This window comes from Geodermatophilus obscurus, assembly GCF_900115395.1.
Classification (GTDB): Bacteria; Actinomycetota; Actinomycetes; order Mycobacteriales; family Geodermatophilaceae; genus Geodermatophilus; species Geodermatophilus obscurus_B.
This window is the reverse complement of record NZ_FOWE01000004.1, coordinates 223,288-276,977: the sequence shown is the minus strand read 5'-3', so window position 1 is coordinate 276,977 and position 53,690 is coordinate 223,288. Positions and strand designations below refer to the sequence as shown.

72 protein-coding genes (2 of these 72 only partly in view) are annotated in these 53,690 nt (G+C 73.7%); 13 read left to right on the top strand and 59 right to left on the bottom strand.

The window, feature by feature from the left end; genetic code table 11:
* A protein-coding gene (locus BM165_RS09950; protein WP_075013509.1) for a dienelactone hydrolase family protein crosses the window boundary here: on the bottom strand, positions 1-569 show its 5' portion. The gene continues 16 nt to the left of window position 1, outside the view; the window shows 569 of its 585 coding nt (coding positions 1-569); the start codon lies at positions 567-569; its stop codon lies off the left edge, out of view.
* Positions 570-634: 65 nt separating this feature from the next.
* On the opposite strand from BM165_RS09950, the gene BM165_RS09945 reads away from it, so the two are divergent.
* Positions 635-1,330 (top strand): helix-turn-helix transcriptional regulator, encoded by a 696-nt coding sequence (locus tag BM165_RS09945; protein WP_075013357.1) that lies wholly within the window; start codon positions 635-637, stop codon positions 1,328-1,330.
* Between the two features lie 111 nt (positions 1,331-1,441).
* Here BM165_RS09945 and guaA read toward each other — a convergent pair whose 3' ends face one another.
* From guaA to guaB, 3 genes are all read right to left on the bottom strand, one after another.
* Positions 1,442-3,004, bottom strand: coding sequence for a glutamine-hydrolyzing GMP synthase (gene guaA, locus BM165_RS09940; RefSeq protein ID WP_075013356.1), 1,563 nt, complete (start codon positions 3,002-3,004; stop codon positions 1,442-1,444).
* Complete coding sequence (locus tag BM165_RS09935) at positions 3,004-4,155, bottom strand: GuaB3 family IMP dehydrogenase-related protein (RefSeq protein ID WP_075013355.1); 1,152 nt, start codon at positions 4,153-4,155, stop codon at positions 3,004-3,006. Before BM165_RS09935 ends, guaA begins: the two co-directional genes overlap by 1 nt.
* 67 nt (positions 4,156-4,222) lie before the next feature.
* Entirely contained in the window at positions 4,223-5,740 is a 1,518-nt protein-coding gene (gene guaB, locus BM165_RS09930; RefSeq protein ID WP_075013354.1) for an IMP dehydrogenase, read from the bottom strand.
* A 210-nt stretch (positions 5,741-5,950) separates the two neighbouring features.
* Between guaB and BM165_RS09925 the strand changes: the two genes are divergently transcribed.
* Complete coding sequence (locus tag BM165_RS09925) at positions 5,951-6,340, top strand: DUF5319 family protein (protein WP_075013353.1); 390 nt, start codon at positions 5,951-5,953, stop codon at positions 6,338-6,340.
* A gap of 80 nt (positions 6,341-6,420) precedes the next feature.
* Here BM165_RS09925 and BM165_RS09920 read toward each other — a convergent pair whose 3' ends face one another.
* The gene (locus BM165_RS09920; RefSeq protein WP_143108101.1) at positions 6,421-7,158 is read right to left on the bottom strand and encodes a helix-turn-helix transcriptional regulator; all 738 of its coding nucleotides are present in this window, start codon (positions 7,156-7,158) and stop codon (positions 6,421-6,423) included.
* Between the two features lie 243 nt (positions 7,159-7,401).
* Here BM165_RS09920 and BM165_RS09915 point away from each other — a divergent pair, with 243 nt between their 5' ends.
* Positions 7,402-7,701, top strand: coding sequence for a WhiB family transcriptional regulator (locus BM165_RS09915; protein ID WP_075013352.1), 300 nt, complete (start codon positions 7,402-7,404; stop codon positions 7,699-7,701).
* A 204-nt stretch (positions 7,702-7,905) separates the two neighbouring features.
* Here the strand turns inward: BM165_RS09915 and groL are convergent, their stop codons facing one another.
* Positions 7,906-9,549, bottom strand: a complete 1,644-nt coding sequence (gene groL, locus BM165_RS09910) for a chaperonin GroEL (RefSeq protein WP_075013351.1) — start codon at positions 9,547-9,549, stop codon at positions 7,906-7,908.
* Positions 9,550-9,706: 157 nt separating this feature from the next.
* Positions 9,707-10,015: a co-chaperone GroES gene (gene groES, locus BM165_RS09905; RefSeq protein ID WP_075013350.1), complete on the bottom strand. Its 309-nt coding sequence runs from the start codon at positions 10,013-10,015 to the stop codon at positions 9,707-9,709.
* 181 nt (positions 10,016-10,196) lie between these two features.
* Here groES and BM165_RS09900 point away from each other — a divergent pair, with 181 nt between their 5' ends.
* From BM165_RS09900 to BM165_RS09890, 3 genes are read left to right on the top strand one after another with little or no spacing between them, the layout of a single operon-like run.
* Positions 10,197-11,408 carry a class I SAM-dependent methyltransferase gene (locus BM165_RS09900; RefSeq protein WP_075013349.1) on the top strand — a complete coding sequence of 404 codons (1,212 nt, stop codon included), beginning with the start codon at positions 10,197-10,199 and terminating at the stop codon, positions 11,406-11,408.
* 32 nt (positions 11,409-11,440) lie between these two features.
* On the top strand, positions 11,441-11,656 hold the full coding sequence (locus BM165_RS09895; protein WP_075013348.1) for a hypothetical protein: 216 nt from the start codon (positions 11,441-11,443) through the stop codon (positions 11,654-11,656).
* 16 nt (positions 11,657-11,672) lie between these two features.
* Positions 11,673-12,155, top strand: coding sequence for a Clp protease N-terminal domain-containing protein (locus BM165_RS09890; RefSeq protein WP_075013347.1), 483 nt, complete (start codon positions 11,673-11,675; stop codon positions 12,153-12,155).
* Here the strand turns inward: BM165_RS09890 and tsaD are convergent.
* The 4 genes from tsaD to BM165_RS26060 form a co-directional block, all read right to left on the bottom strand.
* A complete protein-coding gene (gene tsaD, locus BM165_RS09885; RefSeq protein WP_075013346.1) occupies positions 12,145-13,179 on the bottom strand; it encodes a tRNA (adenosine(37)-N6)-threonylcarbamoyltransferase complex transferase subunit TsaD in 1,035 nt (344 codons plus the stop codon). The genes BM165_RS09890 and tsaD overlap by 11 nt on opposite strands.
* Positions 13,176-13,622, bottom strand: coding sequence for a ribosomal protein S18-alanine N-acetyltransferase (gene rimI / locus BM165_RS09880; RefSeq protein WP_075013345.1), 447 nt, complete (start codon positions 13,620-13,622; stop codon positions 13,176-13,178). The genes tsaD and rimI overlap by 4 nt, the downstream gene beginning before the upstream one ends.
* A complete protein-coding gene (gene tsaB / locus BM165_RS09875; protein WP_075013344.1) occupies positions 13,619-14,254 on the bottom strand; it encodes a tRNA (adenosine(37)-N6)-threonylcarbamoyltransferase complex dimerization subunit type 1 TsaB in 636 nt (211 codons plus the stop codon). Before tsaB ends, rimI begins: the two co-directional genes overlap by 4 nt.
* An 84-nt stretch (positions 14,255-14,338) precedes the next feature.
* Positions 14,339-14,815 (bottom strand): GNAT family N-acetyltransferase, encoded by a 477-nt coding sequence (locus BM165_RS26060; protein WP_075013343.1) that lies wholly within the window; start codon positions 14,813-14,815, stop codon positions 14,339-14,341.
* Between the two features lie 58 nt (positions 14,816-14,873).
* Here BM165_RS26060 and BM165_RS09865 point away from each other — a divergent pair, with 58 nt between their 5' ends.
* Positions 14,874-15,383 carry a GNAT family N-acetyltransferase gene (locus BM165_RS09865; RefSeq protein ID WP_143108100.1) on the top strand — a complete coding sequence of 170 codons (510 nt, stop codon included), beginning with the start codon at positions 14,874-14,876 and terminating at the stop codon, positions 15,381-15,383.
* Here the strand turns inward: BM165_RS09865 and tsaE are convergent, their stop codons facing one another.
* Both tsaE and BM165_RS09855 read right to left on the bottom strand, forming a co-directional pair.
* On the bottom strand, positions 15,384-15,830 hold the full coding sequence (gene tsaE / locus BM165_RS09860) for a tRNA (adenosine(37)-N6)-threonylcarbamoyltransferase complex ATPase subunit type 1 TsaE (protein WP_075013342.1): 447 nt from the start codon (positions 15,828-15,830) through the stop codon (positions 15,384-15,386). It lies immediately after the preceding gene.
* Positions 15,827-16,453: a uracil-DNA glycosylase gene (locus tag BM165_RS09855; protein ID WP_075013341.1), complete on the bottom strand. Its 627-nt coding sequence runs from the start codon at positions 16,451-16,453 to the stop codon at positions 15,827-15,829. The genes tsaE and BM165_RS09855 overlap by 4 nt, the downstream gene beginning before the upstream one ends.
* Before the next feature lie 18 nt (positions 16,454-16,471).
* Between BM165_RS09855 and BM165_RS09850 the strand changes: the two genes are divergently transcribed.
* Positions 16,472-17,107, top strand: a complete 636-nt coding sequence (locus tag BM165_RS09850; RefSeq protein ID WP_348271792.1) for a TIGR04222 domain-containing membrane protein — start codon at positions 16,472-16,474, stop codon at positions 17,105-17,107.
* A 4-nt stretch (positions 17,108-17,111) separates the two neighbouring features.
* On the opposite strand, the gene BM165_RS09845 is transcribed toward BM165_RS09850, so the two are convergent.
* From BM165_RS09845 to BM165_RS09800, 10 genes are all read right to left on the bottom strand, one after another.
* A complete protein-coding gene (locus BM165_RS09845; RefSeq protein ID WP_083427213.1) occupies positions 17,112-18,311 on the bottom strand; it encodes an alpha/beta fold hydrolase in 1,200 nt (399 codons plus the stop codon).
* Positions 18,311-19,441 carry an alanine racemase gene (alr, locus tag BM165_RS09840; RefSeq protein ID WP_075013339.1) on the bottom strand — a complete coding sequence of 377 codons (1,131 nt, stop codon included), beginning with the start codon at positions 19,439-19,441 and terminating at the stop codon, positions 18,311-18,313. The genes BM165_RS09845 and alr overlap by 1 nt, the downstream gene beginning before the upstream one ends.
* Positions 19,438-20,892: a bifunctional ADP-dependent NAD(P)H-hydrate dehydratase/NAD(P)H-hydrate epimerase gene (locus BM165_RS09835; protein WP_075013338.1), complete on the bottom strand. Its 1,455-nt coding sequence runs from the start codon at positions 20,890-20,892 to the stop codon at positions 19,438-19,440. Before BM165_RS09835 ends, alr begins: the two co-directional genes overlap by 4 nt.
* Positions 20,889-21,266 (bottom strand): holo-ACP synthase, encoded by a 378-nt coding sequence (locus tag BM165_RS09830; protein WP_075013505.1) that lies wholly within the window; start codon positions 21,264-21,266, stop codon positions 20,889-20,891. The genes BM165_RS09835 and BM165_RS09830 overlap by 4 nt, the downstream gene beginning before the upstream one ends.
* Positions 21,267-21,463: 197 nt before the next feature.
* Positions 21,464-23,338: a glutamine--fructose-6-phosphate transaminase (isomerizing) gene (gene glmS, locus BM165_RS09825; RefSeq protein ID WP_075013504.1), complete on the bottom strand. Its 1,875-nt coding sequence runs from the start codon at positions 23,336-23,338 to the stop codon at positions 21,464-21,466.
* A gap of 119 nt (positions 23,339-23,457) precedes the next feature.
* Complete coding sequence (gene glmM / locus BM165_RS09820; protein ID WP_075013337.1) at positions 23,458-24,801, bottom strand: phosphoglucosamine mutase; 1,344 nt, start codon at positions 24,799-24,801, stop codon at positions 23,458-23,460.
* Between the two features lie 11 nt (positions 24,802-24,812).
* Positions 24,813-25,232, bottom strand: coding sequence for a 30S ribosomal protein S9 (gene rpsI / locus BM165_RS09815; protein ID WP_075013336.1), 420 nt, complete (start codon positions 25,230-25,232; stop codon positions 24,813-24,815).
* Positions 25,229-25,672, bottom strand: coding sequence for a 50S ribosomal protein L13 (gene rplM / locus BM165_RS09810; protein ID WP_075013335.1), 444 nt, complete (start codon positions 25,670-25,672; stop codon positions 25,229-25,231). The genes rpsI and rplM overlap by 4 nt, the downstream gene beginning before the upstream one ends.
* A 206-nt stretch (positions 25,673-25,878) precedes the next feature.
* On the bottom strand, positions 25,879-27,087 hold the full coding sequence (locus tag BM165_RS09805; RefSeq protein ID WP_143108099.1) for a DUF7373 family lipoprotein: 1,209 nt from the start codon (positions 27,085-27,087) through the stop codon (positions 25,879-25,881).
* A gap of 33 nt (positions 27,088-27,120) precedes the next feature.
* Positions 27,121-27,621: a beta-class carbonic anhydrase gene (locus BM165_RS09800; RefSeq protein WP_075013333.1), complete on the bottom strand. Its 501-nt coding sequence runs from the start codon at positions 27,619-27,621 to the stop codon at positions 27,121-27,123.
* A gap of 123 nt (positions 27,622-27,744) precedes the next feature.
* On the opposite strand from BM165_RS09800, the gene moeA reads away from it, so the two are divergent.
* Genes moeA through BM165_RS09785 form a run of 3 tightly spaced genes read left to right on the top strand, consistent with a single transcriptional unit; the run spans position 27,745 to position 29,902 of the window.
* Complete coding sequence (gene moeA / locus BM165_RS09795) at positions 27,745-28,938, top strand: molybdopterin molybdotransferase MoeA (protein WP_075013332.1); 1,194 nt, start codon at positions 27,745-27,747, stop codon at positions 28,936-28,938.
* Positions 28,935-29,405 carry a cyclic pyranopterin monophosphate synthase MoaC gene (gene moaC, locus BM165_RS09790; protein WP_075013331.1) on the top strand — a complete coding sequence of 157 codons (471 nt, stop codon included), beginning with the start codon at positions 28,935-28,937 and terminating at the stop codon, positions 29,403-29,405. Before moeA ends, moaC begins: the two co-directional genes overlap by 4 nt.
* A complete protein-coding gene (locus BM165_RS09785; RefSeq protein WP_075013330.1) occupies positions 29,402-29,902 on the top strand; it encodes a MogA/MoaB family molybdenum cofactor biosynthesis protein in 501 nt (166 codons plus the stop codon). The genes moaC and BM165_RS09785 overlap by 4 nt, the downstream gene beginning before the upstream one ends.
* Before the next feature lie 45 nt (positions 29,903-29,947).
* Here BM165_RS09785 and fdhD read toward each other — a convergent pair whose 3' ends face one another.
* Positions 29,948-30,784, bottom strand: coding sequence for a formate dehydrogenase accessory sulfurtransferase FdhD (gene fdhD, locus BM165_RS09780; protein WP_075013329.1), 837 nt, complete (start codon positions 30,782-30,784; stop codon positions 29,948-29,950).
* Positions 30,785-30,825: 41 nt separating this feature from the next.
* On the opposite strand from fdhD, the gene mobA reads away from it, so the two are divergent.
* Together mobA and BM165_RS09770 are read left to right on the top strand one after the other, a co-directional pair.
* Complete coding sequence (mobA, locus tag BM165_RS09775; RefSeq protein ID WP_280140699.1) at positions 30,826-31,431, top strand: molybdenum cofactor guanylyltransferase; 606 nt, start codon at positions 30,826-30,828, stop codon at positions 31,429-31,431.
* Between the two features lie 32 nt (positions 31,432-31,463).
* Positions 31,464-32,126: an SDR family oxidoreductase gene (locus tag BM165_RS09770; RefSeq protein WP_075013327.1), complete on the top strand. Its 663-nt coding sequence runs from the start codon at positions 31,464-31,466 to the stop codon at positions 32,124-32,126.
* A 76-nt stretch (positions 32,127-32,202) separates the two neighbouring features.
* On the opposite strand, the gene truA is transcribed toward BM165_RS09770, so the two are convergent.
* From truA to fusA, 35 genes are all read right to left on the bottom strand, one after another.
* Entirely contained in the window at positions 32,203-33,051 is an 849-nt protein-coding gene (truA, locus tag BM165_RS09765; protein ID WP_075013326.1) for a tRNA pseudouridine(38-40) synthase TruA, read from the bottom strand.
* Between the two features lie 7 nt (positions 33,052-33,058).
* Entirely contained in the window at positions 33,059-33,439 is a 381-nt protein-coding gene (locus tag BM165_RS09760; protein WP_075013325.1) for a hypothetical protein, read from the bottom strand.
* A complete protein-coding gene (gene rplQ, locus BM165_RS26205; protein WP_075013324.1) occupies positions 33,436-34,104 on the bottom strand; it encodes a 50S ribosomal protein L17 in 669 nt (222 codons plus the stop codon). The genes BM165_RS09760 and rplQ overlap by 4 nt, the downstream gene beginning before the upstream one ends.
* 184 nt (positions 34,105-34,288) lie before the next feature.
* Positions 34,289-35,365 (bottom strand): DNA-directed RNA polymerase subunit alpha, encoded by a 1,077-nt coding sequence (locus tag BM165_RS09750; RefSeq protein WP_075013323.1) that lies wholly within the window; start codon positions 35,363-35,365, stop codon positions 34,289-34,291.
* A gap of 121 nt (positions 35,366-35,486) precedes the next feature.
* Positions 35,487-36,113: a 30S ribosomal protein S4 gene (gene rpsD, locus BM165_RS09745; protein WP_075013322.1), complete on the bottom strand. Its 627-nt coding sequence runs from the start codon at positions 36,111-36,113 to the stop codon at positions 35,487-35,489.
* A 35-nt stretch (positions 36,114-36,148) separates the two neighbouring features.
* The gene (gene rpsK / locus BM165_RS09740; protein WP_012950456.1) at positions 36,149-36,556 is read right to left on the bottom strand and encodes a 30S ribosomal protein S11; all 408 of its coding nucleotides are present in this window, start codon (positions 36,554-36,556) and stop codon (positions 36,149-36,151) included.
* 100 nt (positions 36,557-36,656) lie between these two features.
* Positions 36,657-37,037 carry a 30S ribosomal protein S13 gene (gene rpsM / locus BM165_RS09735; protein WP_075013321.1) on the bottom strand — a complete coding sequence of 127 codons (381 nt, stop codon included), beginning with the start codon at positions 37,035-37,037 and terminating at the stop codon, positions 36,657-36,659.
* Positions 37,038-37,053: 16 nt separating this feature from the next.
* The gene (rpmJ, locus tag BM165_RS09730) at positions 37,054-37,167 is read right to left on the bottom strand and encodes a 50S ribosomal protein L36 (protein ID WP_012950458.1); all 114 of its coding nucleotides are present in this window, start codon (positions 37,165-37,167) and stop codon (positions 37,054-37,056) included.
* A gap of 73 nt (positions 37,168-37,240) precedes the next feature.
* Complete coding sequence (gene infA / locus BM165_RS09725; RefSeq protein WP_012950459.1) at positions 37,241-37,462, bottom strand: translation initiation factor IF-1; 222 nt, start codon at positions 37,460-37,462, stop codon at positions 37,241-37,243.
* 258 nt (positions 37,463-37,720) lie between these two features.
* The gene (map, locus tag BM165_RS09720; protein ID WP_075013503.1) at positions 37,721-38,524 is read right to left on the bottom strand and encodes a type I methionyl aminopeptidase; all 804 of its coding nucleotides are present in this window, start codon (positions 38,522-38,524) and stop codon (positions 37,721-37,723) included.
* A 70-nt stretch (positions 38,525-38,594) separates the two neighbouring features.
* Positions 38,595-39,194, bottom strand: a complete 600-nt coding sequence (locus BM165_RS09715) for an adenylate kinase (protein ID WP_075013320.1) — start codon at positions 39,192-39,194, stop codon at positions 38,595-38,597.
* Positions 39,194-40,504, bottom strand: coding sequence for a preprotein translocase subunit SecY (gene secY, locus BM165_RS09710; RefSeq protein WP_075013319.1), 1,311 nt, complete (start codon positions 40,502-40,504; stop codon positions 39,194-39,196). Before secY ends, BM165_RS09715 begins: the two co-directional genes overlap by 1 nt.
* 182 nt (positions 40,505-40,686) lie before the next feature.
* Complete coding sequence (gene rplO, locus BM165_RS09705; protein WP_075013318.1) at positions 40,687-41,130, bottom strand: 50S ribosomal protein L15; 444 nt, start codon at positions 41,128-41,130, stop codon at positions 40,687-40,689.
* 13 nt (positions 41,131-41,143) lie between these two features.
* Positions 41,144-41,323 carry a 50S ribosomal protein L30 gene (gene rpmD, locus BM165_RS09700; protein ID WP_075013317.1) on the bottom strand — a complete coding sequence of 60 codons (180 nt, stop codon included), beginning with the start codon at positions 41,321-41,323 and terminating at the stop codon, positions 41,144-41,146.
* A gap of 1 nt (position 41,324) precedes the next feature.
* A complete protein-coding gene (gene rpsE / locus BM165_RS09695) occupies positions 41,325-41,939 on the bottom strand; it encodes a 30S ribosomal protein S5 (RefSeq protein WP_072919083.1) in 615 nt (204 codons plus the stop codon).
* 64 nt (positions 41,940-42,003) lie between these two features.
* Positions 42,004-42,411 (bottom strand): 50S ribosomal protein L18, encoded by a 408-nt coding sequence (gene rplR / locus BM165_RS09690; protein WP_075013502.1) that lies wholly within the window; start codon positions 42,409-42,411, stop codon positions 42,004-42,006.
* Positions 42,411-42,950 (bottom strand): 50S ribosomal protein L6, encoded by a 540-nt coding sequence (gene rplF, locus BM165_RS09685; RefSeq protein WP_075013316.1) that lies wholly within the window; start codon positions 42,948-42,950, stop codon positions 42,411-42,413. The genes rplR and rplF overlap by 1 nt, the downstream gene beginning before the upstream one ends.
* Positions 42,951-42,964: 14 nt before the next feature.
* Complete coding sequence (rpsH, locus tag BM165_RS09680; protein WP_432276814.1) at positions 42,965-43,369, bottom strand: 30S ribosomal protein S8; 405 nt, start codon at positions 43,367-43,369, stop codon at positions 42,965-42,967.
* Positions 43,370-43,495: 126 nt separating this feature from the next.
* Positions 43,496-43,681: a type Z 30S ribosomal protein S14 gene (locus BM165_RS09675; RefSeq protein WP_075013314.1), complete on the bottom strand. Its 186-nt coding sequence runs from the start codon at positions 43,679-43,681 to the stop codon at positions 43,496-43,498.
* A gap of 19 nt (positions 43,682-43,700) precedes the next feature.
* The gene (rplE, locus tag BM165_RS09670; RefSeq protein ID WP_143108098.1) at positions 43,701-44,285 is read right to left on the bottom strand and encodes a 50S ribosomal protein L5; all 585 of its coding nucleotides are present in this window, start codon (positions 44,283-44,285) and stop codon (positions 43,701-43,703) included.
* 2 nt (positions 44,286-44,287) lie between these two features.
* Positions 44,288-44,647, bottom strand: a complete 360-nt coding sequence (gene rplX / locus BM165_RS09665) for a 50S ribosomal protein L24 (protein ID WP_432276813.1) — start codon at positions 44,645-44,647, stop codon at positions 44,288-44,290.
* A gap of 2 nt (positions 44,648-44,649) precedes the next feature.
* Positions 44,650-45,018: a 50S ribosomal protein L14 gene (gene rplN / locus BM165_RS09660; protein ID WP_072919076.1), complete on the bottom strand. Its 369-nt coding sequence runs from the start codon at positions 45,016-45,018 to the stop codon at positions 44,650-44,652.
* Between the two features lie 219 nt (positions 45,019-45,237).
* Positions 45,238-45,537, bottom strand: coding sequence for a 30S ribosomal protein S17 (gene rpsQ, locus BM165_RS09655; protein ID WP_075013312.1), 300 nt, complete (start codon positions 45,535-45,537; stop codon positions 45,238-45,240).
* A complete protein-coding gene (rpmC, locus tag BM165_RS09650; protein ID WP_075013500.1) occupies positions 45,534-45,767 on the bottom strand; it encodes a 50S ribosomal protein L29 in 234 nt (77 codons plus the stop codon). The genes rpsQ and rpmC overlap by 4 nt, the downstream gene beginning before the upstream one ends.
* On the bottom strand, positions 45,767-46,183 hold the full coding sequence (gene rplP / locus BM165_RS09645; RefSeq protein WP_073421352.1) for a 50S ribosomal protein L16: 417 nt from the start codon (positions 46,181-46,183) through the stop codon (positions 45,767-45,769). Before rplP ends, rpmC begins: the two co-directional genes overlap by 1 nt.
* A 3-nt stretch (positions 46,184-46,186) precedes the next feature.
* A complete protein-coding gene (gene rpsC / locus BM165_RS09640) occupies positions 46,187-47,125 on the bottom strand; it encodes a 30S ribosomal protein S3 (protein WP_075013311.1) in 939 nt (312 codons plus the stop codon).
* Entirely contained in the window at positions 47,125-47,604 is a 480-nt protein-coding gene (rplV, locus tag BM165_RS09635) for a 50S ribosomal protein L22 (RefSeq protein ID WP_075013310.1), read from the bottom strand. The genes rpsC and rplV overlap by 1 nt, the downstream gene beginning before the upstream one ends.
* 28 nt (positions 47,605-47,632) lie before the next feature.
* On the bottom strand, positions 47,633-47,914 hold the full coding sequence (gene rpsS / locus BM165_RS09630; RefSeq protein WP_073421347.1) for a 30S ribosomal protein S19: 282 nt from the start codon (positions 47,912-47,914) through the stop codon (positions 47,633-47,635).
* 22 nt (positions 47,915-47,936) lie between these two features.
* Positions 47,937-48,770, bottom strand: a complete 834-nt coding sequence (rplB, locus tag BM165_RS09625; RefSeq protein ID WP_075013309.1) for a 50S ribosomal protein L2 — start codon at positions 48,768-48,770, stop codon at positions 47,937-47,939.
* 43 nt (positions 48,771-48,813) lie between these two features.
* Positions 48,814-49,116 (bottom strand): 50S ribosomal protein L23, encoded by a 303-nt coding sequence (gene rplW / locus BM165_RS09620; protein ID WP_075013308.1) that lies wholly within the window; start codon positions 49,114-49,116, stop codon positions 48,814-48,816.
* On the bottom strand, positions 49,113-49,937 hold the full coding sequence (gene rplD, locus BM165_RS09615; RefSeq protein WP_075013307.1) for a 50S ribosomal protein L4: 825 nt from the start codon (positions 49,935-49,937) through the stop codon (positions 49,113-49,115). The genes rplW and rplD overlap by 4 nt, the downstream gene beginning before the upstream one ends.
* A complete protein-coding gene (gene rplC / locus BM165_RS09610) occupies positions 49,934-50,599 on the bottom strand; it encodes a 50S ribosomal protein L3 (protein ID WP_075013306.1) in 666 nt (221 codons plus the stop codon). The genes rplD and rplC overlap by 4 nt, the downstream gene beginning before the upstream one ends.
* Positions 50,600-50,615: 16 nt before the next feature.
* Positions 50,616-50,921, bottom strand: coding sequence for a 30S ribosomal protein S10 (gene rpsJ / locus BM165_RS09605; RefSeq protein WP_014742859.1), 306 nt, complete (start codon positions 50,919-50,921; stop codon positions 50,616-50,618).
* 178 nt (positions 50,922-51,099) lie between these two features.
* Positions 51,100-52,293 (bottom strand): elongation factor Tu, encoded by a 1,194-nt coding sequence (gene tuf, locus BM165_RS09600; protein WP_075013305.1) that lies wholly within the window; start codon positions 52,291-52,293, stop codon positions 51,100-51,102.
* Positions 52,294-52,381: 88 nt separating this feature from the next.
* Positions 52,382-53,690, bottom strand: partial view of an elongation factor G gene (gene fusA / locus BM165_RS09595; protein WP_075013304.1) — the 3' portion only. It continues 791 nt past the right edge of the window; only the last 1,309 of its 2,100 coding nucleotides appear in the window; the start codon falls outside the window, past its right edge — the gene reads right to left on this strand; its stop codon occupies positions 52,382-52,384.

Genomic DNA, 53,690 nt, shown 5'->3' with positions numbered 1-53,690 from the left:
CCGACGAACGACAGCGCCTCCCGCCAGAACCTCTCGGTGGCCGCCGCGTCGTACTCGGCGGGCAGGCTCGGGTCGGTGAACAGGTGGCCCGCCACCTCGTACCGGACCACCTCCAGGACACCGCCGGCGGCCGCGACGTCGGCGGCCAGGGCCTCGTCCCACTCGGCGGACGCGTGCGGATCCCCGGTGGCGCGGTGCAGCTGCGCCGCCACGCCGGCCGGCCAGGACGGCGCCCCGAGGACGGCCATCGGCAGCGCTCCGGAGGCCAGCAGCACGCCGCTGACCCGGCGCCGGGTGGCCACGTGCTCGGCCATCCCGGCGCCGTTGGAGAAGCCGGCGGCCACGAAGCCGTCGGGCAGGTCGCGGACGGCGTCCGCGGCGCGGGCCATGAGCGCCGGGAAGCCGACCTCCTCGACGTACCTGCCGGCCTCGCCGTAGTCGTCGAAGACCCGCCCGTCGTACTGGTCGACGACGAGGACGTCATGGCCGGCCGCGCGCAGGCGCCCCGCGGCGTCGGAGATGCCCGGCCGGACGCCGAGGACGGAGTGGAACAGCGCGATGGATGCCATGCCGGTCACTCTGCTCGGGCGTCGGTGACACCGTCCTGTCACCGACTCCTGCGATCCTCGCGATCGTGAACCGCACCGACCGGCTGCACGCGCTCACCGAGGAACTGCGGCGGGCCGGGTCGCGCGGCCGGACGGCGCAGCGCCTCGCGGAGTGGCTGGAGGTGTCCACCCGCACCGTCAAGCGCGACGTCAGCGCCCTGCAGCAGGCCGGCGTCCCGATCTGGGCGGGCTCGGGTCCCGGCGGGGGCTACGTGCTCGACGCCTCGGCCACCCTCCCGCCGGTCAACCTGACGCCGGCGCAGGCCGTCGCGGTCACCCTCGCGCTGGCCGGGGCGACGGACGCGCCGTTCGCCGCCGACGGCCGGGCGGCGCTGGCGAAGGTGCTCGACGGCCTCGGTGCCGCGGCGCGGGCGGAGACCGAGCGGCTCGGCGGCCGGGTGTGGGTGCGCGGGCGGCCCGGCGGGCGTCCCGACCCCGCGCCCGTGGTGGAGGAGGCGCTGGCCCGGCGGCGCGTCGTGGCGATCACCTACCGCGACCGTCGCGGGGCGGCGTCCCGCCGCCGGGTGGAGCCGCATCTGCTCGCCCGCACCGGGGACCGGTGGTACCTGGTCGGCTGGTGCCGGGAACGGGACGCGCCGCGCTGGTTCCGCTGGGACCGCATCGAGGCCGCCGACCTCACCACCGAGGTCGCACCCGAGCGGGACCCCGCGGTCTACGGCACCCCGCCCCCGGACGCGCACGCCGTCAGGTCCCCCGGGTGACGTGCTGGAACGGCCTCGTCGCAGGGCCCCGGCCCGAGCAGGCGACGTGCTGGAACGGCCCCGTCGCGGGGGCCCGCGCCGAGCCTGCGAGGCGTGGGGGCGACGGGGTCCTCATTCCCACTCGATGGTGCCGGGCGGCTTGCTCGTGACGTCGAGGACGACGCGGTTGACCTCGCGGACCTCGTTGGTGATGCGGGTGGAGATCCGGGCGAGCACGTCGTAGGGCAGCCGGGTCCAGTCGGCGGTCATGGCGTCCTCGCTGGACACCGGGCGCAGCACCACCGGGTGGCCGTAGGTGCGGCCGTCGCCCTGCACACCCACCGAGCGGACGTCGGCCAGCAGCACCACCGGGCACTGCCAGATCTCGCGGTCCAGGCCGGCGGCGGTGAGCTCGGCGCGCACGATCGCGTCGGCCTGCCGCAGCACGTCGAGGCGCTCCTGGGTCACCTCGCCGACGATCCGGATCCCCAGGCCCGGGCCGGGGAACGGCTGGCGCCACACCATCGCCTCGGGCAGCCGCAGCTCGACGCCGACCGCGCGGACCTCGTCCTTGAACAGCGTCCGCAGCGGCTCGACGAGGGTGAACTGCAGGTCCTCGGGCAGCCCGCCGACGTTGTGGTGGCTCTTGATGTTCGCCGTCCCCGTGCCGCCGCCGGACTCGACGACGTCGGGGTAGAGCGTCCCCTGCACGAGGAAGTCGACGCGCTCCCCGTGGTCGGCCGCGTCGCCGACGACGTCGAGCGCGGCCTGCTCGAAGACCCGGATGAACTCCCGGCCGATCGTCTTGCGCTTCTCCTCCGGGTCGCTGATCCCGGCCAGCGCGCCGAGGAACCGCTCCCGGGCGTCGACCACCCGCAGGTCCACCCGGGTGACGGCGACGAAGTCCCGCTCGATCTGCTCGGTCTCGCCCTCGCGCATGAGCCCGTGGTCGACGTACACGCAGGTCAGCCGGTCACCGATGGCCCGCTGCACGAGCGCCGCGGCGACGGCGGAGTCGACACCGCCCGACAGCGCGCACAGCGCCCGGCCCTCCCCCACCTGCGCGCGGATCCGCTCGACCTGCTCCTCGACGACGTTGGCCGCCGTCCAGGTCGGCTCCAGGCCGGCGATGTCGAACAGGAAGTGCTCGAGCACCGTCTGGCCGTGCGCGGTGTGCCGCACCTCGGGGTGGAACTGCACGCCGGCCAGCCGCCGGTCGACGTCCTCGAACGCCGCGACCGGCGCGCCGCTGGAGGTGGCGGTGACGGTGAACCCGGGCGGCGGGGCGCTGACGGCGTCGCCGTGGCTCATCCACACCGGCTGCTCGACCGGCAGGTCGCCGAAGAGCCGGCCGCCGGTGGTGACCGTCAGCGGGGTGCGGCCGTACTCGCGGCCGCCGGTGTGCGCGACGGTGCCGCCGAGGGACTGCGCCATCGCCTGGAACCCGTAGCAGATGCCGAACGCCGGCACCCCGCCCTCGAACAGCGTGGGGTCGACCTGCGGCGCGCCCTCGGCGTAGACGCTGGACGGGCCGCCCGACAGCACGACCGCCGCCGGCTCCCGCTCCAGGATCTCCTCCGCGGACACCGACGACGGGACGATCTCGGAGTAGACGCCGGCCTCGCGGATGCGCCGGGCGATGAGCTGGGCGTACTGCGCGCCGAAGTCGACGACGAGGACGGTCGGGAAGTCCATCAGTCGGCGCTGTCGCCGGCCGGGGCGCCGCCGATCACGAGGTCCACGCGCTGGAACTCCTTGAGGTCGCGGTAGCCGGTCTTGGCCATCGTGCGGCGCAGCGCGCCGAAGAGGTTGGTGCGGCCGTCGGAGGTCTCGGCCGGGCCGAGCAGCAGCTGCTCCAGCGACCCCCGGGCGGGCACCGGCGCCGACGTCCCGCCGCGCGGCAGCCGCGGGTGCGCGGCCACCGAGTCCCACCACACGCCGGAGGCCGGGGCCTCCCTCGCCGCGCGCAGCGGCTCGCCGAGCTGCACGGCGTCGGCGCCGCAGGCCAGGGCCCGGGCGATGGCGCCGCTGGTCTCGATCCGGCCGTTGGCGATGACGTGCACGTACCGGCCACCGGTCTCGTCGAGGTAGTCGCGGCGAGCGGCCGCGGCGTCGGCGATCGCGCTGGCCAGCGGCACCCGGATGCCCATGACGGCGTCGCCGGTGGAGAAGCTGTCGGCGCCGACGCCGACGATCACGCCGGCCGCGCCGGTGCGCATGAGGTGCAGCGCGGTCGTGTAGTTGGCCGCACCGCCCACGATCACCGGGACGTCGAGGTCGGCGATGAAGGACTTGAGGTTGAGCGCGGCGCCCTGGGTGGTCACGTGCTCGGCGGAGACGATCGTGCCCTGGATGACCAGCAGGTCGACCCCGGCGGCGAGCACCGTCGGCGCGAGCAGCTCGGTGTGCTGCGGCGACACGCGCACGGCCGTGGTCACCCCGGCGTCGCGCATCTCCTTGATCCGGGCGCCGATCAGGTCGGCCTTCACCGGCTCGGCGTAGACCTGCTGCAGCAGCGACACCGGCGGCGGCGCCTCCGCGCCGGCCTCGCGCAGCTGCCGGTAGACCGGCAGCGGGTCGTCGTAGCGGGTCCACAGCCCCTCGGCGTTCAGCACGCCGAGGCCGCCCGCCTGGCCGACGGCGATCGCCGTCGCGGGGCTGACGACGGCGTCGCTGGGGCTGGTCACCAGCGGGATCTCGAACCGGAAGGCGTCGATCTGCCAGGCGGTGGAGACGTCGTCGACGTCGCGGGTGCGGCGGGACGGGACGATCGACACCTCGTCGAGGTCGTAGCCCCGGCGGGCGAAGCGGTTGAGGCCGATCTCGACGGTGTCGCGAGCGGGCATGGTCAGCGCCCCCGGTAGTTCGGTGCCTCGACGGTCTGACGGGTGGACCCGACGTTGGACAAGTGGCTCACCGACCGCGGTAGTTGGGGGCTTCGACGGTCATCTGGATGTCGTGCGGGTGGCTCTCGGTCAGCCCGGCGGAGGTGATCCGGGTGAGCTGCCCGCGCTCCTGCAGGTCGGCGACGGTGGCCGCGCCGGCGTAGCCCATCGACGCCCGGAGGCCGCCGACCAGCTGGTGGGCCACGGTCGCCAGCATCCCGCGGTAGGGCACCTGGCCCTCGATGCCCTCGGGGACGAGCTTGTCGTCGGAGAGGACGTCGTCGGCGAAGTAGCGGTCGCGGCTGAAGGACTGGCTGCCGCGCTTCTGCATCGCACCCAGCGAGCCCATGCCGCGGTAGGTCTTGAACTGCTTGCCGTTCATGAACACCAGCTCGCCCGGGGCCTCCTCGACCCCGGCGAACAGCCCGCCGATCATCACGGTGTCGGCGCCGGCGACGAGGGCCTTGGCGATGTCGCCGGAGTACTGCAGGCCGCCGTCGGCGATGACCGGGACGCCGGCCGGCCTCGCCGCGAGGCTGGCCTCGTAGATGGCGGTGATCTGCGGGACGCCGACGCCGGCCACCACGCGGGTGGTGCAGATCGAGCCCGGGCCGACGCCGACCTTCACCGCGTCGGCGCCGGCGTCGACCAGCGCCTGCGCGCCCGCGCGGGTGGCGATGTTGCCCCCGACCACCTGCACGCCGCCGTCGCCGCCGAACTCCTTGCGCACCCGCGCCACCATGTCGAGCACCGCGCGCTGGTGGCCGTGCGCGGTGTCGACCACCAGCACGTCGACGCCGGCGTCGACGAGCAGGCCGGCCCGCTTGAAGGCGTCCTCGCCCACGCCGAGCGCGGCGCCGACGACGAGCCGGCCGTCGGCGTCCTTGGTGGCGTTCGGGTACTGGTCGCGCTTGACGAAGTCCTTGACCGTGATCAGGCCGCGCAGCCGCCCGGACGGGTCGACGATCGGCAGCTTCTCGATCTTGTGCTGGGACAGCAGCCGCAGCGCGGTGTCGGCGTCGACGCCGACCGGGGCGGTGACCAGCGGCATCGGGGTCATGACGTCGCGGACCAGCCGGTGCGGGTCGGTCTCGAAGCGCATGTCGCGGTTGGTGACGATGCCGATGAGCACGCCCTCGTCGTCGACCACCGGGGCACCGGAGATGCGGTAGCGGCCGGACAGCGCGTCCACCTCGGCGAGGGTGTTGTCCGGCGAGCAGGTGACCGGGTTGGTGACCATGCCGGCCTCGGAGCGCTTGACCAGGTCGACCTGGCCGGCCTGCTCCTCGGCGGCGAGGTTGCGGTGCAGGACGCCGACGCCGCCGACCCGCGCCATGGCGATGGCCATCCGCGCCTCGGTGACGGTGTCCATCGCGCTGGACAGCAGCGGGACGGCGATCCGGATCCCGCGGGTCAGCCGGCTGCTGGTGTCGACCTCGGCGGGGACGACGTCGGACTCACCGGGGATGAGCAGGACGTCGTCGTAGGTCAGGCCGAGCGGGGCGAACTTCGCCGGCAGCTCGGGGGTCCGGTCGTCGGGCTGCATGGGAGCGGCCACCCTCTCCGTCGGGGTCAGCCCCGGCCGGGGCGCGCGGGAACCACCGTCGATCGTAGGCCGGGGCGCTGCGGCACCGGGACGCCACCGTGACCGGCGGGCCGTGGGAACGCCCGGCGGGGGCGGCTACCGTGGTCCCCCGGACGTGCGAGCCCGCGCGCCCGTGCGCGCGAACCGCCGCAGCACGAGGGAGGAGGCACCGTGAGTCCCTTCGACGACGTCCCGGACTCCGGCAGCACGCCGTCGGACCCGCCGCCGCTGACCATGGAGGAGCGGGCCGGGGTCCTCGACGACCTCGCCGAGCTCGAGGTCTTCCGGACGCTGCTCGAACCGACCGGCATCAAGGGCATCGTCGTCGACTGCCCCGACTGCGACGAGGAACACCACGTCGACTGGGCGCTGATGCAGGCCAACCTGCGCCAGCTGCTCGAGGAGGGGCAGACCGGCCGGCACGAACCGCCCTTCGACCCCGACCCCGACGACTACGTCAGCTGGGACTACGCCAGCGGCTACGCCGACGGGGTGACCGCCATGGCCGAGCGCGAGGAGCCCGGCGGCTCCCCCGGCGGCCGGCACGCCCGCGACGAGTAGCCGAGGACCCCACCGGGCCGGGAACGCGGCGAGGGGCCCCTCCGGGAATCGGAGGGGCCCCTCGGCGCGAACTCAGCAGGTCAGGACATCATCCCGCGGCGGAAGCCCGTCGCGACGGCCTCGGCCCGGTCCTTGGCGCCGAGCTTGCGGAACAGCCGGCGAGCGTGGGTCTTGATCGTGTCCTCGGACAGGTAGAGCTCGCGGCCGATCTGGGCGTTGCTCTTGCCCTGGCTCATGCCGGTGAGGACCTGCATCTCCCGCATGGACAGCGTCACCGCCGGCGTGGTCTCGCGGACCGTCGAGCTGACCGCACGGGGGCCGGCACCGTTGAGCGGCGTGGCCCACGCGGGAGCCGGGGCCCCGACCGAGGCCAGCGGCACCGGGGCGCTCACCGGCTGCGGCGGGCGGGGGCCGTCGGGGCGAAGGCCCACGCGGGACAGGCCCAGGCCCATCTCCAGGGCGCTGGCGTCCCAGCGCAGGTAGCCCCGGGCGCCGACGGCGACCGACGCGCGCACCGTCTCGGCGTCGTCGGGCGCGCCCAGCACGAGCACCGGGACGCCCGGGTGGGTCCGCAGCACCTGCGTCGCCACGGTCAGGCCGGTGTCGACGGCGCGCTGCGTGCCGACCAGCAGCACGTCGGGCTGCCGGGTGGCCAGCCGCTGCATCAGCGCGACGGCGTCACCGACGACCTCGACCCGGCCCACGAAGGGCAGGGCCACCAGGCGGGAGGCGACGTCGTCGCGGACGCGGCGGCGCTCGTCGTACACCCACACGGTCGTGGCCCCGTGGCCGGGTCCACGCATCCTGTCGTCGATCACGTGTTGCTCCTCGTCTCCCCCGGCCGAACGGGGCGCCCGGGTCACTCGACCCGGGGAACGGCACGGCCTGCAGTCACCTTGACCGCCGGTCCGGGGAGGGAACAGCCGTGCTCACCCTGCGGGGGGAGACGCGGGCCGGGAAAATGCTCGATCGCGACGTGTTTGGCCCTCGCGGCCCTCGGGCACCGGCCCCATGCAGCCGGACCGCCCCCTCCGGCTCGCACTGAGCCGAGGAGGACCGACATGGCCGACATCCGCCGACTGCCGACACCCGTGGCCGAGGTCTGGGACTGGCAGTTGCACGGCGCCTGCCGTGGTGAGAGCACGGCCCTGTTCTTCCACCCGGACGGCGAGCGGGGCCCCGCCCGGGCCCGCCGCCAGGCCGCCGCGAAGGCCGTCTGCGGCAAGTGCCCGGTCGTCGAGGCCTGCCTCAAGCACGCGCTCAGCGTCCGCGAGCCCTACGGGGTCTGGGGCGGCATGAGCGAGGAGGAGCGGGCCCGGCTCATCGCCGCGGAGCCCGCCGCCGTCGCCGCGGGGGTCTAGCGCCCCACCGATACACGACGAGAGGGCCGGTCCAGTAGCTGCTGGACCGGCCCTCTGGTGTTTCGGCCGGCGTCCCGGTTCGCGTGTCCGCCGGCGCCCCGGGTCGCGTGTCTGCCGCGCGTCCTGGCTCACCGCCGCGCGTCCTGGCTCACCATGGACGGTGAGCCAGGACGCAGCACGATCAGCTCACCTGATCATGCGCGGTCAGTGGCTGTGGCCGTGACCGTGCGAGTGGCCGTGCGTGTGGTGCCCACCGCCCGCGTGGTCGTGGTCCTCCTCCGGCGCCTCGACGACGGCGGAGTCGGTGGTGAGCACCATCGCGGCGATCGACGCGGCGTTGCCCAGCGCGGCCTTGGTGACCTTGACCGGGTCGATGACGCCCTGTGCGGCCAGGTCGCCGTACTCGCCGGTGGCGGCGTTGAAGCCGTGGCCCACGCCGAGGTCGCGGACCCTGCTGACGACGACGCGGCCCTCGAAGCCGGCGTTGTCGGCGATGCGGGCCAGCGGGGCGTCCAGCGCGCTGCGCACGGCGCGGGCGCCGGTCAGCTCGTCGCCGGAGAGGTCGAGCGCGTCGATCGCGGCGGCCGCGTGCACGAGCGCGGAGCCACCGCCGGGGACGACGCCCTCCTCCACCGCGGCGCGGGTGGCGGCGATGGCGTCCTCGATGCGGTGCTTGCGCTCCTTGAGCTCGACCTCGGTGGCCGCGCCGACCCGGATGACGCCGATGCCGCCGGCCAGCTTGGCCAGCCGCTCCTGCAGCTTCTCGCGGTCCCAGTCGGAGTCGGTGGACTCGATCTCGCGGCGGATCTGGGCGACCCGGTCGCTGATCGCGCCGGCGGTGCCGCCGCCGTCGACGATCGTCGTCGTGTCCTTGGTGACGGTCACGCGGCGGGCGGTGCCGAGCACCTCGAGGCCGACCTGGTCGAGCTTGAGGCCGACGTCCTCGCTGACGACCTGGCCGCCGGTGACGATCGCGAGGTCGGTCATGAAGGCCTTGCGGCGGTCGCCGAAGTAGGGCGACTTGACCGCGACCACGCGGATCGTCTTGCGGATGGAGTTGACGACGAGGGTCGACAGCGCCTCGCCCTCGACGTCCTCGGCCACGATGAGCAGCGGGCGCGCGCCGGTGCCGAGCACCTTCTCCAGCAGCGGCAGCAGGTCGGCCAGCGCGCCGACCTTGCCCTGCACCAGCAGGACGAGGGCGTCGTCGAGGACGGCCTCCATCGCCTCCTGGTCGGTGACGAAGTAAGGCGAGAGGTAGCCCTTGTCGAACTGCACGCCCTCGGTGACGTCCAGCTCGGTGGACATCGTGTTGCTCTCCTCGACGGTGATGACGCCGTCCTTGCCGACCTTCTCCATCGCCTGCCCGATCAGGTCGCCGACCTCGGCGTCCTGCGCGGAGATGGTCGCGACGCCGGCGATGGCGGCCTGGTCGTCGACCGGGATGGCGGCCTCGTCGAGGGCCTTCGACACGGCGTCGACGGCGGCGCGCATGCCGCGACCGAGCTCCATCGGGTTGGCGCCGGCGGCGACGTTGCGCATGCCCTCCTTGACCAGCGCCTGGGCCAGCACCGTCGCGGTGGTGGTGCCGTCACCGGCGACGTCGTTGGTCTTCGTCGCGACGTTCTTGGCGAGCTGCGCACCGAGGTTCTCGTACGGGTCCTCGAGCTCGACCTCGCGGGCGATGGTGACGCCGTCGTTGGTGATGGTCGGGGCGCCGAACTTCTTGTCGAGGACGACGTTGCGCCCGCGCGGGCCGAGGGTCACCTTGACCGCGTCGGCGAGCTTGTCCACGCCGCGCTCGAGCGCGCGGCGGGCGTCCTCGTTGAACTTGATGATCTTGGCCATGGGGCCCTTCCGATCAGGCGTGCTACGGGGGAGGACGACGACCGCCCCGGGACCCGGTCAGTTCGGGTCGCCGGGGCGGACGCGAGGTGCTGGAACGGCCCCGTCGCAAGGCCCCGCCGCGAGCTCGCGAGCGGTGGGGGGCGACGGGGTCCTTCGACTACTTCTCGACGACGGCGAGCAGGTCGCGGGCGGAGAGCACGAGGTACTCCTCGCCGGCGTACTTGACCTCGGTGCCGCCGTACTTCGAGTAGATGACGACGTCGCCGACGTTGACGTCGAGCGGGACGCGGTTGCCGTTGTCGTCGACGCGGCCGGGGCCCACGGCGACGACCGTGCCCTCCTGCGGCTTCTCCTTGGCGGTGTCCGGGATGACCAGGCCGGAGGCGGTGGTGGTCTCGGCCTCGTTGGCCTGGACGACGACGCGGTCCTCGAGCGGCTTGATGGTGACCTTGGTAGCGGTCGTCACGGGGTGACGCCCCCTTCGGGATCGGACGGCTGGTGGTCTTGCATGCTGTGGCACGGGGGCCGGGCCTGCCGTCGCGGGGGTCAGGCTCCTGCCCGTGTCGATTGGCACTCTACCCATGAGAGTGCCAGCCACTCAACAGGGCCCCCCGGCCGGACGGGCAGGTCTGGGGGAGGCTCCTCCCGTGCCCGACACCGCCGCGCTCGCCCTGCTGCGCACTCCGGAGGGGGCGGCGGCCACGGCCCGCGCGGCGGCCCTGCTCGACGGCGGCGCCGACGTGCTCGCCGGGGTGGCCCGGCTGCGCGGTGAGGTCGGCCCGGAGCTGGCCGGCCCGGCGTGGGAGCTGGCCCGGCTGCGGGCGCGTGCCCGGCCGGTGTTCGGCGCCGACGCCGACCGGCTGTTCCTCACCGCCGACACCCTCGAGCAGGCCGGCCGCCCGGAGCTCGCCACCCGCCGCGCCGCCCGGCTGCTCGCCGACGGCACCGACTCCGCGGCCGACCTCGGCTGCGCGGCGGGCACCGACACCGTGGCGCTGGCCCGGGCCGGGGCGCGGGTGCTCGCCGTCGACCGCGACCCGCTCGCCCGGGAGCTGACCGCCGCCAACGCCGCGGCCCTCGGCGTGCACGACGACGTGTGGGTCGTCGCCGGCGACGTCGTCGAGCTGGTCGCTGCCGCCCGCGGCGGGGAGGTGGCCGGCTGCCGCGCCGCCGTCCTCGACCCCGCCCGGCGGGCCGGCGGGCGCCGCCTGCTCGACCCCGACCGCTGGTCGCCGCCCTGGTCGACGGTGACCACGCTGCTCGACCGGGTGCCGCGCGCGGTGGTCAAGGTGGCGCCGGGACTGGACCACGAGCGGGTGCCGGAGGGCGTCGAGGCGGAGTGGGTGTCGGTGCGCGGGTCGATCGTCGAGGCGCTGCTGTGGGGCCGCGGGGTGGCGGAGACGTGGCGCCGGGCGACCGTCGTCCGCGACGGCGTCGTGCACGAGCTCACCGCGGAGGCCGACCCCGGACCCGCCGACACCGGCCCCGTGCGCGGCTGGCTGCACGAGCCCGACCCGGCCGTCATCCGGTCGGGGCTGGTGTCCCCGGTCGCGGCCGGGCTGGGCGCCACCCTGGTCGACCCGACCATCGCCTACCTGACCTCCGGCGACCGCGCCGCGACCCCCTGGGTCACCTCGTACCGGGTCGACGAGGTGCTGCCGTTCAACCTCAAGCGGCTGCGCGCGCTGCTGCGGACCCGCGGCGTCGGCCGGGTGGTGGTGAAGAAGCGCGGGTCGGCGATCGAGCCCGAGACCCTCGCCCGGCAGCTGCGCGGGGCGGGCACGGGGACGGCGACCGTCGTGGTCACCCGGGTGGCCGGCGCCCCCACGGCGCTCGTCTGTGCCATCAACCCGGGTTGACGGACACGCGGCCATCAACCTAGGTTGATGGCGTGGCGGTCGAGATCCCGGGTCCCGATGACCCGGAGCAGGCGCTGGCCGCCGTCGTCGCCCTGCGCCGGCTCGCGAGCCGGCTGGAGGTCGAGGCGGTGGTCGAGGCGGTCGGCCGGGGCTGGACGTGGGCCCAGGTCGGCGAGGCGCTCGGCATCAGCGCGCAGGCCGCCCACAAGAGGTTCGCCACCGAGGTCCGCGCGCGGCGCGGCCACTGACCCGAGGAGTCGTCACATGGGGATCGTCACTGCGGTACGGGACCTGCGGACGGTGCGGGCGCTGCTCACCGGCGCCGAGGCCGAGGCGCGCCGGAGCGGGGAGCCGGCGCCGGGGCCCGAGCACCTGCTGCTGGCCGCCGCGGCGCTGCCGGACGGCACGGCGGCCGCCGCCCTGGCGCGGGCCGGCGTCGACGCCGGCCGGCTGCGGGGCGCCGTCGAGGCCGCGCACGCCGAGGCGCTGGCGTCGGTGGGGGTCGTCGCCGGCCCCGCCGAGGGGGCGCTGCGCGGACCGGTCACCGGCCCGATGCGGTCGACGCCGCAGGCCCAGCAGGTCTTCCGCGCGGCGGTCGCGGCGGCGAAGGCGGCGCGCTCGCCGCTGCACGGCGCGCACGTCGTCGCGGCCGTCTGCGACCTCGAGCGCGGCACCGCCGCCCGCGCGCTCGCCGCCCTCGGCGTCGACCGCGCCCGGCTCCGTGACGCCGCTGCGCTCAGCGGGTGACCACGTCGATGGGCAGCGAGCTGTCGGCGCCGAGGTCGGGCGCCGACGGGGCGACGCCGGCCGCGACCAGCCGCGAGCCGAGCGCGGCGACCATCGCCCCGTTGTCGGTGCACAGCCGCGGGCTGGGCACGCGCAGCACGATCCCGGCCGCGGCACAGCGCTCCTCCGCCAGCGCCCGCAGCCGCGAGTTGGCCGCCACTCCCCCGCCGAGCACCAGGTGGTCGACGCCGTGGTCGCGGCAGGCGCGCACGGCCTTGGCGGTGAGCACGTCGGCCACCGCCTCCTGGAACGAGGCCGCGACGTCGGCCACCGGCACCGGCTCCCCCGCCCGCTGCCGCGCCTCGACCCAGCGGGCGACGGCGGTCTTCAGGCCGGAGAAGCTGAAGTCGTAGGCGGCGTCGCGGGGGCCGGTGAGCCCGCGCGGGAAGTCGATGGCCGAGGCGTCGCCGTCTCGGGCGGCGCGGTCGATGGGCGGGCCGCCGGGGAAGGGCATGCCCAGCACCCGGGCGACCTTGTCGAAGGCCTCGCCGGCGGCGTCGTCGATCGTGCGGCCCAGCGAGGTGACCTCCCGGGCGAGGTCGGGCACCAGCAGCAGCGAACTGTGCCCGCCGGAGACCAGCAGCGCCAGCGACGGCTCGGCCAGCGGCCCGTGCTGCAGCTCGTCGACGGCGACGTGGGCGGCGAGGTGGTTGACCCCGTACAGCGGCACGTCCAGCGCGAGCGCGTAGGCCTTCGCGGCGGCGAGCCCGACCAGCAGCGCCCCGGTCAGGCCCGGGCCGGCGGTGACGGCGACCGCGTCGACGTCGGTGGCGGACACGCCGGCGTCGGCCAGCGCGCGGTGGACGGTGGGGACCATCGCCTCCAGGTGCGCCCGGGAGGCGATCTCCGGGACGACGCCGCCGAAGCGCTCGTGCTCCCCCACCGACGTGGCCAGCGCGTCGGCGAGCAGCGTGTGCCCGCGGACGACCCCCACGCCGGTCTCGTCGCACGAGGTCTCGAACCCGATGACCAGCGGCTCGCTCACCGCTTCTCCCTCTTCATCACGACCGCGTCGGTGTTGCTCGGCTGGTAGTAGCCGCGGCGCCGGCCGATCTCGGTGAACCCCCGCCGTCGGTAGAGGCCCTGCGCCACCTCGTTGTCGGCGCGCACCTCGAGCAGCACGACGGGGCTGCGGCGGTCGGCCTCGGTGAGCAGCGCGTCGAGCAGCAGCGCGCCGGTGCCCTCGCCCTGCCGGTCCCGGGCCACGCCGATCGTCGCCACGTGCGCCTCGTCGTCGTAGGCGATGAGCCCGGCGTACCCGACCACGGTGTCCCCGTCCTCGGCGACCAGGTAGTGCCGGGTGTCGGTGCGCGCCAACTCGTCGCGGTACATGGCGCGGGTCCAGGTGTCGGGCGCGAAGAGCTCCTCCTCCAGCGCGAGGACGGCGTCGAGGTCGGCCAGCCGCATGGGCCGCAGGCGAACCGTCATGACGTGGTCACCGGCTTGAACGACGTCGGCGGGACCGCGTCGGGGCGGCGCAGGTACAGCGGGACGAGCGGGCCGGCGGCCGACGGGTCGTCGAGCAGGGCCGCCGCGGCGCGCAGCAGCCCGGCCGTCGTCACCCCGGCGGGCTCGACGGGCGCACCGAGGCGGTCGGCGAACCGCGGGTCGCCGACCAGCGGGCCGGTGAGGCGCGCCTCCTCGGGGCGGACGACGCCGGGCCCCTCGACCCGCGCGCCGGTGGCGTCGTAGGCGGCCCAGTAGACCTCCCGGCGCCGCGCGTCGGTGACCACCGTGCGGGCACCGGACCCGACCGCGTCGAGCGAGCAGACGCCGACCGCGGGGATGCCGCGGGCGTCGGCCAGCGCCGCGGCGGTGACCACGCCGACCCGCAGCCCGGTGAACGGCCCGGGCCCCAGCCCGGCGACGACGGCGCCGACGTCGGCGAGGGCCACGCCCGCGGCGGCCAGCGCCTCGCGCACGGCGGGGACCAGCAGCTCGGCGTGCCGGTTGCCCGAGGGCACCGCCCGCTCGGCGAGCACCTCGGCGTCGCCGCCGGTCCGGCGGGCGACCCCGGCGACCAGCGTGGGGGTCGCGGTGTCGAGGGCGAGGACGAGCACGACCGTCGAGGCTAGTCGCCCGCCCGGTCGCCCCTGCTCACGATCCCGCGGACCACCTCGGAGCATGCGGGGGAGGCTGCGCGGTCACAGGTCGAGCTCGTACAGCACCTCGGGGCCGTCGACCTCGTCCACCTGCTCCCCCACCACGCGGAAGCCGAACGGGCGCGCCACCGCCAGGGACGCCGCGTTGCCGGGCGCGATCGCCAGCCGGACCACCCGCACGTCCGGCTCCCGGCGGGCGCGGTCGAGCAGCACGGCCAGGGCGGCCCGCGCGTACCCGCGACGCCGGTGCTCCGGCAGCACTGCGTAGCCGATCTCCACCATCCCGCGGGCGTCGGGCGGGCCGTGGAAGCCGGCGCGGCCGACCACCACCCCGCGGTCGAGGTCCCGGACGACGCCGGTCACCCAGGCCGCCACCGACGGGTCGGCGGCCACCTGCCGCGCCCGCATCCGCCACAGCGGCGCCTCCGCGGGGTCGGCGAGGGCCGCCGGCAGCGGCACCGGCGCGGTGCTGACGTCCCCGTCGGCCAGCGCGGTGAACACCGGGCCGCCGAGGGCCACCACCTCGACCCGCGGCGGTGCCGGGACCCCCGTGGCCGTGCGGTGCGAGGCTGACCGCGTGGGCTGGCCGGTCGCGGACGTCGTCGTGACGCCGCGGCTGCGTCTCGAGCCGCTGACCACGGCGCACACCGTAGAGCTGCACCCCGTGCTCGCCGACCCGGCCCTGTACGCGTTCACCGGCGGGGCGCCGCCCACGCGCGGCGAGCTGCGCGCCCGGCACGAGCGGCAGGCCGCCGGGATCTCCCCCGACGGCGCGGAGGGCTGGCTGAACTGGGTGCTGCGGCTGCGGGACACCGGCGCGGTCGCCGGCTTCGTGCAGGCCACCGTCAGCCGCGACGGCGACGTCCTCGTGGCCGACCTCGCCTGGCTGGTCGGCACGGCGTCCCACGGGCGCGGGCTCGCGTCGGAGGCGGCCCGCGCGGTCGTCGCGGAGCTGCGCGGGCACGGCGTCGGGCGGTTCGGCGCGTGGGTGCACCCGGGACACGCGGCGTCGGGCGCGGTGGCCCGCCGGTGCGGGCTCACCCCCACCGGCGAGGTGCGCGACGGCGAGGTGCGCTGGACCGGCTGATCAGCTCAGCCGGGCCTCCCAGCCCGGGCCTCCCGGGACGAGGACGGCGGTGCGGACGTCGTCGTCGCTGCGGTCCAGCCGCACCTCCAGGTGCTCGTCGGCGAGCTGCTCGACCAGCCCGGCACCCCACTCGACGACGGTGACCGACTCCGCGGTCGAGGCGTCGAGGTCGAGGTCGTCGACGTCGGCGACCCCGCCGAGGCGGTAGGCGTCGACGTGCACCAGCGGCAGCCGCCCGCCGCGGTGCACGCGGGCGATGACGAAGGTGGGCGAGGTGACCGGCTCGGTCACGCCGAGCGCGGCACCCAGGCCCTGGGTGAGCGCGGTCTTGCCGGCGCCCAGCGGTCCGGTGAGCACCAGCAGGTCCCCGGGCCGGACGACGGCGGCCAGCGCGGCGCCGAGCGCCCGGGTGTCCTCGACCGTGGGCAGGACGTGCTCGCGCCTCACCGCAGGCTCGCCGCGACGGAGGTCAGGTCGGCGAGCAGGCCGGCCCGCGGCGCCCCCGCCGGGCCGAACCGGATGGCCGCCGACGGGTGGTAGGTGGCCCAGACGGCACGGCCGCCGACGTCGTGCGGGCGGCCGCGCGCCTCGGCGAGCACGGTCCTGGGACCCAGGAACCACGTCGCCGACGACAGCCCCAGCGCCACGACGACCGGCGGGTCGAGCAGCTCCAGCTGGCGGCGCAGCCAGCCGCTGCAGCGTGCGACCTCCGGCGTCCTCGGCGTGCGGTTGCCCGGCGGGCGGCACTTGACGATGTTGAGGACGGCGGCCTCGGCCCGGTCCAGCCCGGCCTCCCGCAGCAGCTGGTCGAGCAGCTGCCCCGACTTCCCGACGAACGGCCGGCCGGTGTCGTCCTCGTTCGCGCCCGGCGCCTCGCCGATCAGCGCGAACCGCGCCCGGCCGCGCGCCGGCGGGTCGCCGACGACGACGTGCTGCCGGGTCGCGGCCAGCTCGGGGCAGGCGACGCAGGGAGTGGCGGCCGCGGCCAGCGCCGCCCAGTCCTGCGCCGCGGCGGCGGTGCGGGCGACCTCGTCGGCGGCGGCGTCGAACCGGGGCGGACGAGGGGCCACGTCCCGACCCTATGTCGGGTGCCCGCCCGTGGCCCGGGGGGTTCCGCCCACGCGGGTGGGCTGTCACCGTCGACCCGGGACCCCGTGCCGGGAGGAGCCGCGATGACGCAGCCGGACGTGTACGACGTCGCCTGTCTGGCCGGAGGCCCCTCCCGGGTGGTCGACACCGCCCTGGTGGCGCTGCTGGTGACCGGCCGGGTCCGCGCGGTCTCCCCCGGCGAGCTGCAGGTGGTCGACGCCCAGCGGCGGCACCCGGTCGAGGCCGCCGTCCTCGACGCGGTCGGCGGCCGGGGACGCCGGTCGGTGGGGACCGTGCGGTGGCGGGCGCTGGCCGACGACCGGGTCGTCCGCCTCGCCCGGCGGTTGCGCGAGGAGCGCCTGGTCGGCCGCTTCGGCGGTCGCACCGCGGCCGGGCGCCGGGCGCTCGAGCGGGCCCGCGCCGCCGACGTCGGGCCGGTGCTGCACGTGGCGCTCGACGGGCCGGGTCAGCTCACCGACCAGGACCTGCGGGCGGCCGTCCTGGAGCCGCCGGCACGGCCGGTGCTGCCGGCCAGCGGGGTCTCGCCGTGGGTGCTGTCCTGGGGCGACGGTTGCGACGTCGCCCGCCGGACCCGCGACCAGCTGGTCGGCCGCAACCTCGACGGCCTGCCCTGAGCCGTCAGTCGCGGACGCCGGTCCGCGTGGTCACGCGGCGCACCAGGCCCGACAGCGCGCGGGTGACCTCCTCGGGCTTCTCCATCTGCACGAGGTGCCCCGCGTCGGGGACGACGACGTACTCGACCATCGGCCCCTCGCCGCCGAGCAGCTCGACGAGCGTGTCGCTGTGCCCCTTCGGGATCATCTTGTCCGCGTCGCCGGTGAGCACCAGCGTGGGCACCTGCCGCAGCGGCGCCAGCGCCCCCGTCTCGTCGAGGCCGGCCAGCGCCGGGTAGAACTCCGCGATCACGTCGACCGGGGTGCCGCCGATCATCGCGTCGACGTAGCGGCCCAGCCGCGGGTCGACGTCGGTGGAAGCGAACGACAGCGACCAGGTGACGGCGGAGACGACGTCGGCGGCCAGCCGGCGGGTGCGCTCGGCGAAGGCCGGCCGGCGGCGCATGGCGAACGCCGCGATCGGCAGCACGGCGGCGCGGACCCGCGTGAGGACGTCGGGCAGGCCGAAGTCGAGGTCGGCGAGGTTGCCGCTCGACGTCGCCACCAGCGCCGCACCGGTGACCGTGGTGCCGAACAGCTCCGGGTGGACGTCGGCCAGGCCCATGACGGTCATCCCGCCCATGGAGTGCCCGACCAGCACGACCGGCCCCGTGGGCACCCGGGCCTCGAGCACGGCCGCGAGGTCACGGGCGAGCTGGTCGATGGTCGAGTTCTCGGCCGGCCCCCGCGAGGAGGCGCCGTGCCCGCGCTGGTCGTAGAAGACGAGGCGGGCCGCCGGCCGGTGCCCGTTGGCGGTGGCGAGCTGGGCGCCCAGCGACCGCCGCTGGAAGGTCCACGACGCCATCGACAGCGTGTAGCCGTGCACGAAGACGACGGTCAGCGGCGCGTCGAGCGGGCCGACCTCCTCCACCGCGAGCAGCACGCCGTCGTCGGCCTGCACCAGCGCGGTGCGGTCGGCCCGGCGGGACGCGGGGCCGAGCGGGTCGTCCTCGCGCAGCTCGGCGTCGGTGGCGCCCTCGGGCAGGGACCCGGTGGGGCTGATCCGGTCGGCCCGCACCCGCCGGGTGGCGATGCGCGCGACGGCCACGCCGACGGCGGTGGTCGCGGCCGCCAGGCCGACGACGGCGCCGGCGACGCCGACCGCCGGGTGCCGTTCCAGCGCCCCGGCGAGGCCGGAGTGCGCCGGTGTCCTGCTGCGTGCCATCAGACCGCCCCCGCGGACCCGGTGTACCGGCGGGTGAAGCGCCCGCCGACCCGGGTGACCAGCTCGTAGTGGATCGTGTCGACCGCGTCGGCCCACTGCTGGGCGGTCGGCTCGCCGCCGGCGCCCGGGCCCCACAGGACCACCTCGTCGCCCGGCGCCACGGCCGCGTCGCCGACGTCGAGGACGAACTGGTCCATGCAGACCCGCCCGGCGATGGTGCGCTGCGCGCCGCCGGCCAGCACCGGCGCGCGGTTGCCCGCGGCCCGCGGGACGCCGTCGGCGTAGCCGACCGGCACCAGCGCCAGCGTGGTGTCGGTGGCCGGCGCGTAGGTGTGGCCGTAGGAGACGCCGGCGCCGGCGGCCACCCGCTTGATGAGCGCCACCCGGGCGCGCACGGTCATCGCCGGGGTGAGGCCGTGGTCGGCGGGGTCGCCGCCGAGCGGGTCGAGGCCGTAGAGGGCGATGCCGGGGCGGACCATGTCGTACCAGGTGTCCGGCAGCGCGACGGTGGCGGCGGAGTTGGCCAGGTGCCGGCGGCCGTCGACCCCGGCGGCGCGGGCGAGGTCGACGGCCTCGTCGAACAGCCGCACCTGCGCGCCGATCGTGGGGTGGGTGGGCGCGTCGGCGTAGGCCATGTGGCTCCACAGCCCGACGACCTCCACCTCGCCGGCGGCCTGCGCGCGGGCGGCCGCGGCGACCAGGCCGGGCCAGTCGGCGACCGTGGCGCCCTCGCGGGACAGTCCGGTGTCGACGAACAGGTGCAGGCGGGCGGGACGGCCGGTGGCGCGGGCGGCGTCGACCACCTCGGCCAGGCCCCACTCGGCGTTGACCGAGACCTCGACGTCGGCCTCCAGCGCGGGTGCGAAGTCGGTGCCGGGGGTGTGCAGCCAGGCCAGCAGCGGTGCGGTGACGCCGGCGGCGCGCAGGGCCAGCGCCTCCTCGAGGACCGCGACGCCCAAGGCGTCCGCACCACCGGCCAGCACCGCGCGCGCGGCCGGCACCAGGCCGTGCCCGTAGCCGTCGGCCTTGACCACGGCCATGAGCGGCCGGCCGACGCGCTCGCGCAGCACCGCCGTGTTGGCTGCGATCGCGTCGAGGTCGACGACCACCTCGGCCCGGGACGTGTTCACGCCCCCGAGTCTCCCAGGACCGGGCCCCGCACCCGCGCCACCGCCTCGGGGAGCCGCCGCACGAGGTCGCCGGCGACGATCGGCCCCCGCGCGGCGGCGACCTGCCCGGTGCGGCCGTGCAGGTGCGCCGCGGCCGCGGCGGTCCCCGCGGGCGGCGTGCCCGCGGCCAGCAGCGACCCGAGGATCCCCGAGAGGACGTCGCCGCTGCCGGCGGTGGCGAGGTCGGCGGTGCCCGTCGCGTTGACGAACGCGGTGCCGTCCGGAGCGGCGACGACGGTGGCGTCGCCCTTGAGCAGGACGACGGCACCGAGGTCGGCGGCCAGCCGCCGGGCGCTGCCGATGCGGTCGGCGCCCACCGCGACGCCGAACCGCTCGAACTCGCGGTCGTGCGGGGTGAGCACGGTGGGCGCCGCGCGGCCGCGGACCAGCTCCGGCTCGCGGGCGGCCAGCGTCAGCGCGTCGGCGTCGAGCACCACCGGCAGGTCGGTGGCCAGCACCTCGGCCACCAGGCTCCGGGCGGCGTCGTCGGTGCCCATCCCGGGGCCGACGACCCAGGCCTGGACGCGGCCGGCGTCGCCGGGCCGGCCGTCGGTGACGATGGCCTCCGGCCATGCCGCGCGCACTCCGTCGGCGGCCGTGCCGGCGTAGCGGACCAGGCCCGGCCGGGTGCGCAGTGCGGCACCGGTGCACAGCACCGCGGCGCCGGGGTAGACCGCCGAGCCGGCCACGACGCCGACCACGCCGCGGGAGTACTTGTCGTCGGTGGCGCCGGGCGGCTCCAGGTGCCCGGCGACGTCGGCGTCGGTGAGCTGGTGGGCGCGCGCGGGTGCCAGGAGCGGACCGAGACCGATGTCGACCAGGTGGACCTCGCCGGCGTGCCCGCGGCCCTCCCCCACCACCAGGCCGGGCTTGACCGCACCGAAGGTGACCGTGTGCACCGCGGCGAACGCCGCACCCCCGACCGCGCCGGTGTCGGCGTCCACGCCGCTGGGGACGTCGACGGCGACGGGGATCCCCGGACCGGTGGCCGCCCGGTCCGCCAGCCGTGCGGCGTCCGGGCGCAGGCCCCCGCGGCCGCCGATGCCGACGATGCCGTCGAGGACGAGGTCGGCGCGGTCGAGCCCGTCGTCGCCGTCGGGGCCGGTGGTGCGCCCGCCGGCGCGGCGCAGCGCGGCCAGTCCGGCGGGGTGCGCGCGGGCGGGGTCGAGGAGGACGGCGGTGACGCGGGCGCCACGGGCGGCCAGCCGCGCGCCGGCGAACAGGGCGTCGCCGCCGTTGTTTCCGGCGCCGACCAGCAGCGTCACGCGGGTGCCGTGCGCCCGCCCGAGCAGGCGCAGGCACACGGTGGCCAGCCCGGTGGCCGCGCGGTGCATGAGCGCGCCCTCGCGGGTGGCGGCCAGCAGCACCTCCTCCGCAGCCCGCACCTCGGCAGCGGTGGACAGCCCGATCACGCCGACCCTCCCTCGGCGACGACCACCGCCGACGCGATGCCGCCGTCGTGGCTGAGCGAGACGTGCCAGGAGGTGACGCCCAGCTCCGCGGCCCGGGCGGCGACCGTGCCGCGGACCTCGAGGTGCGGCCGGCCGAGATCGCCGACGATCACCTCGGCGTCGTGCCAGCGCAGGCCGCGGGGGGCGCCGAGCGCCTTGACCAGCGCCTCCTTCGCGGCGAACCGCGCGGCCAGCGACTCCGGGGTGCGCGGGGTGCCGGACGGGGTGGTCTGCTCGGCCGGGGTGAACAGCCGGTCGCGGACCGCCGGGGTGCGCACGAGCGACTCGGCGAACCGGGCCACGGGCACCACGTCGATGCCGACCCCGACGATCACCGGCACAGTCTGCCGTGCGCCCGCCGGCGGCGCCGTCCTGGCCCACCCTGACGCGTCCAGGCTCACCGCGACGCGTCCAGGCTCACCACCCGCGGTGAGCCAGGACGCAGCACGATCAGTCGGAGGACCTCCCTGCCCCCACCACTCGCAAGCTCGCGGCGGGCCCCTGCAGGGAGGCCGTCAGACCGTGCGGGGCCTCACTCGACCGTGACGCTCTTGGCCAGGTTGCGCGGCTGGTCGACGTCGAAGCCGCGGGTGTCGGCGATCTCGCAGGCGAGGATCTGCAGCGGCACCGTGGTGACCACCGGGGCGAGCAGGGTCGGCGTCCGCGGCACCCGGATCAGGTGGTCGGCGTACGGGACGACGTCGTCGTCGCCCTCCTCGGCGATCACGATCGTGCGGGCACCGCGGGCCCGCACCTCCTGGATGTTGGACACGACCTTGCCGTGCACCGACTCGCGGCTGCGGGGCGAGGGGACGATGACCACGACCGGCGTGCCCTGGTCGATGACGGCGATCGGGCCGTGCTTGAGCTCGCCGGCGGCGAAGCCCTCGGCGTGGATGTAGGCGAGCTCCTTGAGCTTGAGCGCGCCTTCCAGGGCGACCGGGAAGCCGACGTGCCGGCCGAGGAACAGGATGGTGTCGGCGTCGGCCAGCGACCGGCCCAGCTCGCGCACCGGCTCCATGTGGGTGAGCACCTGCTCGACGGCCCCGGGCAGCTTCTGCAGCTCGGCGACGATCGCGGCGACCTCGTCGGCGTACTTGATGCCCCGGACCTGCGCCAGGAACAGCCCGACGAGGTAGCAGGCCACGATCTGGGCCAGGAAGCTCTTCGTCGAGGCGACGGCGACCTCGGGGCCGGCGTGGGTGTAGAGGACCGCGTCGGACTCGCGCGGGATGGTCGAGCCGTTGACGTTGCAGATCGCCAGGACGCGGGCCTTCTGCTCCTTGGCGTGGCGCAGCGCCATGAGGGTGTCCATGGTCTCGCCGGACTGGCTGATGACCACCACCAGCGTCGAGCGGTCGAGCACCGGGTCGCGGTAGCGGAACTCGCTGGCCACCTCGACCTCGACCGGGATGCGGGTCCAGTGCTCGATGGCGTACTTGGCGATCAGCCCGGCGTGGAAGGACGTGCCGCACGAGACGACGAAGATCTTGTCGATGTCGCGCAGCTCCTGGTCCGACAGCCGGACCTCGTCGAGGATCAGCTCGCCGTCCTCGCCGAGGCGGCCGAGGAGGGTGTCGGCGATCGCCTGCGGCTGCTCGGCGATCTCCTTGAGCATGAACCAGTCGTGGCCGCCCTTCTCGGCCGCCGCGGCGTCCCAGTCGACGGTGTAGGCGACCGGCTCGACGACGCTGCCGGCGAAGTCGGTGACGGTGAGGCCACGGGTGCGGTCGATCTCGACGACCTGGTCCTGGCCGAGCTCCCGGGCCTCCCGGGTGTGCGCGATGAACGCCGCGACGTCGGAGCCGAGGAAGTACTCGCCGTCGCCGATGCCGACCACGAGCGGGCTGTTGCGCCGGGAGGCGACCAGCGTGTCGGGTTCGTCGGCGTGTGTGACGACGAGGGTGAACGCCCCCTCGAGCCGGCCCGACACCAGGCGCATCGCCTCGGCGAGCCGGCCGGGACTCTCCGGCAGGCCGGCGTAGACGGCGGTCATCAGGTGGGCGACGACCTCGGTGTCGGTCTCCGAGCGCATCTCGATGCCGGCGTCCTCGAGCTCGGCGCGCAGCGCGGCGAAGTTCTCGATGATGCCGTTGTGGACCACCGCCACCCGCCCGTCGGCGGACAGGTGCGGGTGGGCGTTGCGGTCGGTCGGGCCGCCGTGGGTGGCCCACCGGGTGTGCCCGATGCCGATCGTCGACTCCGGCAGCGGCTCGTCGGCGAGCAGCTTCTCGAGGTTGGCCAGCTTCCCGGCCTTCTTGGCCGCGGCGAGCTCGCCCCCGTCGGGCCCGTCCACGCGGACGGCGACGCCCGCGGAGTCGTACCCGCGGTACTCCAGCCGACGCAGACCCTCGAGGACCACGTCCAGGGCGTTCTGGGGTCCGACGTACCCGACGATGCCGCACATGAGCACCGAGGGTACCGGCGGAGCGGGCCCGTTCCGCCCTCCCGGAGAGTGAGACGGGCCCACTCGTCACATCCGCCCCGTCCGGCACCGCCGGCCTCCTCGGCCTCCCGGCCGGGGCCTCACTCGACGGCGGCGACGACCTCGGCGAGGGCCCGGGCGATGCCGTCGGCCCGCTCCTGGGTGGGGGCCTCGACCATCACGCGCACGAGCTGCTCGGTGCCCGAGGGGCGCAGCAGCACGCGGCCGTCGTCGCCGAGCTCCTCCTCCGCGGCGTTCACCGCGCCGGCGACGACCTCGCTCTCGACGACGGCGAGACGGTCGCGGACCGGCACGTTCACCAGGGTCTGCGGCAGCCGCTGCACCACCGAGGCGAGCTCGGCGAGCGACGCACCGGTGGCCGCCATGCGGGACAGCAGCGCCAGCCCGGTGAGCAGGCCGTCGCCGGTGGTGGCGTGGTCGAGGAAGACCAGGTGGCCGCTCTGCTCCCCACCCAGGCTGAGCCCGTGCGCGCGCAGCGCCTCGAGGACGTAGCGGTCCCCCACGGCGGTGGTCTGCACCGCGATACCGGCGTCGCGCATCGTGTGGTGGAAGCCGAGGTTGCTCATCACGGTGGCGACGACGGTGTCCTGCGCCAGCGCCCCCCGCTCCTTGAGGCCCAGCGCGCAGACGGCGAGGATCGCGTCGCCGTCGACGACCTCGCCGGTGGCGGTGACCGCCAGGCAGCGGTCGGCGTCGCCGTCGTGGGCGATGCCGAGGTCGGCGCCGGTGGCCCGGACCGTCTCGACGAGCGGCCCGAGGTGGGTGGAGCCCACGCCGTCGTTGGTGTTCCAGCCGTCGGGCTCCCCGCCGATGACGGTGACCTCGGCCCCGGCGCGGCGGTACACCTCGGGCGCGCAGGTGGCGGCGGACCCGTGCGCGCAGTCGACGACCACCCGCAGGCCCGGCACCGGGGACGGCACCGTGGACAGCAGGTGGCTGACGTAGTCGGCGGTGCCCCCGGGGAGGTCGCGGACCCGGCCGATGTCGGCGCCGGCCGGCCGGTGGCCGGTCCCGTCGCCGGTCAGGACGGTCGACTCGATGGCCGCCTCGACCGCGTCGGGCAGCTTGTGGCCGCCGCGGCTGAACAGCTTGATGCCGTTGTCGGGCATCGGGTTGTGACTCGCCGAGATCATGACGCCGAGGTCGGCGCCGGTCTCGGCGGTGAGGAAGGCGACGGCCGGCGTCGGGAGCACGCCCACGCGGAGGACCTCGGCGCCCGCACTGGCCAGGCCCGCGACCACGGCGGCCTCGAGCATCTCCCCGCTGGCGCGGGGGTCACGGCCGACGACCGCGACGGGACGCGAGGTCCCGTCGCGGTCGGCGAGCACCCCGGCGGCCGCACGGGCCACCGAGAGGGCCAACTCCGGCGTGAGGTCGGCATTGGCCCGACCCCGGACGCCGTCGGTCCCGAAGAGGCGACCCACGGCGGTGCCGGTCAGCGCTTCGAGTACTGAGGCGCCTTGCGGGCCTTCTTGAGCCCGTACTTCTTGCGCTCGGTGACGCGGGCGTCACGGGTGAGGAAGCCGGCCTTCTTCAGGGCGGGACGGTCGTCGGCCTCGACCTCGATGAGGGCACGGGCGATCGCCAGGCGCAGCGCGCCGGCCTGCCCGCTGACGCCACCGCCGTGCAGGATGCCGATGACGTCGTACTGCTCGGCCTTCTCGAGGATCACGAACGGCTCACGGATGAGCTGCTGGTGGACCTTGTTCGGAAAGTACTCCTCGATGGTCCGGCCGTTGAGGCGGAACTGGCCGGTGCCGGGCACGAGGCGCACGCGGACGATGGCCTCCTTGCGCCGGCCGACGGTCTGCACGGGACGACCCTCGGGGTCGGTCACGGTCATGGGCGTGGTCACTGGGCAACCTGCTTGATCTCGAAGGTCTGGGGCTGCTGGGCGGCGTGCGGGTGCTCGGGGCCCGCGTACACCTTCAGCTTCTTGATCATCTGCCGGCCGAGGCTGTTGTGCGGCAGCATGCCCTTGACGGCCCGCTCGACGACACGGTCGGGGTGCGTGCGGATCTGGTCGCCGACGTTGATCGCCCGCAGACCACCCGGGTAGCCCGAGTGCCGGTAGGCGGTCTTCTGGTCCCGCTTGGAACCGGTGAGCGCGACCTTGCCGGCGTTCACGACGACGACGAAGTCGCCGACGTCGACGTGCGGTGCGAACTGGGGCTTGTGCTTGCCGCGCAGCAGGGTCGCGATCTGGGTGGCGAGTCGACCGAGCACCACGTCGGTGGCGTCGATGACGTGCCAGACCCGGTCGACCTCGCCGGGCTTGGGTGAGTACGTGCGCACGGCGCTGTCCTCCGTCGTCGTCGGGTGGCTGGTGGGATCGCCTCACCGAGCACGGGAGACGGAGCGGCACGCGCGCACCAGCCGACCGGCCGCGCACCAGCCGACCACGATACCAGTGGCCCGGAGGGCCGACGCGACGTGCCGGAACGGCCCTCCTGCAGGCGCCCGCGTCCAGCGGAGCGAGGCGTGGGGGGCAGGAGGGCCCGTCAGCCGTCGATGAGGTCGCGCTGGGCGGGCAGCAGGCGGTCCATGGCGGCGACGTCGGCGGACGCCCCGAGACCGAGCACGTCCACGCTGGCCAGGTGGCTGCCGTAGCCGACGTAGCAGCGCTGGTAGTAGCCGTCGCCCGACTCGAACCAGAAGCACGGCGCGTCCGGGACCGAGGGCAGGGTGAAGCGGGTGCCGCCGAACTCGGCCTCCTCCAGCTCGGCGAAGGCCGTGTAGACGGCGTTGGTCTCCGCCGACGACGGGAAGGCGTAGAGCGCCACCGCGTAGCTCAGGTCGCCCTCGGCCGACTGCTTGGAGTAGAAGCCGCGGAACCCGTTGGCGCGGAGCAGGTCGCGCTCGCGCGCGGGGTCGATCGCCAGCCGCAGGTAGCCCTCGAGATCGTAGGGGCCGGAGAACTCGGTGAACTCCCCCGGCGGGTCGAGGGTGACCTGCTGGAGGCCGTCGGGGTCGGTGGGCAGGGAGGGCACCTGGTCCTGCGGTGTCGGCGTGAACCCCTCGAGCAGCCCCACCTGGTCGGCCATCAGCCGGCCCGCCTCGTCGAGCCCCTGACCGGGCGCGGTGGAGTGGTACGCGTAGGCCAGCATCCGGCCGACCGGCACGAACGCCTGGACGACGTCCTCGCCGCCGCCCTCCTGCAGCAGCACCTCGCCGTCGATCCCCGGGATCTCGGCCGCCTCGTAGCCGCCGGCCTGGTCGGCGGCGAGCTCGGCGGCGGCCCGCCGCGCGGACTCGGGGTCCGACAGCTCGGCGACCATGGTCAGGGTGCCGGCACCGTCAGCGGGGTCGCTGTTGCACTGGCCCCACGCGGTGACGAAGCCCCAGCGGTCGAGGACCGGCCCGGCCGTCCCGCTGCCGAAGTAGGCGGCGTCCAGCGCGGCGGAGTCGCTCCACGGGCCGGACGGGAAGCAGGTGTCGGTCCGCGCCGGGAAGGTGGCCTGGACCAGGGAGGTCACCGAGGCGATGCGGTGCGCCTCGAGCAGCGTGCCGACGGAGGGCTCCGGTGCGGGCGTGACGTCGACCGGCGGCTCCGCCGGTGTCGTGGGTGCCGGCGGCTCGCTCGTCGTCGGCGGTGCGCCGGCCAGCGGTGTCGCCGTCCCGCTCACCGTGGTCGTGCACCCCGTCAGCAGCACCGCTGCCGCCGCGGCGGCCGCCCCGACCGCCACCCGTCGACCCCGCGTCCCCGTCACGAGCGGGCAGGGTAGGCGGGCCGGGGCGGCGGGTCACGGGGTCGCGGCGCCGTCCACCCGGCGGAGTCGGCCAGTCGAGACGTCGTAGACGGTGCCGCAGACCTCCTTCGACAGCAGGAACGGGCTCTCCTGCAGCAGCCGGATCGACTCGCGGACGTCGTCGTCGACGTCGGTGAAGGCCCGCGCCGGCCACGGCGGGCGCGCGCCGGTCGCCTGCTCGACCAGGTCGGTGAAGGAGGCGTCGTCGGTCTTCTGCAGGCCGCAGTCGGTGTGGTGCACGAGCACGATCTCGCGCGTGCCCAGCAGGTGCTGGGAGATGGTCAGCGAGCGGATGGTGTCGTCGGTGACCACGCCGCCGGCGTTGCGGATGACGTGCGCGTCACCCACGGCCAGGCCCAGGAGCGGGAACAGCGGCATGCGCGAGTCCATGCACGCGACGACCGCGACCCTCCGCGCCGGGGCCACCGGCAGCTCGCCTGCGAAGTCGCGGGCCCACTGCTCGTTCGCGGCCAGCATCTGCTCGTACTCGGGCATGTGCGCGTCCCTCCCGGTCGGTGAGGCATAGGAAGCTCTCCGCACGTCTCGGGCGCGCGGACGTGCGCACAGCTTCCTATGCCTCGACGGCGCGCCCGCGGGCGCATCGGACAGGATGGCCGGGTGCGCACGGTCGAGGAACACCAGGCGGTGGTGGCCGCCCTGCTCGCGCCCCTCGGCGAGGAGGAGGTCCCCGTCCCGGCGGCACACGGCCGCGTGCTCGCCCGGGACGTGCGCGCCGGGGTGCCGCTGCCCGGCTTCGACAACTCGGCGATGGACGGCTACGCGGCCCGCTCGGCGGACCTGGCGGACCTGCCCGTAAGGCTGCCCGTCGCCGACGACATCCCGGCCGGCCGCACCGGCGTCGATCCCCTCGCCCCGGGCACCGTGCAGCGGATCATGACCGGCGGGCTGCTGCCACCGGGCGCCGACGTCGTCGTGCCGGTCGAGCTGACCGACGCCGCCACCGACGTCGTCGAGATCCGCGACGCCCCCGATGCCGGCACCCACCTGCGCCGCGCCGGGGAGGACATCACCGCCGGCACCGTCGCGCTGGAGGCCGGCTCACCGCTGGGCGCGGCACAGCTGGGCCTGGCCGCCGCCGTCGGCGCGCGGACCCTGTGGGTGCGCCGCCGGCCACGGGTGCTGGTCCTGTCCACCGGCAGCGAGCTGGTCGAGCCGGGCGAGCCGCTGCTCCCCGGGCAGGTCTACGAGTCCAACTCGCTGCTGCTGTGCGCCGCGGTCGAGGACGCCGGCGGCACCGCCCGGCGGCTGCACTTCGTCCCCGACGACGTCGACGAGTTCCTCACCACCGTGCGCTCCGAGCTGGCCGACGCCGACCTGCTGGTCACCAGCGGCGGGGTGAGCGCCGGCGCCTACGAGGTGGTCAAGGACGCGTTCAGGACGCTGGGCACCGTCGAGTTCGGCAAGGTGGCCATGCAGCCCGGCGGCCCGCAGGGCGCGGGCACCGTCGACGGCGTCCCGGTCGTGACGCTGCCGGGCAACCCGGTCAGCTCGTTCGTCTCGTTCGAGGTGTTCGTCCGCCCGGCGCTGCGCCGCGCGCTCGGCCACGCCGCGCCTGACCGGCTGCGCGCGCCGGCGGTGCTCACCGCGCCGCTGCGCTCCCCCGCCGGGCGCCGGCAGTTCCTCCGCGGCCGCTACGACGCCGGCCGTGTCTCCCAGGTCGGCGGTCCCGGCTCGCACCTGGTCGCCCACCTGGCCCGGGCCAACTGCCTGGTCGTCGTGCCCGAGGACGTCACCGAGCTGCCGACCGGCGCCGAGGTGGACGTCGTCCTGATCGAGGGAGCACTGCAGTGACAGACCGCCTCACGCACGTCGACGAGAGGGGCGCGGCCCGCATGGTCGACGTCTCCGCCAAACCGGTCACCGCCCGGGAGGCCACCGCCGCCGGGCGGGTGCTGGTCAGCCCCGAGGTGGTCGCGCTGCTGCGCGGCGAGGGGGTGCCCAAGGGCGACGCGGTGGCCGTCGCGCGCATCGCCGGGATCGCCGGGGCCAAGCGGACGCCGGACCTCGTCCCGCTGTGCCACCCGATCGCCCTGCACGGCGTGACCGTCGACGTCGAGGTCACCGACGACGCCGTGGAGATCACCGCCACCGCCCGCACCGCCGACCGCACCGGCGTGGAGATGGAGGCGCTGACCTCGGTCGCCGTCGCCGGGCTGACGGTGATCGACATGGTCAAGGCCGTCGACCCGCGCGCGTCGATCACCGACGTGCGGCTGCTGGCGAAGTCCGGCGGCAAGAGCGGGGAGTGGCGGCGATGAGCGAGCTGCCCGCCGACGCCCGGGCCATGGTGCTGACGGCGTCCAACCGCGCGGCGGCCGGGATCTACGAGGACCGCAGCGGCAAGGTCCTCGCCGAGGGCCTGGAGCGGCTGGGGTTCGACGTCGAGGGCCCACACGTGCGGCCCGACGACGCCGCGGAGCTGGAGGCGGTGCTGCGCAACGCGGTGGACGCCGGCTTCGACGTCGTCCTGACCACCGGCGGCACCGGCCTGTCCCCCACCGACGTCACGCCGGAGGCGACGCGCGCGATGCTCGAACGCGAGGCGCCGGGCATCGCCGAGGCGGTCCGCCGCCACGGCGCCGACAACGGCGTGCCCACGGCGGTGCTGTCCCGCGGCCTCGCCGGGACCGCCGGCCGGACGCTGGTCGTCAACCTGCCCGGCTCCACGGGCGGGGTGCGCGACGGGCTGGCCGTCCTCGGGCCGCTGCTCCCCCACGTCGTGTCCCAGCTCCGCGGCGGGGATCACCAGGCATAGGAAGCGATCCGCACGTCCGGCGTCCGCAGACGTGCGCAGAGCTTCCTATGCCTCGTCGGGAAGGACGATGCGCTCCTGACGCGAGTAGACGTTGCAGCCGTCCCCGCGCAGGAAGCCGACCAGCGTGATCCCGACGTCGGCCGCGAGCTCCACCGCCAGCGACGACGGCGCCGACACCGCCGCCAGCACCGGGATCCCGGCCATGGCGGCCTTCTGGGTCAGCTCGAAGCTCGCCCGCCCGCTGACCATCAGCACGTGCCCGGTCAGCGGCAGCCGCCCCGCCCGCACCGCGTCGCCGACCACCTTGTCCACGGCGTTGTGCCGCCCGACGTCCTCGCGCAGCGCCACCAGCTCGCCGTCGGCGGTGAACAGTCCGGCGGCGTGCAGCCCGCCGGTCTTCTCGAACACCTGCTGCGCCGCCCGCAGCCGGTCCGGCAGCGCGAGCAGCGTGGCGAGGTCCAGCCGCGTGCCGTCGGCGGCGACGTCGTGGCGGCTGCGGGTGCGGATGGCGTCGATGCTGGCCTTGCCGCACACCCCGCACGAGCTCGACGTCAGGAAGTTGCGGTCCAGCGCGGTCGCGGGCGGCTCGACGCCGGTCGCGAGGTCGACGTCGACGACGTTGTAGGTGTTGCGGCCCTCGTCGTCCACGGAGTTGCAATAGCGCAGGCCCGCGACGTCCTCGATGCCGGCGATGACCCCCTCGGTGGCGAGGAAGCCGTGCACCAGGTCGAAGTCCGCGCCGGGGGTGCGCATGGTGACCGCGAGGGGCGAGCCGGCGAGCCGGATCTCCAGGGGCTCCTCGGCGGCCACGGTGTCGGGCCGGGTGCTGCGCACCGGGCCCCGGATGCGGAGCACGGGCGTTCGGCTGGTGACTCGTCCCACGTCCGGCGACGGTACCCATGCCCGGCCCCTACGGTCGCCTCGTGAGCGCGACGACCGACCCGCTGTCCCCGTACGCGGCCGTCGTGCTCGCCGGCGGGCGCGCCGCCCGGCTCGGTGGCCGCGCCAAGCCGCAGCTGCAGGTCGGCGGCCGGACGATGCTGGCCACCGTCCTCGACGCCGTCGCCGACGCCCGCCCGCGGGTCGTCGTCGGCCCGTCGCAGCCGGTCGCCGACGGGGTGGTCCTCGTCCGCGAGCAGCCGCCCGGGGGCGGTCCGGTCGCCGCGATGCGCAGCGGGGTGGCCGCCGTCGACACCGACGTCGTCGCCGTCCTCGCCGGCGACCTGCCGTTCGTGACCGCAGCGCTGGTCCGGGAGCTCCGCGCGCGGCTGACCGACGACGGCGTCCTCGTCACCGACGACGCCGGCCGCGACCAGTACCTGCTCGGCGTCTGGCGGACGGCGCCGCTGCGGCGGGTCCTCGCCGGCGCCCAGGGGCCGGTCCCGGTCCGCCGGGTGGTCGCCGCCCTCTCGGTCACCCGGTACCGCCCGGTCCGCGCGCCCGGGACGCCGGCCCCGTGGACCGACTGCGACACCCCCGCCGACCTCGCCCGCGCCCGCGCGGCCGCCGGGGAGCTCGGCTGGGGGTGACCGGACCGCCGCGGAGGTGGTAGGACGGCGCCATGCGCGTCGCCGTCGCCGGAGCCCACGGACAGGTCGCCCGCCGTCTCGGTCGCCTGCTGGCCGGCCGCGGCGACACCGTGGTCGGCATCGTCCGCGATCCCGGCCACACCGCCGACCTGGAGGACGACGGGGTCACCCCGGTCGTCCTGGACCTGGAGTCCGCGTCGGTCGACGAGGTCGCCGATGCCGTCCGGGAAGCCGACGCGGTGGTGTTCGCCGCGGGCGCCGGGCCGGGCAGCGGCGCGGAGCGCAAGCACTCCGTCGACCACCGGGCCGCGGTGCTGCTGGCCGACGCCGCCGAGCGGGCCGGCGTCCGGCGCTACCTGCTAGTGTCCTCCATGGGCGTCGAGCAGGCACGCAAGGGGACGCCGAAGGGCATGGACCCGGTCTTCGCCGCCTACCTGCAGGCCAAGCTCCGCGCCGAGGACGTGATCCTGCCGCGCACGGCCCTGGACACGGTGATCCTGCGGCCGGGCCGGCTCACCGACGACGCGGGCACCGGGCGGGTCACCCTCGACCACGGCGTCGCGTTCGGCGACGTCCCTCGGGACGACGTGGCGGCGGTGCTGCTCGAGCTGCTCGACGCCGGCAGGACCGACGAGGTCGTCGAGCTCGTCAGCGGGGACACCCCCGTCGCCGACGCCGTCGCCGGATTGCCGTGATCGTCGCCTCCCGGCTCCTCGGCCCCCTCCATGGCGTCCCCGAGCCCGCGAGGGGACCCAGGAGGGGGTCCTCCGGCTAGGAGCGCAGCGCGCGGGTCTGCAGCACCCGGGCCGCGAGGTCGGCGTCGTCCGGGTAGTCGACCCGCACCAGCGTCAGCCCGCCGGGCGGGGCGACGACGACCTCGTCGGCGCGCTTCCGGCGGGTGAGCAGCGCGGCGGGCCAGCCCGGGTCGCGCCGCCCCTCCCCGACCGCCAGGAGCGACCCGACGAGGCTGCGGACCATCGAGTGGCAGAAGGCGTCCGCGGACGCCCCGACGGTCAGCAGGTCGCCCTCACGGGCCACCGTGAGCGCCTCGAGCGTGCGGATGGTGGTCGCCCCCTCGCGGCGGCGGCAGAAGGCGGCGAAGTCCTGCCGCCCGAGCAGCAGGGTGGCGGCCTCGGCCATGGCCGGAGCGTCGAGGCGGCGCGGCCAGCCGACCGTGTCGGCCCGGCGCAGCGGCGGCGGGCCGCCGTCGGCGTCGGTGAGCCGGTAGACGTAGTGCCGCGCCAGGGCCGCGAACCGGGCGTCGAAGCCCGGCGGGGCCTCGGCGACGGCGGGAACGGCCACGTCGGGCGGCAGCACCCCCCGCAGCCGGCGGACGAGGCGGCCGCCCTGGTCCTCCCACGCCGCACGGGGGACGTCGGTGTGCGCGACCTGGCCGGTCGCGTGCACGCCGGTGTCCGTCCGGCCCGCGACGGTCAGCCGCACGGGGGTCCGCAGCACGGTCGTGAGCGCCGTCTCGAGCTCGGCCTGCACGGTGCGCCGCCCGGGCTGGCGCGCCCAGCCGGAGAAGGCGGTGCCGTCGTAGGCGACGTCGAGCCGGAGACGGACGAGCCCGCCACCGGTATCGGTGGCGGGCTCGTCCGTGGGGTGTTCGCTGGTCAGCGAGGGCTCACCGGGGGTCGGGCGCGGACTCGCCGCCCGGGGAGTGGGTGCCCGCGGTGGCGGCGTCGCCGAGCTCGGCGGCCTCGATCTCCGCGGCGGCCGCGGCGGCGACGTCCGGGGACAGCACCGGGTCCTCGACGACGGCCACGTTCACGGCCTTCGGCTGCGGGGTGACCGCGTTGTCGTCCTGGCGCTCGCCGTCGGGGCTGAAGACGTCGGTCACGACCTGCTGGGACTCGGGGTCGACGTCGCCGGAGACCACGGCCGGCGAGGTGTCGCCGCCGGGACCGGTGGTCTCGCCCTCGAACGTCGCGCCCTGGTCACCACCGCCGGCGGAGACCCCGGCGGCGCCGGCGTCGCCGCCGACGCCGGGCTCCCGGTCGGTCACTTCGTGCCGTCCGTGTCCGCCGGGGACTCCGCGTCGGTGGCCACGGTGGCGGGGGCCTCGTCGGCCGCCTCGTCCTCGGTGGCCACGTTCTCGGTGGCGGCCTCGGCGGCGTCGTCGCCGGTGGTGGCGTCGTCGGTGGTGTCGTCGGCGGTGGTGTCAGCATCGGCAGCGTCGACGGTGTCGTCGACGGGAGCCGCCTCGACGGCGTCGGCGGTGACCTCACCGGAGGCGGCGGCCGCGCCGGCACCGGCGGCGAAGCGGGTGCCGCGAGCGCGCTCGGCCTCGCCGACGGCCTCCTGGGCGACGGTCAGGGACTCGACCAGCTCGATGACGGCCATCGGGGCGTTGTCACCCTTGCGCGGGCCGACCTTGGTGATGCGGGTGTAGCCGCCCGGACGGTTCTCGAAGCGAGGACCGATCTCGGCGAACAGCGTGTGGACGACGTCCTTGTCCCGGATGACCGTCATGACCTGGCGGCGCGCGTGCAGGTCGCCGCGCTTGGCGAAGGTCACCAGCTTCTCGGCGAACGGACGCAGCCGCTTGGCCTTGGCCTCGGTGGTGGTGATCCGCCCGTGCTCGAACAGCGAGGTGGCCAGGTTGGCCAGCATCAGCCGCTCGTGCGAGGGGGACCCGCCGAGACGGGGGCCCTTGGTGGGGGTGGGCATGTCGGTCCTTCCTCAGGCGGCCGGGCGGGCGTTGCCGGCTGCTTCCGGGTGGTGCTGTGTCTGTGCTGCTGTGTCCGTGCTCGGTGGCGGCCCGGAGCCGCCGGCCGGGTGGCGTCGCCACCACCCGGCCCGGCCCTGCTGCTCCCCGCCTGCTCGCGAGCAGTGGGGGCAGCGGGGTCCTTCCTCAGAGCTGCTCGGTCTCCTGGTAGGAGCCGTCGTCGTACTGGACCTGCCCGAACTCGGCGCCGTACTCGCCGGTGCCGTGGTAGGCGTCGGTCTCGTAGCCCTCGTCGTAGCTCTCGACCGAGGTCGGGATGAACCCGGGCGGGCTGTCCTTGAGCGCCAGGCCCATGGCTGCCAGCTTCATCTTGACCTCGTCGATCGACTTTGCCCCGAAGTTGCGGATGTCGAGCAGGTCGGCCTCGGAGCGGGTGACCAGCTCGCCGACGGTGTGCACGCCCTCGCGCTTGAGGCAGTTGTAGGACCGGACGGTGAGGTCCATGTCCTCGATCGGCATCGAGAAGTTCGCGATGTCGGCGGCCTCGGCCGGGCTGGGCCCGACCTCGATGCCCTCGGCGTCGACGTTCAGCTCGCGCAGCAGGCCGAACAGCTCGACCAGCGTGGACCCGGCAGAGGCGATGGCGTCGCGCGGGGCGATCGACGGCTTGGTCTCGACGTCGACGACCAGGCGGTCGAAGTCGGTGCGCTGCTCGACGCGGGTGGCCTCGACGGCGTAGGTGACCTTGAGGACCGGCGAGTAGATCGAGTCGACCGGGATGCGGCCGATCTCCTGGCCGGGCTGCTTGTTCTGCGGGGCCGGGACGTAGCCGCGGCCGCGCTCGACGACCAGCTCGATCTCCAGCCGGCCCTTGCCGTTCAGGGTGGCGATGTGCAGGTCGGGGTTGTGCACCTCGACACCGGCCGGGGGCGCGATGTCGGCGGCGGTGACCTCACCAGGGCCCTGCTTGCGCAGGTACATCGTCACCGGCTCGTCGGAGTCGGAGCTGACGACGAGGCCCTTGAGGTTGAGGATGATCTCGGTGACGTCCTCCTTGACCCCGGGCACGGTGGTGAACTCGTGCAGGGTGCCCTCGATCCGGATGCTGGTGACAGCAGCGCCGGGGATCGACGACAGGAGGGTGCGGCGCAGCGAGTTGCCGAGGGTGTAGCCGAAGCCGGGCTCGAGCGGCTCGATGACGAACCGCGAGCGCTGCTCGGAGATGGTCTCCTCGGTCAGCGTCGGACGCTGTGCGATGAGCATGGGTGTTCTCCTCTGGTTCCTCCGGCGCCCGCCATATGACGCCGTGAGGGGGGGTGGTGCGGGCCCCGGCGGACATCGGTCCGCCCGCCGGGGCCGGGTGGTGCTGTGGTGCTGCGAGCCCCTACTTGGAGTAGAGCTCGACGATCAGCTGCTCCTGGACCGGAGTGTCGATCACCTGGCGGGCCGGGACGCTGTGGACGACGGCGCGCAGCTGGCCGCTGATGACCTCAAGCCACGGCGGCACGGGGCGCTCGCCGGCCCGGGCCTGGGCGATCTCGAAGGGCACCATCCGCCGCGACTTCTCGGCGACCTCGAGGATGTCGTTCGCGCTCACCCGGTAGGACGGGATGTCGACCTTGCGGCCGTTGACCCGGATGTGGCCGTGCTTGACCAGCTGGCGGGCCATGTCGCGGCTCTCGGCCCAGCCGGCCCGGTACACGACGTTGTCCAGTCGCGACTCGAGGATCTGCAGCAGGACCTCACCGGTCTTGCCGGTCTTGCGGTTGGCCTCCTCGTAGTAGCCGCGGAACTGCTTCTCGAGGACGCCGTAGATGCGGCGGGCCTTCTGCTTCTCGCGCAGCTGCAGGAGGTACTCGCTGTCCTTGCTGCGGCCCCGGCCGTGCTCGCCCGGCGGATAGGGCCGGATCTCGATCGGGCACTTCGGGGACTCGCACTTGCTGCCCTTGAGGAACAGCTTCATCTTCTCGCGCCGGCACATGCGGCAGTCGGCTCCGGTGTAACGGGCCACGTCAGGTACTCCTCGTTCTTCTCGTCAGTGGCCGGTCAGACCCGGCGACGCTTCTTCGGGCGGCAGCCGTTGTGCGGCTGTGGGGTGACGTCCTGGATCTGCCCGACCTCGAGGCCGGTGGCCTGCAGGGAGCGGATCGCGGTCTCCCGACCCGAACCCGGGCCCTTGACGAAGACGTCGACCTTGCGCATGCCGTGCTCCTGGGCCTTGCGCGCGGCGTTCTCGGCGGCCATCTGGGCGGCGAACGGCGTCGACTTGCGCGAGCCCTTGAAGCCGACGTGGCCGGCGGAGGCCCAGCTGATCACGTTCCCGGTCGGGTCGGTGATCGACACGATCGTGTTGTTGAACGTGCTCTTGATGTGCGCGGCGCCGTGGGCGACGTTCTTCTTCTCCTTGCGGCGGACCTTCTTGGCACCAGCCGCGGCGCGAGCCCTGGGAGGCATGTCTCTCCGGTTTCCTTCTGAACGTTCAGTGGCCAGGTGAGCACGAGGGGCGCGCCGTCGCTCCCGCCCTCACGGGTCGTGCGACAGCGCGCCTCACGGCTTACTTCTTGCCGGCCTTCTTCTTGCCGGCGATGGTCTTGCGCGGACCCTTGCTCGAGCGCGCGTTCGTCTTGGTGCGCTGACCGTGCACGGGCAGGCCACGACGGTGGCGCAGGCCCTGGTAGCAGCCGATCTCCACCTTGCGGCGGATGTCGGCAGCCACCTCGCGGCGGAGGTCACCCTCCACGCGGAAGTGCTCGTCGATGTAGTCGCGCAGCTTCAGCAGGTCCTCGTCGCCGAGGTCCCGGACACGCAGATCGGGGCTGACGCCCGTCGCGGCCAGGGTCTCCTGGGCGTGGGCCTTGCCGATGCCGTAGATGTAGGTGAGCGCGATCTCCATCCGCTTCTCGCGGGGCAGGTCGACGCCGGCCAGTCGTGCCATGTCTGTAGGTACTCCCTCAGCCCTGCCGCTGCTTGTGGCGGGCGTTGTCGCAGATCACCATGACCCGGCCGTGCCGGCGGATCACCTTGCACTTGTCGCAGATCTTCTTCACCGACGGCTGGACCTTCACCGGTGCCGCCCCTCATTCCTGTCGATCGATGGCCGCCCGCGCGGCACCCGGAGGCGCCCCGCGCCGGCGGCGGTCACTTGTAGCGGTAGACGATGCGGCCGCGTGTCAGGTCGTAGGGCGAGAGCTCCACGACGACGCGGTCCTCCGGCAGGATGCGGATGTAGTGCTGGCGCATCTTGCCGCTGATGTGGGCGAGCACCCGGTGCCCGTTCTGCAACTCGACCCGGAACATCGCGTTGGGCAGCGGCTCGACGACGCGACCCTCGACCTCGATGGCCCCGTCCTTCTTCGCCATGCCCGACACGGCCTCCCTGACTCGGTGGTGCTGGTGGTGTGGTGCTGGAGTCGCGTGCGACCGTGCCGGAACCCGGCCGGGTCGTACGCGGTGGTTGCAGATCAGGTGGTGCAGGCGCTCCCGCGAGGGCGCCCTGCGTCATGCGGCCACAGCACGACGACAGGACGGCGCGAACGCCGTCGTTCACTGTACCCCGGTGTGGCGAGGTGCTCCAACCCGGCCTCTGTCACAACGGAAGGCCCCGTGAGGGGCGCTCCGTCAGGTACGGGGGGTGATCCCGAAGGGCGCCAGGCCCGCGACGCCGCCGTCCTCGGCGGTGAGGACCCAGGGGCCCTCGGGCGTGATGGCGACCGTGTGCTCGAAGTGTGCGGCCCGCGAGCCGTCCTTGGTGACGACGGTCCAGCCGTCCTCGAGCTCGGCCGTGGCCGGGTCTCCGACGGTCACCATCGGCTCGATGGCGAGCGCCAGACCGGGCACCAGGCGGGGACCGCGGCCGGGCCGGCCGTAGTTGAGGACGTGCGGGTCCTGGTGCATCTCGGTGCCGATCCCGTGGCCGCCGTAGTGGTCGACGATGCCGTACGGGTGCGATTCCGCGGTGATCGCCTGTTCGACGGCGGCGCTGATGTCGGTCAGCCGCCCACCGGCGACCGCCCGGGCCAGGCCGGCCCACATGCTGCGCTCGGTGACGGCGATGAGCGCGGCGTCCTCCACCGACGGCGGGCCCACGGTCACCGTGACCGCGGAGTCACCGTGCCAGCCCTGCAGGATGGCCCCGCAGTCGATCGAGATGTTGTCGCCCTCGGCCAGCGCACGCTGCGGGTCGGGGATGCCGTGCACGACCTCGTCGTTGATCGAGGCGCAGATGCTCCCTGTGAAGCCGTGGTAGCCGAGGAAGGACGGGATCGCGCCGGCCGAGCGGATGGTGTCCTCGGCGATCGCGTCGAGCTCCCCCGTGGTGACCCCGGGACGGACTGCGGCGCGCACCGCGGCGATCGCCCGCGCCACGACGAGGCCGGCGCCGCGCATGAGCTCGATCTCCTGCGGCGTCTTGATCTGGATCATGCGTCCACTCCACTTCGCCAGCAGCGGGAGGCGGGTCAGGATCCCGGCCGACATGCGCGGCGCCGTCCCCTCAGCTGTCGTCGGACCGTCCGGGCTGCCCGAGGGCGGTCATCACCCGGGCGGTGACCTCCTCGATGGTGCCGATCGCGTCGATGCGCGACAGCAGCCCCTCTCGCTCGTAGAACCCCGACAGCGGCGCGGTCTGTTCCCGGTAGACCTCCAGCCGGCGCCGGACGGTCTCGGGCTTGTCGTCGTCGCGCTGCACCCACTCGCCGCCCACGAGCATGCGGCGGCCGGAGAGCCGGCGGACCAGCTCCTCCTCCTCGACGACGAGCTCGACGACGCGGTCGAGGCGCTGGCCCAGCTGCTCGAGGGACCCGCGCAGCTGCTCGCCCTGGGCGATCGTGCGCGGGAACCCGTCGAGCAGGTAGCCGGCCTTCGAGTCGGGCTCGGCCAGCCGGTCCTTGACCATGGCCACGGTGATCTCGTCGGGGACGAGGTCACCGGCGTCCATGTAGACCTTCGCCTTCAGGCCCAGGTCGGTCTGGCCGCTGACGTTGGCCCGGAAGATGTCACCGGTGGAGATGGCCGGCACGCCGAGCTCTCCGGCGATGATCTGCGCCTGGGTCCCCTTGCCGGCTCCGGGAGGACCGAGCAGCACGATGCGCACTACTTCAGGAACCCTTCGTAGTTGCGCTGGTTGAGCTGCGTCTCGATCTGCTTCACAGTCTCCAAGCCCACTCCCACCATGATCAGCACCGCGGTCCCGCCGAACGGGAAGTTCTGGTTCGCTCCCTGCTGGGTGATCGACAGGAAGAAGTTGGGCAGCACCGCGACGATCCCCAGGTAGATCGACCCGGGCAGGGTGATCCGGGAGAGGACGTACTGCAGGTACTCCGCCGTCGGCCGGCCGGGGCGGATGCCGGGGATGAAGCCGCCGTAGCGCTTCATGTCGTCGGCCCGCTCCTCCGGGTTGAAGGTGATCGACACGTAGAAGTACGTGAAGAACACGATCAGGCCGAAGTACAGGGCCACGTGCACCGGGCTGCTCTGGTCGATGACGTAGGTCTCGAAGAACTGCCGGACCGCACCGGTCTCGTCGCCCTGCAGCTGGGTGATCAGCTGCGGCAGGTACAGCAGGGACGAGGCGAAGATGACCGGGATGACGCCGGCCTGGTTCACCTTCAGGGGGAGGTAGGTCGACGTGCCGCCGTACATGCGGCGCCCGACCATGCGCTTGGCGTACTGCACCGGGATGCGGCGCTGCGCCTGTTCGACGTAGACGACCGCGCCGATGATCAGCAGTGCGAAGAGGCAGACGACGGCGAAGACGATGCCGCCACGGGTCTGCAGGATCGAGCCGCCCTCGGCCGGGATGCGCGCGGCGATCGAGGTGAAGATCAGCACGGACATGCCGTTGCCGATCCCCTTCTCGGTGAGCAGCTCGCCCAGCCACATGATCACGGCCGTGCCGGCGGTGAGCGTGATGACGAGGATGACCGTCGTCCAGATGCTCTGCGACGGGATGATCTCCTGCTGGCACCCGGGGAAGAGCTGGCCGCTGCGGGCCAGCGCGATGATGCCGGTGCTCTGCAGGACCGCGAGGGCGATCGTGAGGTAGCGGGTGTACTGGGTCAGCTTGGCCTGACCCGACTGCCCTTCCTTCTTCAGCTGCTCGAACCGCGGGATCACCACGACCAGCAGCTGCACGATGATGCTCGCCGTGATGTACGGCATGATCCCGAGCGCGAAGATCGACAGCCGCAGCAGCGCCCCGCCCGAGAACAGGTTCACCAGCGAGTAGACGTCGCGCTGGTCGGAGGCCTGCGCCTGCTCGAGACAGTTGTTGATCGCCTCGACGGAGACGCCCGGCCCGGGGATGGCGGCACCCAGCCGGTACACGGCGATGATCGCCAGGGAGAACAGCAATTTGCGCCGGAGGTCTGGCGTCCGGAACGCCGCGGCGAACGCCTGCAGCACGTGCCCTCCCCTTCTCGGTCGGACGAGGTTAGCAACGACGGAGGGCCTCCCTGCCCCCCACCACTCGCGGACGCGCGGCGGAGCCCTGCAGGGAGGCCGCGAGCGGTCCGCCGTCGGGGCGGCGGACCGAGCAGCAGACGACCCCCGGGGCTCGTGGTGCGGCCCCGGGGGTCGTCGTCGGCTCAGATGCGGGTGGTGCTGCCCCCAGCCGCGGAGATCTTCTCGGTGGCGGAGGCCGAGAAGGCGTGCGCGTGCACGGTGACCTGGACACCGCCCAGCTCACCGGTGCCGAGGACCTTCACCGGCTGGCCGCGGCGGACCGCGCCGGCGTCGGCGAGCGTGTCGGGGTCGACGTGCCCGCCCTGCGGGAACAGGGACGCGATCCGGTCGAGGTTGACGACCTGGAAGACGACCTTGTTCGGGTTCTTGAAGCCGGACATCTTGGGCAGCCGCATGTGCAGCGGCGTCTGACCGCCCTCGAAGCGTGCGGAGGTGTTGCCGCGCGCGCCGGTGCCCTTGGTGCCGCGACCGGCGGTCTTGCCCTTGGAACCCTCACCACGGCCGACGCGCGTCTTGGCGGTGTGGGCGCCCGGGGCCGGACGCAGGTGGTGGATCTTGATGGTCATGACGGGTCCCCGCTCAGATCTCTTCGACGGTGACGAGGTGCGTCACCGTGGCGACCATCCCGCGGATCTCGGGACGGTCCTCCTGCACGACCGAGTCGTTGATCCGCTTGAGGCCCAGGGACCGCAGCGTCTGCCGCTGGTTGGGCTTCGTGCCGATCGCCGACCGGACCTGGGTGACCTTCAGCTGCGTCATCTCAGACCCCCTGACCCGCACGGGCACGCAGCATGGCGGCCGGGGCGACGTCCTCGAGGGGCAGGCCGCGGCGAGCGGCGATCTCCTCGGGGCGGACGAGGTCCTTCAGCGCCTGCATGGTGGCGTGCACGATGTTGATCGGGTTCGACGAGCCGAGGCTCTTCGACAGCACGTCGTGGATGCCGGCGCACTCGAGGACGGCGCGCACCGGGCCACCGGCGATGACACCGGTACCGGGGCTGGCCGGCTTGAGCAGCACGACGCCGGCCGCCGCCTCACCCTGCACGGGGTGCGGGATGGTGCTGGCGATGCGCGGCACCTTGTAGAAGTGCTTCTTGGCCTCCTCGACGCCCTTGGCGATCGCCGCGGGCACCTCCTTGGCCTTGCCGTAGCCGACACCCACGGTGCCGTCGCCGTCGCCGACGATCACCAGCGCGGTGAAGCTGAAGCGCCGGCCACCCTTGACGACCTTGGACACGCGGTTGATGGCGACCACGCGCTCGATGAAGTTGCTCTTCTCGGCAGGCGCGCCGCCGGGCCCCCGCCCGCCGTCACGACGGTCGCGGCGGTCGTTGCCGCCGCCGGCGCCGCCGCCGCGTCGCTGTGGTCCTGGCATCAGACGTCCCTCTCGATCTGCTGGTCGGCCGAGTGGTCGGCCGCGTTGTGGGTCGGGCTGGTCATCAGAAGTCCAGCCCGCCCTCTCGTGCACCGTCGGCGAGCGCGGCGATGCGGCCCTGGTAGCGGTTGCCACCCCGGTCGAACACGACCTTGGTGATGCCGACCGCCTGGGCGCGCTCGGCGACCAGGGCGCCGACCCGGCGGGAGAGGGCGGACTTGTCGCCCTCGGACCCGCGGAGGCTGGCGTCCAGCGTGGAGGCGCTCACCAGGGTGCGGCCGACGGTGTCGTCGACCACCTGCACGTGGATGTGCCGCGACGAGCGGTTGACCACCATGCGCGGACGCTCCGCCGTGCCGGCGACGCGCTTGCGGAGCCGGTTGTGGCGGCGCAGCCGCGAGACGCGGCGCGCGGTGCTGATGTCGGTGCCGACGGGCGTGTGCACCCGAGCGGCCTTCTCGGTCTGTGCCATCACTTACCCGTCTTCCCGACCTTGCGCTTGACGACCTCGCCCTGGTAGCGGACGCCCTTGCCCTTGTACGGGTCCGGCCGGCGCAGCTTGCGGATGTTGGCGGCCACCTGGCCGACCTGCTGCTTGTCGATGCCGGTGACGCGCAGGCGCGTCGGCGACTCGACCGTGAAGGTGATGCCCTCCGGGGCACGCACCGGAACCGGGTGGCTGAAGCCGAGGGCGAACTCGAGGTCGCTGCCCCGGGCCTGCACGCGGTAACCGACACCGACGATCTCGAGCGTCTTCGTGTAGCCCTCGGTCACACCGGTGATCATGTTGGCGATCAGGGTGCGGGAGAGGCCGTGCAGTGCCCGGCTCTCGCGCTCGTCGTCCGGCCGCTGCACCGACAGGGTGCCGTCATCGGCCTTGGCGACGGTGATCGGCGCGGCGACGGTGTGGGCCAGCGAGCCCTTGGGGCCCTTCACGCTGACCGTCTGGCCGTCGATGGCGACGTCCACACCACCGGGAACCGGAATCGGCAGTCGTCCGATCCGTGACATCTCGCTCGCTCCTCTTACCAGACGTAGGCGAGGACTTCCCCGCCCACGCCCTTCTTGTTCGCCTGCCGGTCGGTCAGCAGCCCGGTCGAGGTGGAGATGATCGCCACCCCGAGGCCGCCGAGCACCTTGGGCAGCGCGTTCGACTTGGCGTAGACCCGCAGGCCCGGCTTGGACACCCGGCGGACGCCGGCGATGCTGCGCTCGCGGTTGGGGCCGTACTTCAGGTCCACCACCAGCTCCTTGCGGGTGGTGCCGTCCTTCTCGACCTCGTCGACGCGCCAGCCGGCGATGTAGCCCTCCTGCTGGAGGATCTCGGCGATCTTCGTCTTGAGCTTCGACGACGGCATCGCAGCCGAGTCGTGGTAGGCCGTGTTCGCGTTCCGCAGCCGCGTGAGCATGTCCGCGATCGGATCGGTCATCGTCATGGGTGTCGTGCCTCTCTCGCCGCGGTTCCTCACGCGTACCTCGCGTGGGCCTCTCGGCGACGGGGTGGTGCTGGGGTGCCGCCCCGCGCGGTCAGCGCGCCGGGCGGGTCGTTCTGCGGACTACCAGCTGGACTTCGCCACGCCCGGCAGCTCGCCGGCGTGGGCCATCTCCCGCAGGCAGATCCGGCACAGGCCGAACTTGCGGAAGACCGCGTGCGGACGCCCGCACCGCTGGCAGCGGGTGTAGCCGCGGACCGCGAACTTGGGCTTGCGGGCCGCCTTGTTGATCAGCGCCTTCTTGGCCATCTGTCTCTCCTGCCCCGGCTCAGCGGGTCGTGGTCACGACGGTCAGACCGGCGAAGGGGAACCCGAGCAGGCGGAGCAGCTCGCGACCCTCCTCGTCGGAGGTGGCGGTGGTGACCAGGGTGATGTCCATGCCGCGGGGCCGGTCGATCTTGTCGACGTCGATCTCGCGGAACATCGACTGCTCGGTCAGCCCGAACGTGTAGTTGCCGTGCCCGTCGAACTGCTTGGCGTTCAGCCCGCGGAAGTCACGGATGCGGGGCAGGGCCAGCGCCAGGAGCCGGTCGAGGAACTCCCACATGCGGTCGCCGCGGAGGGTGACCTTGGCGCCGATCGGCATGCCTTCGCGCAGCTTGAACTGAGCGATCGACTTGCGGGCCCGGACGACGGCCGGACGCTGACCGGTGATGGCGGTCAGGTCGCGCACCGCGCCGTCCATGAGCTTGGCGTCGCGGGTGGCCTCGCCGACGCCCATGTTGACGACGATCTTCGTCAGGCGCGGGATCTGCATGACGTTCTCGTAGCCGAACTCCTCCTGGAGGGCCGGCGCGATCGCCTCACGGTAGTGCTCGAGCAGGCGCGGGAGCTCGCGGGTGGGTGCAGTCATCGTCAGAGGTCCTTACCGGTCCGCCGCGACACCCGGATGCTGCGGCCTTCCTCGTCCTTGCGGTGGCCGACCCGGGTCGGCTTCCCCTCGGAGTCGATCACCATCACGTTGCTCACGTGGACGGGAGCCTCCTGGGTGACGATCCCGCCCTGCTGGGCGCCCCGCTGGTTGGAGCTGATGCGGGTGTGCTTCTTGACCCGGCCGACGCCCTCGACGAGCACCTTCTGCAGCTGGGGGTAGGCGGCGATCACACGACCCCGCGCGCCCTTGTCCTTGCCGGCCAGGACCACGACCGTGTCGCCCTTCTTGACCTTCATGGACGGGGCCTTCTTCTTGCTGTCGGTCTTCTTGGTGACGGCCATGGTCAGAGCACCTCCGGGGCGAGCGAGATGATCCGCATGAAGCGCTTGTCGCGCAGCTCGCGGCCGACGGGGCCGAAGATGCGGGTCCCGCGCGGGTCGCCGCTGTCACGGATGATCACCGCGGCGTTCTCGTCGAAGCGGATGTAGGAGCCGTCGGGACGACGACGCTCCTTGGCGGTGCGGACCACGACGGCCTTGACGACGTCGCCGCGCTTGACGCCGGCACCCGGCAGCGCGTCCTTGACGGTCGCCACGATGACGTCACCGATGCCCGCGTAGCGTCGCCCCGAGCCGCCGAGCACACGGATGCAGAGGATCTCCTTCGCACCGGTGTTGTCGGCGACCCGCAGTCGCGACTCCTGCTGGATCACGTCCTACTCCCAATCTCAGTGGTGACAGCCGGGCCGGAACGGTGAACCGGCTGTCCGGTTCCCACGTGCGGACGCACCGGCAGCGGATGGCTGCCGGTGCGTCCGACACGGGTACCGGGATGCGGCGCCACCCGCAGGGGCGCCAGTCGTCCAGGGTACCCGGTCCTCGGGCCACCCCACAGGGGCGGTCCGTCACAGGACCGGGACGCCACGGACGGGCTACTTCGCCTTCTCGACGACCTCGACCAGGCGCCAGCGCTTGGTGGCCGACAGCGGCCGGGTCTCCATGATCTGCACGCGGTCACCGATGCCGGCGACCCCCTGCTCGTCGTGGGCCTTCAGCTTGCTGGTCCGGCGGATGACCTTGCCGTAGAGGCCGTGCTTCACACGGTCCTCGACCTCGACGACGATGGTCTTGTCCATCTTGTCGCTGACGACGAGGCCCTCGCGGACCTTGCGGTACCCGCGGCCGGCCAGGCCGGGACCGCTGGCGACAGCGGCGTTGTCGGACTCGCTCATGCGACACCCTCGTTCGGGGCGGACGACAGGCCCAGCTCGCGCTCGCGCATGATCGTGTAGATCCGGGCGATGTCGCGACGGACGGTCTGCAGCCGCCGGTTGTTGTCCAGCTGGCCGGTGGCCACCTGGAACCTCAGGTTGAACAGCTCTTCCTTGTGCTCACGCAGCCGCGTGGCGAGCTCGTCGGCCGAGAGCTCGCGCAGCTCCGGAGCGGTCAGACCGGCGGCCATCACACCTCTCCTTCACGCGTGATGAAGCGGCACTTCATGGGCAGCTTGTGGATGGCGCGACGCATGGCCTCGCGGGCCACCGGCTCGGCCACGCCGGAGAGCTCGAAGAGCACCCGGCCGGGCTTGACGTTGGCGACCCACCACTCCGGCGAGCCCTTACCGGAACCCATGCGGGTCTCGGCCGGCTTCTTGGTGAGCGGGCGGTCCGGGTAGATGGAGATCCACACCTTGCCGCCACGGCGGATGTGCCGCGTCATGGCGATACGGGCCGACTCGATCTGCCGGTTCGTCACGTACGCCGGCTCCAGGGCCTGGATGGCGTACTCACCGAAGTTGATCTCGGTGCCGCCCTTGGCCCGACCGGAGCGGTCCGGGTGGTGCTGCTTGCGGTGCTTGACGCGCCGGGGGATCAGCACGTGTCAGCCCTCCGTCTGGGTGTCGGTGGCCGTCGCCTCGGCTGCCGCGGTCCCCTCGGGACCCGCTGCCTGGCCGACGGTCTGCTCGGGCGCGACCTCGCCGGAGGTCACGGCCACCGTGCTGTCGGTGGTGTCCGGGCCGGTGGTGTCCGGGCCGGTGGTGTCCGGGCCGCTGGTGCCCTCGGCCGCGGCGCGGCCGGCCTCGGTGCCGCCGGCGGTCGTGCCACTGGAGCCCGACCGGCGGGGGCGCTGCGGACGCTCACGGCGCTGCTGCCGGGCGGCCAGGGCCTCGAGGGCCTCCCGCTCGGCACGCGAGCCGCTGACGTCGCCCTTGTAGATCCACACCTTGACGCCGATGCGGCCGAAGGTGGTGCGGGCCTCGTACAGGCCGTAGTCGATGTTCGCGCGCAGGGTGTGCAGCGGCACACGGCCCTCGCGGTAGAACTCCGACCGGCTCATCTCGGTACCGCCCAGGCGCCCGGAGCACTGCACCCGGATGCCCTTGACCTGCGGGCTGCGCTGGGCGGACTGCATGGCCTTGCGCATGGCGCGGCGGAAACTCACCCGGCTCGACAGCTGCTCGGCCACGGCCTGGGCCACCAGCTGCGCGTCGGCCTCGGGGTTCTTGACCTCGAGGATGTTCAGCTGCACCTGCTTGCCGGTCAGCTTCTCCAGCTCGCCGCGGATGCGGTCGGCCTCCGCGCCGCGACGGCCGATGACGATGCCCGGCCGGGCGGTGTGGATGTCGACGCGGACCCGGTCACGGGTGCGCTCGATCTCCACCTTCGAGATGCCGGCGCGCTCCATGCCCTTGGTCATGAGCTTGCGGATGGCCACGTCTTCCTTGACGTAGTCCTTGTAGAGCTTGTCGGCGTACCACCGGGACTTGTAGTCGGTGGTGATGCCCAGGCGGAACCCGTGCGGGTTGACCTTCTGACCCACTAGCGGGTCCCTCCCCTCGTGTTGGCGCGCGGCTGCGTGCCCTGCTGCTGCGTCGCGGGGCCGGACTGGCCGGTGCGGCGTCGGGCGGTGCGGGACTTGCCGGCGAGCTCGGCACTGGAGCCGACCTCGCTCACCTCGACGGTGATGTGGCTGGTCCGCTTGTTGATGCGGTAGGCCCGGCCCTGCGCACGCGGACGGATCCGCTTGAGCGTGGGGCCCTCGTCGACGAAGGCGGCGCTGACGACGAGCGCGGCCGGGTCCAGCCGCAGGTTGTGCTCGGCGTTGGCGACGGCGCTCGCGACGACCTTGGCCACCGGCTCGCTGGCCGACTGCGGCGCGAACCGCAGCAGCGCCAGGGCCTCGTCGGTGGGCAGGTAGCGGATCAGGTCCACCACCCGGCGTGCCTTCATGGGCGTGACGCGGACGAACCGGGCGGTGGCCCGGGCGACCTGCGTCTCCTCTCCCAGCTGGGAAGTCATCTCGTGTCTCTCTCTCCCGGGACCGTGCTCAGCCCCGGCGGGACCGGCGGTCGTCCTTGACGTGGCCCCGGAAGGTCCGGGTGGGGGCGAACTCGCCGAGCTTGTGCCCGACCATGGCCTCGGTCACGAAGACCGGCACGTGCTTGCGCCCGTCGTGCACGGCGATCGTGTGGCCGAGCATGTCCGGGATGATGGTCGAGCGCCGAGACCAGGTCCGGATGACCGTCTTGGTGCCCTTCTCGTTCTGGACGTCCACCTTCTTGAGCAGGTGGTCGTCCACGAACGGGCCCTTCTTCAGGCTGCGTGGCATGTCTGTCGGACTCCTCTCCCGCTCAGCGCTTCTTGTTGGTGCGCCGACGGCGCACGATCAGGGCGTCACTGGCCTTGCGCTTGCGCGTGCGGCCCTCGGGCTTGCCCTTCGGGTTCACCGGGTGGCGACCACCGGAGGTCTTGCCCTCACCACCACCGTGCGGGTGGTCGACGGGGTTCATCGCGACACCGCGGACGGTCGGGCGCTTGCCCTTCCACCGCATGCGGCCGGCCTTGCCCCAGTTGATGTTCGACTGCTCGGCGTTGCCCACCTCGCCGACCGTCGCGCGGCAGCGGACGTCGACGTTGCGGATCTCGCCCGACGGCATGCGCAGCTGGGCGAAGCGGCCCTCACGGGCGACGAGCTGGACGCTCGTGCCGGCCGAGCGGGCGATCTTCGCGCCGCCGCCCGGGCGCAGCTCGATGGCGTGGACCACCGTGCCGACCGGGATGTTGCGCAGCGGCAGGTTGTTGCCCGGCTTGATGTCGGCCGCGGGACCGCACTCCACCGTGTCGCCCTGCTTGAGCCGCGCCGGCGCGATGATGTAGCGCTTCTCGCCGTCGGCGAAGTGCAGCAGCGCGATGCGGGAGGTGCGGTTGGGGTCGTACTCGATGTGCGCGACCTTGGCCGGCACGCCGTCCTTGTCCGCCCGACGGAAGTCGATGAGGCGGTAGGCGCGCTTGTGGCCGCCACCCTGGTGGCGAGCGGTCACCTTCCCGTGGACGTTGCGCCCACCGCGGCCGTGCAGCGGCCGGACCAGCGACTTCTCGGGATGGTCGCGGGTGACCTCGGCGAAGTCGGCGACGCTGGAGCCGCGGCGGCCCGGCGTCGTCGGCTTGTACTTGCGGATAGCCATTGCTGACTCAGTCCTCTATCTCTGGTCCGGAGGGCTCGGGCGCTCAGGCGCCGGGGCCACCGAAGATCTCGATGCGGTCGCCGGGGGCAAGCGAGACGATGGCGCGCTTGGTGTCCTTGCGCTTGCCCATCCGGGTCCCGCGGCTGCGCTTGCGCTTGCCCTGGCGGTTGATCGTGTTGACGGCCAGGACCTTCACCTTGAAGACCTGCTCGACAGCGATCTTGATCTGCGTCTTGTTCGCCTCGGGGAGCACCACGAACGTGTACTGGTTGTCGTCCAGCAGCCCGTAGCTCTTCTCCGAGATGACCGGCGACAGCAGGACGTCCCGGGGGTCGCGGACGCTCATGCCTTCTCCTCGGTGCTGTCGGTGGCGGTGTCAGCGGTGCCCTGGTCCGCGAGGTCCAGGTCGGTCGTGCCCTGGGCCGGCTGGATCGACGGGATGGCGCCGGGGATGTCCGGCGTCGTCAGGTCGGGCTTGACCAGCGAGGTGGCGCCACGGCTGCCGCCGTCGCGGCCGCCGACGAACTCGGCGAGCGCGGTCTCGGTGAAGACGACCTCGTCGCTGACCAGGACGTCGTAGGTGTTGAGCTGGCCGGCCTCGAGCAGGTGCACCCGCGGCTCGTTGCGCAGACTCACCCAGTTGAGGACGTCGTCGCGGTCGAGGACCACCAGCACGCGCTTGGCGCTGGTGATCGTCTCCAGGGTGGCCAGCGCTGCCTTGGTCCTCGGGGCGTCACCGTCGACGAAGGTCGTGACGACGTGCACGCGGCCCGCGCGCGCCCGGTCGGAGAGGGCACCGCGCAGAGCGGCGGCCTTCATCTTCTTGGGCGTGCGCTGGGAGTAGTCCCGGGGCTGCGGGCCGTGGACCGTGCCACCACCGGCGAACTGCGGGGCGCGGATCGAGCCCTGACGGGCGCGGCCGGTGCCCTTCTGCCGGTACGGCTTGACGCCACCGCCACTGACGGCGCCACGCGTCTTGGTGGAGTGCGTGCCCTGGCGGGCCGCGGCCAGCTGGGCCACGACCACCTGGTGCAGCAGTGAGACGTTGGCCGGCGTGTCGAACAGGTCACCGGGCAGCGTCACGCTGCCGGTGGTCTCCCCCGCCGGCGTGCGGACGTCGACCTGGCGGTCGGCGCGCGCGGCCGTGGTCGCGGTCGACTGGGTCACTTGGTGTCACTCCCCACGGGGCCGCCCTTGACGGCCGAGCGGACGAGCAGGAGCCCACCCTTCGGCCCGGGGACGGCACCCTTGATCAGGATGAGGCCGCGCTCGGTGTCGACCTTGTGGACGACGAGCGAGAGCGTGGTGGTCTTGACCGCGCCCATGCGGCCGGCCATGCGCAGGCCCTTGAACACGCGGCCCGGGGTCGAGGCGCCGCCGATGGAGCCGGGGTGCCGGTGCTTGCGCTGGGTGCCGTGCGCGGCGCCGAGGCCCTTGAAGCCGTGACGCTTCATGACACCGGCGGTGCCCTTGCCCTTGCTCGTGCCGATGACGTCGACCTTGGCGACGCCGTCGAACACCTCGGCGGTCAGCTCCTGGCCGACTGTGTACTGCGCGGCGTCCTCCGTGCGCAGCTCCACCACGTGACGGCGCGGCGTGACACCGGCCTTCGCGAAGTGGCCGCCCTCGGGCTTGTTCACCTTGCGCGGGTCGATCTCGCCGAAGCCGAGCTGGACGGCGGAGTAGCCGTCGACCTCGGGGGTGCGCACCTGCGTCACCACGTTCGGGCCCGCCTTGACGACGGTCACCGGGACGATGCGGTTGTTCTCGTCGAACACCTGGGTCATCCCCAGCTTCTCGCCGAGGAGCCCGCGGAACGTACTCGCCATGACTGGTCTCGGGTCCTTACTGGATGTTGACGTCGACCGAGGCCGGCAGGTCGATGCGCATGAGCGCGTCCACCGTCTTCGGCGTCGGGTCGAGGATGTCGATGAGCCGCTTGTGCGTACGCATCTCGAAGTGCTCGCGCGAGTCCTTGTACTTGTGCGGCGAGCGGATGACGCAGTACACGTTCTTCTCCGTCGGCAGCGGCACCGGGCCGACGACGCGCGCTCCGGTCTTCGTGACCGTGTCCACGATGCGCCGCGCCGAGGCGTCGATCGCCTCGTGGTCGTAGGCCTTCAGCCTGATGCGGATCTTCTGTCCCGCCATCGCTGTCTCTCGCTCCTGCCGATCGCTGTTCTGCTAGCTGGGGAACGCCGGGTGCGTCCGGATCCAGTCCGGTCCGGCCCCAGCGGGATGGGTGGCGCTGGCCACAGGCGGTTGCCCGGGTCCTCACCACCCGCGGACGGGCGGCGGCGCGGGTCCGCGCCGCCGCCCGTCTGTGGTGTTACTTGATGATCTTCGTGACGCGACCGGCGCCGACGGTGCGGCCACCCTCACGGATGGCAAACCGCAGGCCCTCCTCCATGGCGATCGGCTGGATCAGCTCGACCGTCATCTCGGTGTTGTCGCCCGGCATGACCATCTCGGTGCCGGCCGGCAGGGTGACGACGCCGGTGACGTCCGTCGTCCGGAAGTAGAACTGCGGACGGTAGTTGTTGAAGAACGGCGTGTGGCGACCGCCCTCGTCCTTCGAGAGGATGTAGACCGAGCCCTCGAAGTTGGTGTGCGGGGTGATCGAGCCCGGCTTCACGACGACCTGGCCGCGCTCGACGTCCTCGCGCTTGATGCCGCGCAGCAGCAGCCCGACGTTGTCGCCGGCCTGGCCCTGGTCGAGCAGCTTGCGGAACATCTCGACACCGGTGACGGTGGTCTGGGTCGAGGTGGGGCGGATGCCGACGATCTCGACGGTCTCCGACACCTTGACGATCCCGCGCTCCACGCGACCGGTGACGACGGTGCCGCGACCGGTGATGGTGAAGACGTCCTCGACGGGCATGAGGAACGGCTTGTCGATCTCGCGCTCGGGCTCCGGGATCGCCGTGTCGACGGCGTTCATGAGCTCCATGAGCTTGTCGCCCCACTCGGCGTCGCCCTCGAGGGCCTTGAGCGCCGAGACGCGGACCACGGGGACGTCGTCGCCCGGGAACTCGTACTCGCTGAGCAGCTCGCGGACCTCCAGCTCGACGAGCTCGAGGATCTCCTCGTCGTCGACCATGTCGGCCTTGTTGAGCGCCACGACGATGTAGGGGACGCCGACCTGGCGGGCCAGGAGGACGTGCTCCTTGGTCTGCGGCATCGGGCCGTCGGTGGCGGCGACCACCAGGATGGCGCCGTCCATCTGCGCCGCGCCGGTGATCATGTTCTTGATGTAGTCCGCGTGACCGGGGCAGTCGACGTGGGCGTAGTGCCGGGCCTCGGTCTGGTACTCGACGTGGGCGATCGAGATCGTGATGCCGCGGGCCTTCTCCTCGGGCGCCTTGTCGATCTGGTCGAAGGCCGACGCCTCGTTGAGGTCCGGGTACTTGTCGTGCAGGACCTTGGTGATCGCCGCGGTCAGCGTGGTCTTGCCGTGGTCGATGTGCCCGATGGTGCCGATGTTGACGTGCGGCTTGGTCCGCTCGAACTTGGCCTTGGCCACTGGGTTCCTCTCCTCGTGGTGTCGCAGTCGTGCTGTCGCTTGGGGTGGGCTTGCTGGGGGCCGGGCGGGGACGTACCCCGCCCGGCGGTCACTCGCCCGTGGCCTTGGCGATGATCTCCTTGGCCACGTTCTGCGGGACCTCGGCGTAGGTGTCGAACACCATGGTGTAGCTCGCCCGCCCCTGGGTGCGGCTGCGCAGGTCGCCCACGTAGCCGAACATCTCCGAGAGCGGGACGAGGGCCCGGACGACGCGGGCGCCGGAGCGCTCCTCCATCGCCTGGATCATCCCGCGCCGGGAGTTCAGGTCGCCGATGACGTCGCCCATGTAGTCCTCGGGCGTGACGACCTCGACGGCCATCATCGGCTCGAGCAGGGCCGGGCTGGCCTTGCGGGCGGCCTCCTTGAAGACCATCGAGCCGGCGATCTTGAAGGCCATCTCCGAGGAGTCGACCTCGTGGTACTGGCCGTCGACGAGGGTGGCCTTGACGCCCACCATCGGGTAGCCGGCGAGGATGCCGTACTGCATGGCGTCCTGCATGCCCTGGTCGACCGAGGGGATGTACTCCTTCGGGATGCGACCACCGGTCACGGCGTTGACGAACTCGTAGGTCGGGCCGTCGGCGGCGACCTCGAGCGGCTCGATGCTCACCTGCACCTTGGCGAACTGGCCGGACCCACCCGTCTGCTTCTTGTGGGTGTAGTCGACCTTCTCGACCGCCTTGCGGATGGTCTCGCGGTAGGCGACCTGCGGCTTGCCGACGTTGGCCTCGACCCGGAACTCGCGCCGCATGCGGTCGACGAGGATCTCCAGGTGCAGCTCGCCCATGCCGGAGATGACCGTCTGACCGGTCTCCTCGTCGAGCTTGACCTGGAACGTCGGGTCCTCCTCGGCCAGCTTCTGGATGGCCGTGCCCAGCTTCTCCTGGTCGCCCTTGGTCTTGGGCTCGATGGCGACCGAGATGACCGGCGCCGGGAAGGTCATCGACTCGAGGATCACCGGCTTCTGCGGGTCGCTCAGGGTGTCGCCGGTCGTCGTCTGCTTGAGGCCGTTGACGGCGACGATCTCACCGGCACCGACGCCCTGACGCTCCTCACGCTTGTTCGCGTGCATCTGGTAGATCTTCCCGACCCGCTCCTTGCGGTCCTTCGTGCTGTTCAGCACGGGGGAGCCGGCGTCGAGCTTGCCGGAGTACACGCGGATGTAGGTCAGCTTGCCCAGGTGCTGGTCGGTCTGGATCTTGAAGGCCAGCGCGGAGAACGGCTCGTCCTCGTCGGCGTGCCGCAGGACCTCGGTCTCGCCGTCGAGGGCGGTGCCCACGATCGCCTCGATGTCCAGGGGGCTGGGCAGGTAGTCGACGACGGCGTCGAGCAGGGGCTGCACGCCCTTGTTCTTGAAC

Bases quoted from the DNA above. Each gene is read 5' to 3' on its own strand.
- BM165_RS09785 (WP_075013330.1), top strand. From the start codon at position 29,402: ATGAGCGAGCTGCCCGCCGACGCCCGGGCCATGGTGCTGACGGCGTCC.
- rplF (WP_075013316.1), bottom strand. From the start codon at position 42,950: ATGTCACGGATCGGACGACTGCCGATTCCGGTTCCCGGTGGTGTGGAC.
- guaA (WP_075013356.1), bottom strand. From the start codon at position 3,004: ATGGACTTCCCGACCGTCCTCGTCGTCGACTTCGGCGCGCAGTACGCC.
- BM165_RS09935 (WP_075013355.1), bottom strand. From the start codon at position 4,155: ATGCCCGCTCGCGACACCGTCGAGATCGGCCTCAACCGCTTCGCCCGC.
- BM165_RS09915 (WP_075013352.1), top strand. From the start codon at position 7,402: ATGGCCGACATCCGCCGACTGCCGACACCCGTGGCCGAGGTCTGGGAC.
- rpmD (WP_075013317.1), bottom strand. From the start codon at position 41,323: ATGACGCAGCTGAAGGTCACCCAGGTCCGGTCGGCGATCGGCACGAAG.
- map (WP_075013503.1), bottom strand. From the start codon at position 38,524: ATGATCCAGATCAAGACGCCGCAGGAGATCGAGCTCATGCGCGGCGCC.
- BM165_RS09675 (WP_075013314.1), bottom strand. From the start codon at position 43,681: ATGGCCAAGAAGGCGCTGATCAACAAGGCGGCCCGCAAGCCCAAGTTC.
- BM165_RS09800 (WP_075013333.1), bottom strand. From the start codon at position 27,621: ATGCCCGAGTACGAGCAGATGCTGGCCGCGAACGAGCAGTGGGCCCGC.
- groL (WP_075013351.1), bottom strand. From the start codon at position 9,549: ATGGCCAAGATCATCAAGTTCAACGAGGACGCCCGCCGCGCGCTCGAG.
- rplB (WP_075013309.1), bottom strand. From the start codon at position 48,770: ATGGCTATCCGCAAGTACAAGCCGACGACGCCGGGCCGCCGCGGCTCC.
- rplE (WP_143108098.1), bottom strand. From the start codon at position 44,285: ATGACTGCACCCACCCGCGAGCTCCCGCGCCTGCTCGAGCACTACCGT.
- rplV (WP_075013310.1), bottom strand. From the start codon at position 47,604: ATGACTTCCCAGCTGGGAGAGGAGACGCAGGTCGCCCGGGCCACCGCC.
- BM165_RS09845 (WP_083427213.1), bottom strand. From the start codon at position 18,311: ATGGCACGCAGCAGGACACCGGCGCACTCCGGCCTCGCCGGGGCGCTG.
- infA (WP_012950459.1), bottom strand. From the start codon at position 37,462: ATGGCGAAGAAGGACGGGGCCATCGAGGTCGAGGGTCGCGTCGTCGAG.
- rplX (WP_432276813.1), bottom strand. From the start codon at position 44,647: ATGGCCGTCACCAAGAAGACCGACAGCAAGAAGAAGGCCCCGTCCATG.
- rpsM (WP_075013321.1), bottom strand. From the start codon at position 37,037: ATGGCACGACTGGCCGGCGTCGACCTGCCCCGCGAGAAGCGGATGGAG.
- rpsK (WP_012950456.1), bottom strand. From the start codon at position 36,556: ATGCCTCCCAGGGCTCGCGCCGCGGCTGGTGCCAAGAAGGTCCGCCGC.
- rplO (WP_075013318.1), bottom strand. From the start codon at position 41,130: ATGACCATCAAGATCCACCACCTGCGTCCGGCCCCGGGCGCCCACACC.
- rpsS (WP_073421347.1), bottom strand. From the start codon at position 47,914: ATGCCACGCAGCCTGAAGAAGGGCCCGTTCGTGGACGACCACCTGCTC.
- BM165_RS09750 (WP_075013323.1), bottom strand. From the start codon at position 35,365: ATGCTCATCGCACAGCGTCCGACGCTGACCGAGGAGACCATCTCCGAG.
- rplQ (WP_075013324.1), bottom strand. From the start codon at position 34,104: ATGCCCACCCCCACCAAGGGCCCCCGTCTCGGCGGGTCCCCCTCGCAC.
- rplW (WP_075013308.1), bottom strand. From the start codon at position 49,116: ATGAGCGTCCGCGACCCCCGGGACGTCCTGCTGTCGCCGGTCATCTCG.
- rpmC (WP_075013500.1), bottom strand. From the start codon at position 45,767: ATGGCCGCCGGTCTGACCGCTCCGGAGCTGCGCGAGCTCTCGGCCGAC.
- rpsQ (WP_075013312.1), bottom strand. From the start codon at position 45,537: ATGAGCGAGTCCGACAACGCCGCTGTCGCCAGCGGTCCCGGCCTGGCC.
- BM165_RS09770 (WP_075013327.1), top strand. From the start codon at position 31,464: ATGCGCGTCGCCGTCGCCGGAGCCCACGGACAGGTCGCCCGCCGTCTC.
- rpsH (WP_432276814.1), bottom strand. From the start codon at position 43,369: ATGACCGATCCGATCGCGGACATGCTCACGCGGCTGCGGAACGCGAAC.
- rimI (WP_075013345.1), bottom strand. From the start codon at position 13,622: ATGACGGTTCGCCTGCGGCCCATGCGGCTGGCCGACCTCGACGCCGTC.
- rpsE (WP_072919083.1), bottom strand. From the start codon at position 41,939: ATGCCAGGACCACAGCGACGCGGCGGCGGCGCCGGCGGCGGCAACGAC.
- glmS (WP_075013504.1), bottom strand. From the start codon at position 23,338: ATGTGCGGCATCGTCGGGTACGTCGGACCCCAGAACGCCCTGGACGTG.
- guaB (WP_075013354.1), bottom strand. From the start codon at position 5,740: ATGCAGCCCGACGACCGGACCCCCGAGCTGCCGGCGAAGTTCGCCCCG.
- BM165_RS09890 (WP_075013347.1), top strand. From the start codon at position 11,673: ATGGGGATCGTCACTGCGGTACGGGACCTGCGGACGGTGCGGGCGCTG.
- rpsJ (WP_014742859.1), bottom strand. From the start codon at position 50,921: ATGGCGGGACAGAAGATCCGCATCAGGCTGAAGGCCTACGACCACGAG.
- rplC (WP_075013306.1), bottom strand. From the start codon at position 50,599: ATGGCGAGTACGTTCCGCGGGCTCCTCGGCGAGAAGCTGGGGATGACC.
- rplR (WP_075013502.1), bottom strand. From the start codon at position 42,411: ATGGCACAGACCGAGAAGGCCGCTCGGGTGCACACGCCCGTCGGCACC.